At 63.1% G+C, this 54,619-nt stretch carries 50 protein-coding genes and 2 tRNA genes; 30 read left to right on the forward strand and 22 right to left on the reverse strand.

The window, feature by feature from the left end; all coding sequences use genetic code 11:
- Positions 1-187: 187 nt before the first annotated feature.
- Positions 188-1,036, reverse strand: a complete 849-nt coding sequence (locus tag M4J40_RS13160; RefSeq protein ID WP_251754599.1) for a DUF6920 family protein — start codon at positions 1,034-1,036, stop codon at positions 188-190.
- A 139-nt stretch (positions 1,037-1,175) separates the two neighbouring features.
- On the opposite strand from M4J40_RS13160, the gene M4J40_RS13165 reads away from it, so the two are divergent.
- From M4J40_RS13165 to M4J40_RS13175, 3 genes are all read left to right on the forward strand, one after another.
- Positions 1,176-1,775 (forward strand): TetR/AcrR family transcriptional regulator, encoded by a 600-nt coding sequence (locus M4J40_RS13165; RefSeq protein ID WP_251754600.1) that lies wholly within the window; start codon positions 1,176-1,178, stop codon positions 1,773-1,775.
- Between the two features lie 543 nt (positions 1,776-2,318).
- The gene (locus M4J40_RS13170; RefSeq protein ID WP_251754601.1) at positions 2,319-3,452 is read left to right on the forward strand and encodes a DUF2336 domain-containing protein; all 1,134 of its coding nucleotides are present in this window, start codon (positions 2,319-2,321) and stop codon (positions 3,450-3,452) included.
- Between the two features lie 475 nt (positions 3,453-3,927).
- Entirely contained in the window at positions 3,928-4,347 is a 420-nt protein-coding gene (locus M4J40_RS13175; protein WP_251730271.1) for a MucR family transcriptional regulator, read from the forward strand.
- Positions 4,348-4,449: 102 nt separating this feature from the next.
- Here M4J40_RS13175 and M4J40_RS13180 read toward each other — a convergent pair whose 3' ends face one another.
- Positions 4,450-4,872 (reverse strand): SufE family protein, encoded by a 423-nt coding sequence (locus M4J40_RS13180; RefSeq protein WP_251754602.1) that lies wholly within the window; start codon positions 4,870-4,872, stop codon positions 4,450-4,452.
- A gap of 157 nt (positions 4,873-5,029) precedes the next feature.
- Positions 5,030-5,407: a DUF5330 domain-containing protein gene (locus tag M4J40_RS13185; protein ID WP_251754603.1), complete on the reverse strand. Its 378-nt coding sequence runs from the start codon at positions 5,405-5,407 to the stop codon at positions 5,030-5,032.
- A 499-nt stretch (positions 5,408-5,906) separates the two neighbouring features.
- Here M4J40_RS13185 and M4J40_RS13190 point away from each other — a divergent pair, with 499 nt between their 5' ends.
- The 6 genes from M4J40_RS13190 (at position 5,907) to M4J40_RS13215 (ending at position 12,907) form a co-directional block, all read left to right on the forward strand.
- Positions 5,907-7,694 (forward strand): ATP-binding protein, encoded by a 1,788-nt coding sequence (locus M4J40_RS13190; RefSeq protein WP_251754604.1) that lies wholly within the window; start codon positions 5,907-5,909, stop codon positions 7,692-7,694.
- Between the two features lie 3 nt (positions 7,695-7,697).
- On the forward strand, positions 7,698-8,579 hold the full coding sequence (locus M4J40_RS13195; protein ID WP_251754605.1) for a peptidoglycan-binding protein: 882 nt from the start codon (positions 7,698-7,700) through the stop codon (positions 8,577-8,579).
- 101 nt (positions 8,580-8,680) lie between these two features.
- Positions 8,681-9,034, forward strand: a complete 354-nt coding sequence (locus M4J40_RS13200; protein WP_251754606.1) for a DUF1491 family protein — start codon at positions 8,681-8,683, stop codon at positions 9,032-9,034.
- 83 nt (positions 9,035-9,117) lie between these two features.
- Positions 9,118-11,205, forward strand: a complete 2,088-nt coding sequence (locus tag M4J40_RS13205; RefSeq protein ID WP_251754607.1) for a S9 family peptidase — start codon at positions 9,118-9,120, stop codon at positions 11,203-11,205.
- Positions 11,206-11,356: 151 nt separating this feature from the next.
- Positions 11,357-11,953 (forward strand): superoxide dismutase, encoded by a 597-nt coding sequence (locus tag M4J40_RS13210; protein WP_251754608.1) that lies wholly within the window; start codon positions 11,357-11,359, stop codon positions 11,951-11,953.
- A gap of 192 nt (positions 11,954-12,145) precedes the next feature.
- Positions 12,146-12,907 (forward strand): response regulator, encoded by a 762-nt coding sequence (locus tag M4J40_RS13215; RefSeq protein WP_251754609.1) that lies wholly within the window; start codon positions 12,146-12,148, stop codon positions 12,905-12,907.
- 3 nt (positions 12,908-12,910) lie between these two features.
- On the opposite strand, the gene M4J40_RS13220 is transcribed toward M4J40_RS13215, so the two are convergent.
- Positions 12,911-13,213, reverse strand: a complete 303-nt coding sequence (locus M4J40_RS13220; protein ID WP_251754610.1) for a hypothetical protein — start codon at positions 13,211-13,213, stop codon at positions 12,911-12,913.
- A gap of 100 nt (positions 13,214-13,313) precedes the next feature.
- Positions 13,314-14,171, reverse strand: coding sequence for a branched-chain amino acid aminotransferase (locus M4J40_RS13225; protein ID WP_251755601.1), 858 nt, complete (start codon positions 14,169-14,171; stop codon positions 13,314-13,316).
- A 200-nt stretch (positions 14,172-14,371) separates the two neighbouring features.
- Here M4J40_RS13225 and M4J40_RS13230 point away from each other — a divergent pair, with 200 nt between their 5' ends.
- The 3 genes from M4J40_RS13230 to M4J40_RS13240 all read left to right on the forward strand — a co-directional run bounded on the left by M4J40_RS13230 (position 14,372) and on the right by M4J40_RS13240 (position 17,609).
- A complete protein-coding gene (locus M4J40_RS13230; RefSeq protein ID WP_251754611.1) occupies positions 14,372-15,031 on the forward strand; it encodes a haloacid dehalogenase type II in 660 nt (219 codons plus the stop codon).
- A 108-nt stretch (positions 15,032-15,139) separates the two neighbouring features.
- Positions 15,140-17,125, forward strand: coding sequence for a 4-alpha-glucanotransferase (gene malQ, locus M4J40_RS13235; protein ID WP_251754612.1), 1,986 nt, complete (start codon positions 15,140-15,142; stop codon positions 17,123-17,125).
- A gap of 19 nt (positions 17,126-17,144) precedes the next feature.
- Positions 17,145-17,609, forward strand: a complete 465-nt coding sequence (locus tag M4J40_RS13240) for a GNAT family N-acetyltransferase (protein WP_251754613.1) — start codon at positions 17,145-17,147, stop codon at positions 17,607-17,609.
- Positions 17,610-17,663: 54 nt separating this feature from the next.
- On the opposite strand, the gene M4J40_RS13245 is transcribed toward M4J40_RS13240, so the two are convergent.
- Together M4J40_RS13245 and M4J40_RS13250 are read right to left on the reverse strand one after the other, a co-directional pair.
- Positions 17,664-19,304, reverse strand: a complete 1,641-nt coding sequence (locus M4J40_RS13245) for a helicase HerA-like domain-containing protein (protein WP_251754614.1) — start codon at positions 19,302-19,304, stop codon at positions 17,664-17,666.
- 163 nt (positions 19,305-19,467) lie between these two features.
- Entirely contained in the window at positions 19,468-20,178 is a 711-nt protein-coding gene (locus tag M4J40_RS13250; RefSeq protein ID WP_251754615.1) for a helix-turn-helix transcriptional regulator, read from the reverse strand.
- Between the two features lie 706 nt (positions 20,179-20,884).
- Between M4J40_RS13250 and M4J40_RS13255 the strand changes: the two genes are divergently transcribed.
- The 4 genes from M4J40_RS13255 (at position 20,885) to xylA (ending at position 26,325) form a co-directional block, all read left to right on the forward strand.
- A complete protein-coding gene (locus M4J40_RS13255) occupies positions 20,885-22,273 on the forward strand; it encodes a M20/M25/M40 family metallo-hydrolase (protein WP_251755602.1) in 1,389 nt (462 codons plus the stop codon).
- A 177-nt stretch (positions 22,274-22,450) separates the two neighbouring features.
- A complete protein-coding gene (locus M4J40_RS13260) occupies positions 22,451-23,473 on the forward strand; it encodes a LacI family DNA-binding transcriptional regulator (RefSeq protein WP_251754616.1) in 1,023 nt (340 codons plus the stop codon).
- 32 nt (positions 23,474-23,505) lie between these two features.
- Positions 23,506-24,969: a xylulokinase gene (xylB, locus tag M4J40_RS13265; RefSeq protein ID WP_251754617.1), complete on the forward strand. Its 1,464-nt coding sequence runs from the start codon at positions 23,506-23,508 to the stop codon at positions 24,967-24,969.
- Positions 24,970-25,008: 39 nt separating this feature from the next.
- Positions 25,009-26,325, forward strand: a complete 1,317-nt coding sequence (gene xylA / locus M4J40_RS13270; RefSeq protein ID WP_251754618.1) for a xylose isomerase — start codon at positions 25,009-25,011, stop codon at positions 26,323-26,325.
- 100 nt (positions 26,326-26,425) lie between these two features.
- Here the strand turns inward: xylA and M4J40_RS13275 are convergent, their stop codons facing one another.
- Positions 26,426-27,016, reverse strand: coding sequence for a DUF1131 family protein (locus tag M4J40_RS13275; RefSeq protein WP_251754619.1), 591 nt, complete (start codon positions 27,014-27,016; stop codon positions 26,426-26,428).
- Between the two features lie 251 nt (positions 27,017-27,267).
- On the opposite strand from M4J40_RS13275, the gene M4J40_RS13280 reads away from it, so the two are divergent.
- The 3 genes from M4J40_RS13280 (at position 27,268) to M4J40_RS13290 (ending at position 29,971) form a co-directional block, all read left to right on the forward strand.
- Positions 27,268-28,515 carry a D-amino acid dehydrogenase gene (locus tag M4J40_RS13280; protein WP_251754620.1) on the forward strand — a complete coding sequence of 416 codons (1,248 nt, stop codon included), beginning with the start codon at positions 27,268-27,270 and terminating at the stop codon, positions 28,513-28,515.
- 119 nt (positions 28,516-28,634) lie between these two features.
- The gene (locus M4J40_RS13285; protein WP_251754621.1) at positions 28,635-29,564 is read left to right on the forward strand and encodes a carbohydrate kinase; all 930 of its coding nucleotides are present in this window, start codon (positions 28,635-28,637) and stop codon (positions 29,562-29,564) included.
- 98 nt (positions 29,565-29,662) lie between these two features.
- Entirely contained in the window at positions 29,663-29,971 is a 309-nt protein-coding gene (locus M4J40_RS13290; protein ID WP_251754622.1) for a PilZ domain-containing protein, read from the forward strand.
- A gap of 16 nt (positions 29,972-29,987) precedes the next feature.
- Here the strand turns inward: M4J40_RS13290 and M4J40_RS13295 are convergent, their stop codons facing one another.
- Positions 29,988-30,374, reverse strand: a complete 387-nt coding sequence (locus M4J40_RS13295) for a helix-turn-helix domain-containing protein (protein ID WP_251754623.1) — start codon at positions 30,372-30,374, stop codon at positions 29,988-29,990.
- A 115-nt stretch (positions 30,375-30,489) separates the two neighbouring features.
- Entirely contained in the window at positions 30,490-32,163 is a 1,674-nt protein-coding gene (locus M4J40_RS13300; protein ID WP_251754624.1) for a formate--tetrahydrofolate ligase, read from the reverse strand.
- Between the two features lie 166 nt (positions 32,164-32,329).
- On the opposite strand from M4J40_RS13300, the gene guaD reads away from it, so the two are divergent.
- The gene (gene guaD / locus M4J40_RS13305) at positions 32,330-33,670 is read left to right on the forward strand and encodes a guanine deaminase (RefSeq protein WP_251754625.1); all 1,341 of its coding nucleotides are present in this window, start codon (positions 32,330-32,332) and stop codon (positions 33,668-33,670) included.
- 306 nt (positions 33,671-33,976) lie between these two features.
- Positions 33,977-34,768, forward strand: a complete 792-nt coding sequence (locus M4J40_RS13310; protein ID WP_251754626.1) for a sugar phosphate isomerase/epimerase — start codon at positions 33,977-33,979, stop codon at positions 34,766-34,768.
- A 139-nt stretch (positions 34,769-34,907) separates the two neighbouring features.
- On the opposite strand, the gene M4J40_RS13315 is transcribed toward M4J40_RS13310, so the two are convergent.
- Positions 34,908-34,984 (reverse strand) — tRNA-Pro (locus M4J40_RS13315).
- Between the two features lie 219 nt (positions 34,985-35,203).
- Between M4J40_RS13315 and M4J40_RS13320 the strand changes: the two genes are divergently transcribed.
- A tRNA-Gln gene (locus tag M4J40_RS13320) sits at positions 35,204-35,278 on the forward strand.
- A 93-nt stretch (positions 35,279-35,371) separates the two neighbouring features.
- On the opposite strand, the gene M4J40_RS13325 is transcribed toward M4J40_RS13320, so the two are convergent.
- The gene (locus M4J40_RS13325; RefSeq protein ID WP_251754627.1) at positions 35,372-36,373 is read right to left on the reverse strand and encodes a sensor domain-containing diguanylate cyclase; all 1,002 of its coding nucleotides are present in this window, start codon (positions 36,371-36,373) and stop codon (positions 35,372-35,374) included.
- A gap of 308 nt (positions 36,374-36,681) precedes the next feature.
- Here M4J40_RS13325 and M4J40_RS13330 point away from each other — a divergent pair, with 308 nt between their 5' ends.
- On the forward strand, positions 36,682-37,278 hold the full coding sequence (locus M4J40_RS13330) for a deaminase (protein WP_251754628.1): 597 nt from the start codon (positions 36,682-36,684) through the stop codon (positions 37,276-37,278).
- 23 nt (positions 37,279-37,301) lie between these two features.
- Here the strand turns inward: M4J40_RS13330 and M4J40_RS13335 are convergent, their stop codons facing one another.
- Positions 37,302-38,465, reverse strand: a complete 1,164-nt coding sequence (locus M4J40_RS13335) for an AI-2E family transporter (protein WP_405030751.1) — start codon at positions 38,463-38,465, stop codon at positions 37,302-37,304.
- A 94-nt stretch (positions 38,466-38,559) separates the two neighbouring features.
- Entirely contained in the window at positions 38,560-39,399 is an 840-nt protein-coding gene (locus tag M4J40_RS13340; RefSeq protein WP_251754629.1) for an aldo/keto reductase, read from the reverse strand.
- 201 nt (positions 39,400-39,600) lie between these two features.
- Here M4J40_RS13340 and panE point away from each other — a divergent pair, with 201 nt between their 5' ends.
- The 4 genes from panE to M4J40_RS13360 all read left to right on the forward strand — a co-directional run bounded on the left by panE (position 39,601) and on the right by M4J40_RS13360 (position 45,684).
- Positions 39,601-40,524: a 2-dehydropantoate 2-reductase gene (gene panE, locus M4J40_RS13345; protein ID WP_251754630.1), complete on the forward strand. Its 924-nt coding sequence runs from the start codon at positions 39,601-39,603 to the stop codon at positions 40,522-40,524.
- A gap of 315 nt (positions 40,525-40,839) precedes the next feature.
- On the forward strand, positions 40,840-43,284 hold the full coding sequence (locus M4J40_RS13350; RefSeq protein ID WP_251754631.1) for a GH36-type glycosyl hydrolase domain-containing protein: 2,445 nt from the start codon (positions 40,840-40,842) through the stop codon (positions 43,282-43,284).
- Between the two features lie 284 nt (positions 43,285-43,568).
- Positions 43,569-44,093: a PAS domain-containing protein gene (locus M4J40_RS13355; RefSeq protein ID WP_251754632.1), complete on the forward strand. Its 525-nt coding sequence runs from the start codon at positions 43,569-43,571 to the stop codon at positions 44,091-44,093.
- Positions 44,068-45,684 (forward strand): methyl-accepting chemotaxis protein, encoded by a 1,617-nt coding sequence (locus M4J40_RS13360; protein ID WP_251754633.1) that lies wholly within the window; start codon positions 44,068-44,070, stop codon positions 45,682-45,684. The genes M4J40_RS13355 and M4J40_RS13360 overlap by 26 nt, the downstream gene beginning before the upstream one ends.
- A 57-nt stretch (positions 45,685-45,741) precedes the next feature.
- Here the strand turns inward: M4J40_RS13360 and M4J40_RS13365 are convergent, their stop codons facing one another.
- The 5 genes from M4J40_RS13365 to M4J40_RS13385 all read right to left on the reverse strand — a co-directional run bounded on the left by M4J40_RS13365 (position 45,742) and on the right by M4J40_RS13385 (position 48,911).
- Entirely contained in the window at positions 45,742-46,257 is a 516-nt protein-coding gene (locus M4J40_RS13365) for a dihydrofolate reductase family protein (RefSeq protein ID WP_251754634.1), read from the reverse strand.
- A gap of 73 nt (positions 46,258-46,330) precedes the next feature.
- Entirely contained in the window at positions 46,331-47,155 is an 825-nt protein-coding gene (locus tag M4J40_RS13370; RefSeq protein ID WP_251754635.1) for an amino acid ABC transporter permease, read from the reverse strand.
- 7 nt (positions 47,156-47,162) lie between these two features.
- Positions 47,163-47,963 (reverse strand): transporter substrate-binding domain-containing protein, encoded by an 801-nt coding sequence (locus tag M4J40_RS13375; protein ID WP_251754636.1) that lies wholly within the window; start codon positions 47,961-47,963, stop codon positions 47,163-47,165.
- A 133-nt stretch (positions 47,964-48,096) separates the two neighbouring features.
- Positions 48,097-48,435, reverse strand: coding sequence for a rhodanese-like domain-containing protein (locus M4J40_RS13380; RefSeq protein ID WP_251754637.1), 339 nt, complete (start codon positions 48,433-48,435; stop codon positions 48,097-48,099).
- A 122-nt stretch (positions 48,436-48,557) separates the two neighbouring features.
- Positions 48,558-48,911 carry a metalloregulator ArsR/SmtB family transcription factor gene (locus M4J40_RS13385; RefSeq protein ID WP_251754638.1) on the reverse strand — a complete coding sequence of 118 codons (354 nt, stop codon included), beginning with the start codon at positions 48,909-48,911 and terminating at the stop codon, positions 48,558-48,560.
- Between the two features lie 178 nt (positions 48,912-49,089).
- On the opposite strand from M4J40_RS13385, the gene M4J40_RS13390 reads away from it, so the two are divergent.
- From M4J40_RS13390 to M4J40_RS13400, 3 genes are all read left to right on the forward strand, one after another.
- The gene (locus tag M4J40_RS13390; protein WP_251754639.1) at positions 49,090-51,549 is read left to right on the forward strand and encodes an EAL domain-containing protein; all 2,460 of its coding nucleotides are present in this window, start codon (positions 49,090-49,092) and stop codon (positions 51,547-51,549) included.
- Positions 51,550-51,656: 107 nt separating this feature from the next.
- On the forward strand, positions 51,657-52,043 hold the full coding sequence (locus M4J40_RS13395) for a CidA/LrgA family protein (RefSeq protein WP_251754640.1): 387 nt from the start codon (positions 51,657-51,659) through the stop codon (positions 52,041-52,043).
- The gene (locus M4J40_RS13400; RefSeq protein ID WP_251754641.1) at positions 52,040-52,759 is read left to right on the forward strand and encodes an LrgB family protein; all 720 of its coding nucleotides are present in this window, start codon (positions 52,040-52,042) and stop codon (positions 52,757-52,759) included. Before M4J40_RS13395 ends, M4J40_RS13400 begins: the two co-directional genes overlap by 4 nt.
- Before the next feature lie 9 nt (positions 52,760-52,768).
- Here the strand turns inward: M4J40_RS13400 and M4J40_RS13405 are convergent, their stop codons facing one another.
- The 3 genes from M4J40_RS13405 to M4J40_RS13415 all read right to left on the reverse strand — a co-directional run bounded on the left by M4J40_RS13405 (position 52,769) and on the right by M4J40_RS13415 (position 54,280).
- The gene (locus M4J40_RS13405) at positions 52,769-53,173 is read right to left on the reverse strand and encodes a DUF2023 family protein (RefSeq protein WP_251754642.1); all 405 of its coding nucleotides are present in this window, start codon (positions 53,171-53,173) and stop codon (positions 52,769-52,771) included.
- Positions 53,152-53,634, reverse strand: coding sequence for a flavodoxin FldA (gene fldA / locus M4J40_RS13410; protein WP_251754643.1), 483 nt, complete (start codon positions 53,632-53,634; stop codon positions 53,152-53,154). The genes M4J40_RS13405 and fldA overlap by 22 nt, the downstream gene beginning before the upstream one ends.
- A gap of 136 nt (positions 53,635-53,770) precedes the next feature.
- Positions 53,771-54,280, reverse strand: coding sequence for an HXXEE domain-containing protein (locus M4J40_RS13415; protein WP_251754644.1), 510 nt, complete (start codon positions 54,278-54,280; stop codon positions 53,771-53,773).
- Between the last annotated feature and the right edge of the window lie 339 nt (positions 54,281-54,619).

Here is a 54,619-nt window from a genome sequence, read left to right on the forward strand (position 1 = left end):
TTCTCCGGTCATTTCGACCGGAGTCTTCCGGATTCGCGCAGACTGCGCAAGCCCGCCCATTTCCGAAGCCTGATGCGAATGTCGTTTCGTTGCCCAACTCACATCCGTTCCGCCTGATCCGGGCTCATCCGGCTCAAGCAGGCTTCGGCCTGACCGTCCGGAAGGTCGCAACCTGACGGAAGCGGTATCACTCGAATGCGATGGATGTGATCGCCCCCTTCCAGAAGGGGTACGTCTCGCCACCCGCCGCACGGGCAATCATGAACGCATGCGGGATCATCATGCCCGCCACCGGCCGATAGTCATCACGGGTCACGTGCTCTCCGGACCCGTGGTAGGGCGTGGTCAGATCGCCGTCCTGCTCCGCATCGAAACTGGCAAGACTGCCGTCGGGGCGAAACGTCGCGACCAGCGCCGCTTCAAGACCAAAGCCCGAGACGATCGCGCGAGCATGCGCGTCGTCGATGGCTTCCCAGCGCACGGGACCGCCCGGCAACAACGCCATCGGGTAAAGCGGACTTTCCAGAAGCCAGCGACGCAGCGAAGTGCGGTTCAACGCGTCGGTCGCGCTCTCGTCGACCACCGTCAGCGTCGAGGCAATCTTGGCGCGCATTTCCATCCGCCCATCGGCGAAGAAGTCATAGGCGCGCGCCCATACTCCAGGCATGATGGGGGTCGTGGCGGCAAACAGGAGTGCGGGCGTCCGAACGGCGATCGTCTGGGAAGCGGTCGTCCGCGCAAAGCCGTCCGTAAGCGGTCGGCGAAAATCCCCTTCCGCCTGGATGTTCACGACGCGGTAGCCAACCTCCGGGTCCGGGACGGCAAACTCGAGATAGCGCTTCACCGGCGCGGGCAGAGCTTGCAAAGCGGCCCGATCTCCCGATGCGGGCCGGAAGGTTCCAGCGATCTGGCGAACTGCCGCCCGATGACCATCGATCTCGCGTTCGGTCTGAAGGGACGAGATGCCGACAATGGTCGCGAAACCGACAACAAGGGTGAGAACGACGGCAAGTGCGAAAGATCGAGCCCGGATCATCCTATTTCCCTTTCTCTTCCCAAAACTTGGCGATCAGCCGATCGCCTAGGCGAGACACCCGCCCTATGCGTACACATATGTACGCCTTTACCGATCCGTATAGAAGTGTACGGTGAAAGTAAAGCCTTTGAGGATAGACATGGACGACGAGACCAGACGGAAGCGAGAAGCCGACCTCTATGAGGCCGCCTACGCCCTGTTGTCGGCGCATGGTTACGGTGGGGCCTCCATGCTGCGCATCGCAAAAGCGGCGAAGGCATCCAACGAAACTCTCTACCGCTGGTACGGCGACAAGGACGGCCTGTTCAAAGCCATGGTCCGTGACAATGCCGCCGAGACAAGACGCCTTCTGGACGAGGCGCAGAACAGCCGCACCGATCCGTGGACGACGCTTGAGCGCCTGGCTCCGGTCTTTCTCCGGATGATCCTGGGAGAGAAGGCGATCCTGCTCAACCGCGCCGCAGCAGCCGATCCAAGTGGCGCCTTGGGAGCAACCATTTCCGAGGGCGGCCGCCACGAGGTCATGCCCCTCCTGGGCGAGCTCATGCGGCGTCTCTGCCTCGATACAGGCGGCGACCCCAGGAACGCCACCGACTGGTTCCTCAGTCTGTTGGTTGGCGACCTGCAGATCAGGCGCGTCATTCACGACCGTGCCGCGTTATCGGAACAGGAAATCGAAAACCGGTGCAAGGAAGGTCTGGCGGCTTTCCGGCGCCTGCTCGGCAGTCAGCGGACCTGATCCCCGCGATTTTCCGATGGGAGAAGCAAAGAGGAGCTACGCCACGGCATGTGCCGGCCGCCACGCATCCTGCGCCGACACACCGCAACCTTGTTCGTCGCAGCTAAAACCCGTCGTCCTGCCGCGGAAGAGCGCCGTTACTTCAGGCCAACACCTGCCGGACGCGGAGGTCCGCTCGGCTTTCGCGACACCCGACGCTTGGGGGATCGGGACAGGGACGCGGTATCTCGATCCTCGGACAAGCGGGCGGGCAGAACGGTCACCTCGCAGAAACCGGTCGTCGGTTTCCGACGTACGCGAAGCGCTGGCAGACCGAAAGCTATCACGTCACCCACGGCACCCTCCTGGGCCGGACCGGATCACTGCGAGCATGGACACGAAGGCTATGATCGCCGCCTTTGTACTTTCGCTCGCAAAACCATCATTCGGCCGTCAGAGTTAACAAATGGTTTACGATTTAGGCGGCATTCTCCTTACGCGTAGCCGCCGACTGTTATTCTTGAGTTCGGCAGGCGAGATACTCGCACTCGGGATGGGTTTGAAATGGCGTCGCCCCCCTTTTCAAGTGGCATTTTCGGCCTCGTCAAGGGCACTGACGGTGCGCGATCCCGTTCGCTCCTCAGGGAGGCAACTGAGCTTTACGTCTCGGAACCTGTGCATACGCGCTCCGAGGTTGCGATGTATGAAGAGCTGGTGGCGCAGCTGCTCAAGGTGACGGCGCTTCAGGACCGGGTTCGCATCGCTACGCTACTCGCCGATTACGACGAGGTTCCGGCTTCCGTCATGCGGGCGCTCCTGCATGACATCTTCCCCGTCTCCTCGGTCATGATCGAGAAGTCGAAAAGTATTTCCGAAGGCCAGCTTCTGGCGCTGGTCGCCACCGCCTCGCCGAGCCATCTCGAGATGATCGCGGCCAGAAAGAACCTTCAGCCCGCCGTGGTGGAGGCACTGCTTGGCCGTTTGCGCACCGATGGCCTCTCGGCGTTGGCCGCCAACCTGAGCATCAGCCTGCCGCCCAGCGCCGTCCGCATGATGGTGGAAAACGCCCGGGAAAATCCCAGACTGGCCAGGCAGCTGGCCGCGCGCATTGACGACGTGCAGGACACCGACCTGATCGACCTCTTTCTCGATCTCGACAGTCGGGGTCGACGTCGCGTCATCCAGGCGCTCGAAATCGCCGCGCTCAGAGAGTTCGCCGCCCGTCGTCCGTTGCCCCGCGTGCCGATGCCCGATCCCGACAAGGTCACTACGCTGGCGCGCGCTTGCCTGCAGCGCAACACCGAGGCGATGTCGCGCATCCTTTCGGACTTCACGGGTCTCGATGCCCCGTTTCTGGTTCGGCTGCTCGCCGATCCCGGCGGCGAGCCGTTGTCGATCTGCCTCAAGGCCGCCGGCCTCGACAGTGGTATAGCCACCCGCGTCATCCTGTTCTCGGGCGTCGACGACACGCGCAACTACTTCGACGTCAAGCGCCTCGTCGACCTATACGAGATGGTGTCGCTTCGTTCGGCCCTGCTGCTTGTCGATCGCTGGCGGGGCGCACTCCCATCCGCAAAGCGAACACCGGTTCACGTGCCGCAGACCCAGACAGGCACGCCCGTCCGGTCGTTCGCAACCGGAGCCGGCCGCGACGAGAGGCCGGAGGCCATGCCCCAGGCAAGGCGCGATCGCGCCTGACGTCGGCAGACATCCCACCTTTTGCAAGCACGACCGTTTTGACTCTGAAACGCTCGGGCTAATCTTTCCGCTTTGCCCTCGTCTCTGGGAGCCGACCGGAACCGCGGCGCCATATGGCCCAAATGAAGAGTCGACTCGTCCGAACTCGTCGCTAAACGCCCCTTGCCTGGAAGAGCGCTAGAGTCTCTGTGCCTCGCGCCCCATTCAGCCGCAGGCAACTTTGATGTGCAGCAAGCGTCTTGCGTGACTTTTCCTAGCATTCGCTGGGCATGAACTCGTTTTCCATCGTATTGGTGTTATTCATTTCCAAGTTCCACTTGTTTTCATTTTTGAAGCGCTGTAATGACATGTCCGACAGCAGATCATGGGTTTGTTGCGGCTTCGCACGTAGAATTAATCAAAAAAATTCTCCGCCGGTGGAGCAGTTAATGAGACGCAACAGAAATATCCAAATTCAAGCAGAACAGGTACAAAGATGAGCGAGATGGAAGACGACCTGACGATAATCGACCTTGCGGCGCATATCGTCGCCGCCTATGTCGGCAACAATTCCGTTCCGGCCGCGGAACTGCCGAACCTGATCTATGACGTCGTGGGCGCGCTCAACCGCGTGCAGGGCGGCGCACCGCAGGAAGTCGAAGCCGAGCCGGTTCGTCCGGCCGTTCCGGTCAAGAAGTCGGTCACCAACGACTACATCATCTGCCTTGAGGACGGAAAGAAGTTCAAGTCGCTCAAGCGCCATCTGCGCACCCACTACAACATGTCTCCGGAAGAATACCGCGAGAAGTGGAGCCTGCCGGCCGACTACCCGATGGTCGCCCCCAACTATGCGGCCGCCCGCTCGGATCTCGCCAAGAAGATGGGCCTCGGCCAGCAGCGCCGCCGCACCCGCTGATCGTCTTTCGACCGACCAGTCATGAGAAGCCCGGCCGAGAGGCCGGGCTTTTCTTTAGGGCAGCTATGCCAAGGCGTTGGCGCGGAGCATCACTCCGCGATGTCAGTCCCGGGCTTCCTGGGCGATCTTGCGCAGACGCTCCACCATGGATCTCAGGCCATTCGAGCGCTGCGGCGTAAGATGCTCGCGCAGGTTCAGCTCGTTGAAGATGGCCTCGGGATCGATAGACAGAACTTCCGAGGCCCGCTTGCCCGAGTAAGTGGCGTGAAGGATGGCGATCAGCCCCCGAACGATCAGCGCGTCGGAATCACCGATAAACGTCAGGACCGGATCGGCCTTGTCATCGGAGAGACTCGGCTTGAGCCACACCTGACTGACGCAACCACGCACCTTGTGCTCTTCGTCATGATCGTCATCGGCGAGCGGTTCCAGCTCCTTGCCGAGCTCGATCACATAGCGGTAGCGATCCTCCCAGTCGTCGAGAAGCGAGAAGTTGTCCCGAATTTCGTCGAGGGTCGTCGCCACGTCCGGTCTCCATGTCTGCCGTTCGGCTTCGGTATAGACCGCGATCACCCGTAAAGAAAGAGACCGCCGGACCTGAGGTCGCGGCGGTCGAGTTCCCGACGGAATTACCATCGGGCAGGGAAAACAACAGCCACCGGTCTTGGCCGGAGCGGCCGGATCAAATGCCCTGCGGCGCCTTGCCCGGTCCGCGCCAGGCGGGGCTGAGGTCAGTGGCGGTCAGTGTGCCGTGATCGACATTCGCGGCGTCCGGACTGTCGGCGAGCGACTTGTCGATGAACTCGTAGACCATGCGAGCGCCGGTCTGCGCCTTCAGCATGAACGTGGTGGCAACCCGTCCGCCGATCTCGCAAGCGGTGGGGTTGCGACCACAAAACCCGCTCATGTCGGAGATGGTCGCCTGGGCCGCGCTCGCCGCTTCAAGCGCGCCGATCGGCTGCACCCTTGCGGCCTCGGCCTGCTGCTCGGCGGAGTGATCGACGGGAATGAGAAAGATGACAACGGACAGCCAGAATGCCGTCCTCAGGAGAAACATCATGGTGCACTTCCCTGTTGTTCATCGCCCTTGCGGGGCGTCCGGATCTTTCGCGGTCGAAACCGTCGCTGTCCGTTTGATGTTCCCGGTTCTAGCAGGGACTTTTTAGGATCAAATTAGACCGATCATTCAAATCGCAGGGAAATTCGACGAAAATTTGAGTCAAATTTTATCGATCGGCCTATCTCGCAGCCCGGCGGGAGGGATTCACAAGGTTTATCGCGGGCTTCCACACGCCCCAGGCTGGTGTTCACTCACGCTTAACCGTGAATTCGATCTTTTCGACCAAAACCCTTTTTGAGCGCGTCTCCCCCCTCGCCTCATGCCTCCCATCAACATTCCATAAAGGGGCACATGGCACCGTGGCGACAGAAAAGACAAATGGTCCGCCCCCGAAGCGTAGCCGGTATCGCCGGAAGCTTTCGGAAACTCAGGACCAGCATGTCGGAGGCCCCCTTGAGTGATTCTCGTGGAGGTGCCGACCCGCCTGCGATGGGGATGCGTGTTGCGTAACTGTGAGATCAGAGCCGCGCTGGAGCGCTCGTTTGATCACCTTGTTCATAGCTCGGTGGTCGACGATCCAGTCGAGATCGACAGACACAGAGGATTCATCGGTTCCCATCTGGTCAGCGGATTCTCCGCCTTCGGCCTCATCCCCCCGGCGCTCGCGGTCGACCCGTCCTCGGCCGGCTTCACCGCGACCGCGCTTTCCGTTCTCGGCCTTGAGATTCTCGTCGCGCTCTTCGTCTCCCGCACGGGCCGGCTGGCTCAAGGCTATCTTCTCTCGGCTGCCATTCTGACCACGCTTGCCGTCTGGGTCGCGCTCCACACCGGTGGCCTGGGCTCGTTCGCCGTGGTCTGGTTCGCAATCGCCCCCATCGAGGCGGCCCTGTCCGGCCGGCGGTCGACCGTCGCCGGCGCCGCGCTGATCAGTGGCGCCGGCTTTCTACTCACGGCGCTTCTAACCCTCACCGGCGACGCCAGCCGTGCCTTCACCTTCGCCGGTGACGGAACGACGATGAACTTCCTCGCCTGCGTGGTGGCCCTCGGCTATGCCTCCGGCGTAGCCATCGGAATCGAGCGGCGCGAGCGGGCAACCTCGCTCTCCATCGCCCGTCAGGAGCAGCGCTATCGCTTGCTCGCAGAGGCCATGAGCGACCTCGTCACCTGTCACAACCCCTCGGGCGACGTGACCTTCGTTTCACCGGCCGCCATGCGTTTGCTGTCGGTACGGCCGGCTGACCTGGTTGCCGACGGTCTGTTCCGGCGCGTCCATATCGGCGACCGGCCGGCCTATCTCTCGGCCATCTCGGTGGCGCTTCATCAGGGCGCGGCACGGGTTGAGTATCGTCTCCGCTGCGGCGACGAGATCGACTCCGACGGCTGGATCTGGGTCGAGTCGCACATGCGTCACCTTTCCGACGAGCAGGGCGACGACGCCGTGGTGACGGTCACACGCGACATTTCCGAGCGCAAGCAGCACGAGGCGGAACTCGAGGCGCTGCGAGCCGACTCGGAAGCCGCCAACCTCGCCAAGACCCGCTTCCTCGCCAACATGAGCCACGAGCTCAGGACCCCGCTCAACGCGATCATCGGCTTCTCCGACATCCTCAACCAGGAACTGTTCGGCAAGTTCGAGTTCGATCGGCATCGGGAATACTCCGGCCTCATCAAGGAATCCGGCGAGCACCTCCTGCAAGTGGTCAACGACATTCTCGATCTCTCGAAGATCGAATGCGGCTCCTTCGACGTGAATCCGGAGTCTTTCCGCGTCGGTCCGCTGGTCGACCGTTGCCGCCAGATGATGACCCCTCAGGCCGAGAAGGCTGGAATCCTGCTGATCTCGGACATCGAGCCCAATCTGCCGGAACTGGTAGCCGACCCGCGTGCCTGCCGGCAGATCGTGCTCAACCTCCTGTCCAACGCGGTGAAGTTCTCCAATCGCGGCGGTCAGGTCACCTGTTCGGTTCGCCGCCAGGGGCGCCGCATGGCGATCTCCGTGCGCGACAACGGCATCGGCATTGCCGAGAAGGATCTATGCCGTGTGGGCAGCCCGTTCTTCCAGGCGGAAACCGGCTATGACCGCAAGCAGGCTGGCACGGGCCTCGGACTCTCGGTGGTGAAAGGCCTCGTCGCGCTGCATGGCGGCCAGGTGATGATCGACTCCGACCTCGGCAAGGGCACCACCGTCACCGTGCTTCTGCCAATGCATCCTTCGCGCGATGGCGCCGAACCGATTTCCCGCGTTCTGGATGTCGACCAGATCCAGCGCGTGGCGCGGAGGGCCTGATTGATGGCAGGACGCAAGACCCAAGGAAAAGCGGGACTTGTCGCCCTTCTGCTCCGGGGCGCCATCGGGAATCCGATGGCCACCGCCGGGAGCTTGATGATGACGGCGACCGCCATTGCCATCCTGACCAATGCCCTCGCCTTGCAGCCGGGCGCCCATCCGGCGCCGCTGTTTGTCGGCACCCGCCCCGTTGCCCCGGCGACGCCGGCTCCCACGCAGGCGCCGACGTTGCGCTCCTCCGACGGGTCGGCCGTTGGAGCGACCGATCAGAGCCTGATCGCCGACATTCAGAAGGGCCTCAAGGACTTCGGATACTACAAGGGCGAGATCGACGGCCTCGCCGGTCCGCAAACATCGCAGGCCATCCTGGCCTTCGAACGCGCCTTCCGTCTCACCCCAACGGGGGAGCCGTCAAACAACGTGCTGCTGGCCATCCGGTCCGTACGGCCGAAAACCAGCCTCAACGTTGACAGTCCGGTTGCAGCCGATCCGCTGACCGTCGCATCGCTGCCGACAAACGCCGCTGCGCCGGTGCCCAGGCCGAAGCCCGACGCCACCGCAGCCCAGCCGGCGCCCACCGAGGCCCAGCCGGCGGAGATGTCGATGGACGGCATTGGCGATCTCATCGCTTCGGTGGCTCCGCCCAAGGCGGCCGCGAAACCGGTGGCCGTCGCCACACCGGCGGCGCCCGCCGCCGACGCCAACCTTGCGCGCATCCAACGCTCGCTGTCGCAGCAAGGATTCGGGCCCGTCGCCATCGACGGCCTGATGTCGGCCGAAACGCGCGCGGCCATCAAGCGCTTCCAGGCCTACTACAACCTGCCGCAGACAGGCGCCATCGACGAGGCTTTTGTCTCCCAGCTCGTCAAGGTTGGCGGCCTCTAGTCACGCTCTTGTCATTCATCTTCCAAGGCGTGAACCGCGCAGGTCTTGCCCTCGGCGCAAACCCGTGGTTTGAACGGCAGGTTACGCTGTCGAGCATGGCCATGGCCCGCATCACCTCCGACTTCTTCGTTTCCGCTTATGTTCGCCGCCGCAACGACGGCGGTTTGTTCACGGCGGTGGTCGGTAGGGGCGCCGCCGAGGCCGGAGCCATTTTCGTCAAGGTATCGCACCTCGATGGCACCGCCGATCTCTATGGCCCCGCGCCACAGATCTATCTGGACGACGTCGACCCGGCCATGGCCGGGGGACGTGTGTTCGAACAGTTGCTTGCCGATGCCCCCGAGGCGGACGTCGACGCCCGCCTGCGGTCCGAACGGCGCTTCGACAGCGACTGCTGGATCGTCGAAACAGAGGACCGACAGGGCACGTCGGATCTCGATATCATCGGAACCTGACCGTCCGGCTACGTGTTTGCCTGTTGCCCCGCCGGCATCTTTGGGGATATCCCTCCAGCCGTTTTGCAGCTTTCGGAGCATCCATGACCGAGATGAAGCCCCCTTGCGCCGATAAGCGGCCTGTCGTCACGACCGTTCACGGCGTCGATCTCGTCGATGACTACGCCTGGCTTCGCGCCGACAACTGGCAGGACGTCCTGCGCGATCCCGATCTTCTCGATCCCGGCATTCGCGCCCATCTCGACGCCGAGAACGCGTTCTGCGACGCTTACATGGCCGACACGGTCTCGCTGCAGGAAGCTCTGGTCGCCGAGATGCGCGCCCGCATCCTCGAAGACGATTCCTCGGTTCCGCTCCCAGACGGCCCCTACGCCTATGCCAGCCGCTACCTTACCGGTGCGCAGCACCCGCGACTTGTCCGCACGCTGCGCGACGGCGGCCCCGAGGAGCTGTTGCTCGATGCCGACGAACTGGCGCGGGGCAAGTCCTATTTCAGCCTGGGGGGCGCCAGCCACAGCCCGGACCACAAGCTCCTGGCCTATAGCTTCGACGATACCGGCTCGGAGTTTCATGTCATCCGCATCCGCGATCTCGATGCCGACGTCGATCTGCCTGACGAGATTCCCAACACCGCGGGCGGTGTCGCCTGGGCGGCCGATTCCCGTTCCTTCTTCTATACGTTCATCAATGACAATCATCGCACCGAGAAAGTGCTCCGCCATGTGATCGGAACACCGGCCTCGGAGGATACGGTCGTCTATCTCGAAGAGGATTCCGGTTTCTTCTGCGGCGTCGACAAGACGCAGTCCGGTCGCTTCATCGTCATCGACTCACACGATCATCAGACGTCCGAAGTGCGACTGATCGACGCCACGGCGCCGGATAGTCCGCCCCGCCTGGTGACAGCACGCGAAATCGAGGTCGAATACTCGATCGAAGACGACGGCGACGACCGCGTCTACATCCTGACCAATGCCGACGGCGCCGAGGACTTCAAGATCGTCAACGCGCCGCTCAAGAGCCCGGGCCGAGACAACTGGATCGATGTCGTCGCTCACGAGCCGGGGCGTCTCATCCTGTCGATGTCGATTTTCCAGGGGCGCATGGTGCGGCTCGAACGGGTGGGCGGCCTGCCGCGCATCGTGATCCGCGAGCTGTCGAGCGGGCACGAGCATGCCATCGACTTCCCGGAAGAGGCTTATTCGCTCGGATTGTCCGGCTCCTACGAGTTCGACACCAACATCGTCCGCTTCACCTACTCCTCGCCGACCACGCCGGCGCAGGTCTACGACTACGACATGGCGACCGGCGAGCGTTTCCTCAGGAAGACGCAGGAGGTTCCGTCCGGCCACGAGCCCTCCGACTACGTGACGCGTCGCATCATGGCGCCTGCCGCCGATGACGAAAGCGTGCCGGTCACCCTGCTCTACCGCGCCGACACGCCTCTCGACGGCTCGGCGCCCTGCCTGCTCTACGGCTATGGCGCCTACGGCATCGCCATTCCCGCCTCGTTCTCGACCCGCATCCTGTCGCTGGTCGATCGCGGCTTCGTCTATGCCATCGCGCATATCCGCGGCGGCAACGAGAAGGGGCACCGCTGGTATCAGGCCGGCAAGCGCGAGAACAAGCCGAACACCTTCAAGGACTTCATCGCAGCGGCCCGTTACCTCGCCGCCGAAGGCTTCACCTCGGAGGGGCGCATCGTCGCCCATGGCGGTTCGGCCGGCGGCATGCTGATGGGCGCCGTCGCCAACATGGCGCCGTCGCTCTGGGGCGGGGTGCTCGCCGCCGTTCCCTTCGTCGACGTGCTCAACACCATGCTCGACGCCACGCTGCCGCTCACGCCGCCGGAGTGGCCCGAATGGGGTAATCCGCTCGAAAGCGTCGCCGACTTCCAGTTGATCGCTTCCTACAGCCCCTACGAGAACCTGATGACGCAGGCCTACCCGCCGATGTTCGTGCTGGCCGGCCTCACCGACCCGCGCGTCACCTACTGGGAGCCGGCGAAGTGGGTCGCACGCCTCAGGGCGCTGAAGACCGACGACAACCCGCAGGTCATGCACATCAACATGGACGCTGGCCACGGCGGAGCGTCCGGCCGCTTCGACGAACTGAAGGAAACAGCGCTCGAGTATGCCTTCGCCCTGAAGGTGATGGGCAAGGCTAACTAACTCGTTTTGCTAACCGAAACGCGCATGGGAGCCATGAATCGACTCGTGGCTCATTGCCGCCATCAGGAAAAGTTCCTATCTATCTCGCATGCACCACCGCTGGGCGGCGATGCTCAGTTATAGAATGCTCTTTTCCAAAGAGGAGACGACCATGGCTTTCGAGCTGAACGACCTTCCCTATGCCTATGACGCCCTTGGCCCGTACATGTCGCGCGAGACGCTTGAGTATCATCACGACAAGCATCACCTTGCCTACGTGAACAACGGCAACAATCTCATCAAGGGTACCGAGTGGGAAGGCAAGAGCGTCGAGGACGTGGTGAAGGGCTCGTTCGGCAAGAACCCCGCCGTCTTCAACAACGTCGCTCAGCACTACAACCACTTCTACTTCTGGCAGTGGATGAAGCCGAACGGCGGCGGTTCCATTCCCGGCGAGCTTCTCAAGAAGATCAACGAGGATCTCGGTGGTCTCGACAAGTTCCGCGCCGACTTCATCCAGGCCGGCATGACGCAGTTCGGCTCCGGCTGGGCCTGGCTGGCGCTCAAGGACGGCAAGCTCGTCATCTCCAAGACGCCGAACGGCGAGAACCCGCTGGTCGCCGGCGCGACGCCGCTTCTGGGCGTCGACGTGTGGGAGCACTCCTACTACATCGACTACCGCAACCTGCGTCAGAAGTATCTCGAAGCCTTCTTCGACAATCTGGTGAACTGGGAGTTCGTCGCCGAACTCTACGCCAAGGCTGGCTGAGCCGACTGGCGTTCGCGCCACGCTTGACCGATACGACTTTACTTGGGGCTCCGGCTTGTCCGGAGCCCTTCGTCTTTTTCAGCGATAGCTGTTGTCCGACGCAGCGCTAGCCACTATCACTGTCGTTGTGGGTACCGGAGTGGTTCGCACCCCGGCTATTGTTTCCACTCGTGCAACGGTTGACGGGGCCTCATGCCAAAGCTGACGGATTATATCGCTCGAACGATCGTCATCGTCGACGACAGTCCCCGCTTCAGGCGCTTCGTGGCGGGCATGCTCAGCGAGTTTGGCTTTCACGATATTCACGAGTTCTCGGACACCGATTCCGCCTTCGAGTTTCTGACCGGCCGACACGTCGATCTCGTCATGTCGGATCTGGGCATGGAGCCAATGGATGGCTTCGCCTTCGCCGATCGCATCCGTCACGGCGGCGCCGTCGTCAACCGCATGGTTCCCATTCTGCTGATGACCGGACACGCCAGCCGGCAGAATGTCCAGAAAGCGGTGATGGCCGGCATCGACGAGATCGCGGTCAAGCCGATGTCGTCGAACTATCTCGTCGAACGCCTGCTGACCGTGTTCGGACGGCCACGGGTCTACGTGAAGACGGGCTCGGGGTATTTCGGCCCCGATCGACGGCGGCGCAACGATCCCAGCTACCGGGGCCCCGAACGCCGCTCGGGTCAGCCGGCCGAGATCGTCTCGGAAGAACGGCTGCTTGCCTTGCGCGAAGCCGCCTCGCTGCGGAATCGCGGCCTACTGCCGGAGGCGCCGGCGAATGTTCCGCTTCCAGAGAATCCCGGATTCCTTGTCACCCACATCACCTTTCGCGAAAAGTCGAACGAAGCCGTCTACGGCGATCTCGTCGGCGCGCGCGCCAACCCGACCGTTCCGGTCGTGGTCAAGCGCTCCAAACGGCCACGCGGGCCATCCCACCCCTCGCGAGGCAGCTGATCGTCATTTCCCCATGGGGGCGCAGACGGCGGACCATACCATGTAGGTGTACTCGCTCTGCATGTTGTAGAGCCAATTGCGGCAGAGCTTCTCCGTCTTGAAGCAGTAGCGCTCGGAGACGTCCTCATACCTCTTCCAGCCGCTCTCCACTTCCTTGCGACCGTGGAAATACCCCTGCCAGAGCTTTCCTCCTGACGAGCAGGACATGGGTTCCGTCGGCCTGGCGATGAAAGAGGCAGCCGTGGCCGAATAGGTCGTACCGAGCGTGAGGGCTACCGTCAGCCTCAGAATCGTTGCCGTCCGCATGCTTTCCTCCTCGCAGTTTGCGTAGCCGACGCCGCATCCCCTTGAAGTCCGCCGTCAAAGCGGCGTTTTCAAGGGGACGCTCAAGGAAAGTCCTCTTCGCTCAAGCGTGCGCGTAAGCCCAATAGAGTTCGCGGGCACGCTTCGTCACCGGCCCAACCGAGAACTCACGGGATTCGAACCGCAGGATCGGCGTCACCTTGCCATAGTTGCCGGCGGCAAAGATCTCGTCCGCCGAGGCCAGGTCTTCCGTTTTCAGGATGCATTCGCGCACGTCGAAGCCATCGTCGCGCAAAAGCTGAATGATGCGTGACCGCGTTATGCCCGCCAGGAACACGCCCGTGGCGGCCGGCGTCATCACCACACCGTCCTTGGCGATGAACAGGTTGGCGGTGCCGAGCTCGCAGACGTTGCCGAGCACGTCGAGCAGAACCGCGTTGTCGAAGCCCTTGGCCTTGGCCTCCAGCATGGCGCGGCCGTTGTTCGGATAAAGGCATCCCGCCTTGGCGTTGACCAGAGCCGTTTCGGGCAGTGGCCGACGGTAGCGCGTGGTGGTTACGGCATAGCCCTCGTCGATCGACGGGATGGGCGCTTCATAGAGACTGAGACAGAAGCGCGTCGACGCAGCTTCGGGGGGCACCCCCATGAAGCCGCCATCCTCGGCCCAGTACATCGGGCGAATGTAGAGCGCCGCATCGCCGGAGAAGCGAGAGAAACCCTCGCGCGCCAGCGCCTCGATTTCTTCGGCCGGGCGCAGGGCCTCAAGGCCCATGGCAAGCGCGCTACGGTTGACTCGCTGACAATGAAGGTCGAGGTCGGGCGCCACGCCCTCAAAATAACGGGCGCCGTCGAACACCGACGAGGCGAGCCAGGACGAGTGCGTCCTGACGCCCATGATCTGCACGTTACCCTCGTGCCACTCGCCATCCAGCCACGTCCAGGTCTGAGACCAAGCCACGATACTGTCCTTCCGTTTCTCGTTGCGTCCGCTACCCCATCGTCGCCGAACGCGGCGACACGGCAACGGCCCGATGAAAACCCGCCCCTCTGCAGGCTTTTCCGCATGTTTGTTTGCCGGTTTCCAGATAACCGATATATCCGATACCAAAGTTGCGAAAGTCGCTGGTTCACGAATCGACGGCTGAAAGCGGAGACAGCGGCATGTACCATCCGATCTTCCTGTTCGATGCCTACGGCACGCTGTTCGACGTCCACTCGGCCGTCCGCCGGCATGCCGCCGAACTCGGCCCCGACGCACAGCGCCTTTCCGAGCTCTGGCGGACCAAGCAGCTTGAGTATTCCTGGATCCGCTCGGCCACCGGCGCCTACAAAGATTTCTGGGCGCTGACCAAGGACGCGCTCGACGCGGCCTTCGCGGTCTATCCCCAGGTCGATCCCGACCTGCGCGAGAAACTGCTCGAGGCCTATCGGAGTTGCGACTGCTTCCCCGAGGTGCCGGCTGTCCTGCGCGATCTGAAGATTGCCGGCACCCGTATCGCCATCCTGTCGAACGGCAGCCCACTGATGCTCAACAGGGCGATTCGGGCCGCCGGCCTTGGCGACATCATCGACGACGTGCTGTCGGTGGACACGATCGGCTGCTACAAGCCGGATCCGCGCGTCTACGAAATGGCGACGACGCATTTCCGCGTGTTCCCGAGCGCCATATCCTTCCAGTCGTCCAACCGCTGGGACGTCGCTGGTGGATCGAAGTACGGGTTCCGAACCGTCTGGATCAATCGCGCAGGCGCGCTCGACGAATACCAGGACATGCGACCGGCTGCGGAGTTGCCAGACCTGACCGGCCTGACCAAGCTCTGACCGGCAACTGGCCTGGCGTTTTTGAAGCCGTAACCTCGTCTCGTTACTGTCCGGGCCAAAGGTTTCGGCGGTTTGGGCCCGCTCCATCGCCGCCCAGGGGAGGCAGACATGACCGAGCTTCACGCGCTCGCCGAAGCAATCGGCTTGGTGCGAAACTGGTGGGACGTCGCCGGCAAACCGCAAACGGTCAGCGACGAGGCGCTTGGCGCCATCGCCACTGCGCTCGGCTATCCCGCCGACAGCGCTGAGGCCATAGCACGAAGCCTGGCGCAGATCGAAGACGAGCGGACGCGACCGCCCGCCCTGCTGGTTGCCGACGCCGGCAAACCCATTCCTCTCCCCCTGAGCCTTGCACGTGCCGATCTCGTTGCCGAAGACGGCGCAAGCCAGATCCTTCGCATTGAGGGGGGCTACCTGCCGCCCATCGCCGAGCCCGGTTATTACCGCCTGATCATCGGCGCGCACGAGGTGGCGATCGCCGTTGCTCCGGCCCGCTGTCATGGCCTCGAGGCCGACCGTCGCGTTTGGGGACCGTCGGTGCAGATACCGTCATTGCGTGGCCGGGAGCCGCAGCCCTTCGGCCATTTCGGTCATCTCGACGACGCGGTGAAGCAGTTCGCCGAACGTGGCGCCGACGTGGTGATGATCAACCCCGTCCATGCCTTGTTCCCCGGCCACGGCATCGGCTTCAGCCCCTACTCTCCGTCGAGCCGGCTTTTCCTCAACGGCGCCATGGGCGATCCGGCACTCGTCGGCCTGCCCCCCCTGCCGCCGGGCGAAGATGGCGGTTCCCTGATCGACTGGGAAAGCGCCTTGCCGACGCGCCTTGCCGAACTCAGGAAAGCGTTCAACGCGCTGCCCCCCGCGTTCCGGTCGCGCGTCGTCGGCGACAGCCTGGCCGGTGGGGCCGCGCTGCGCCGTCATGCCATCTTCGACGCGCTCGACGTACGATTCCGCGCGCGCGGCCTCGACGGCTGGCGGACATGGCCGGCCCCCTTCCATGACCCCAACGGCGCCGCCGTACGTCAGTTCGCGGCCGAGAATCCCGACGAGATCACCTTTCATCTGTTTGTCCAGTGGCTGGCTCACGAAAGCCTTGCCGCCATACAAGGCCACGCCAAGGCAGCGGGCATGGCGGTCGGGCTTCTCGCCGACCTCGCCGTCGGCGTCCACGCGGGCGGCAGCGACAGCTGGAACCTGCGCGACCACCTTCTCGATGGCCTGACCATCGGAGCACCTCCCGATCCGCTCGGCCCGCTCGGGCAGAACTGGATGCTCACCACCTTCTCGCCACGCGGCCTCAGGGAGAGCGGATATGCTCCGTGGATCGACACGCTACGGTCAACCCTTAGCCGGGCCGGAGGCCTCAGGATCGATCACGCCTTCGGCCTGTCTCGCCTCTGGGTGATGCCGGAGGGGCGGTCGTCGAGCGACGGCGCCTATCTCGTCTATCCGTTCCACGACCTCACGCGCCTGGCCGCGCTCGAGTCGCATCGCGCCAAGGCCTTGATCGTCGCCGAGGATCTCGGCACCAAACCGGGCGGCTTCGCCGAGGCGATCGATGCCACGGGCATGTTGGGAATGCGGGTCCTGTGGTTCGAGCGGGCGCTCGATCACGGCTTCATCGGCCCGCAGGATTATCCGCCGGACAGCGTCGCAATGACCGGCACCCACGACACCGCCACCGTCGCAGGTTGGTGGGCCGGGCGCGACCTCGACTGGGCAGATCAGCTCGGCCGTCTTCCGGCCGACTCCAACCGAGAGCGCGAGGATGAACGACGGGCGTGGGATCGCGGGCTGTTGTGGGCAACATTCGGCGGCAGCGAGCCTCGTCCGGCGCCCGAGGAGACAACCCCGGTGGTCGAGGCAGCGCTCAGGCACATCGGCCGGTCACACTCGCGAATCGCCCTCGCGCCGCTCGAGGATATCCTGGCGCTCGAAGAGCAGCCCAACCTGCCCGGCACCATCAACGAGCACCCCAACTGGCGCCGCCGCATGGAAGCGCCGCTTGAAGAACTGCTTGCTCAACCCGATACCGCTCAGCGGATCAACACGCTGGCCGCGGCGAGGAAGGAGCCACCGGCCGGGTGGTGACTGTCAAAGGAGGTGTGCGGTGATCGTGAGGCCTGCCAGCCCGGCGGATTCCAAGGGCATGAGCGCCATCCTTGGCGAAATCCTCGCGAGCTGGAACAGCGACCGCCCCTCGTCAGCCGACCATGTCCGTGCGTTCTATATCGAGCACCCCGACCGAATCGAATGCTCGGTCGCAGTATCCGACGAGGGCGAGATTGTCGGCTTTCAGGCCCTCAAGCTCGCCCGCGAAGGAAACAGCTGGAATGTGCCGCCCGGCTGGGGCGTTATCGGAACCTATGTGAAGCTCGGGGTCGGTCGTCGCGGAGTCGGCAGGGCTTTGTTCGCGGCCACGCAACAGGCGGCCCGAGCCGCCAGCTTGCCTACCATCGATGCGACAATCGCCGAGACCAACGCCCTTGGGCTTGCCTACTACGAGGCCATGGGATTCCGGACCTATCGGCAGCAGCCCGGCATGATTTCCAAGGTTTATATGGTCACTCCGTGACCTGACGCCGGTTCTCCCGGCGCCAGTGTTCACAGGATCGCCACAGCAAAGCCGCTACTTCAGCAGACTTCCCAGCACGCCGCGCACCAGCGCCCGGCCGATCTGCGAGCCGACCTGGCTCGATACCGAGCGCACCACGGACTTGATCGCCGCCTCTGCCACCGTCTGTCGGCCTCCATATCCGTAGGTGTCGCGACGGGCAGTACGCTGGTCGCGCTCCTCGCGGCGTCGGCGTTCGGTGGCGCTTTCATATTCGTCGAGGCGCGGGCGGCGGGCCGGCTCGTCCTCACGGGTCTGCGGCGTCGGCGCCTTCGGCCGGCTACGGCTCCAGCCGAAGTCGGGCACGCTGAAGCCCGGGCTCTCGCGCCTCGTGCGCGGAGGATCAACCGGCTCGTGACGCTGCGGCGCACCGTTGGCTCGCGCTTTCAGAACTTCGAAAGCGGACTCGCGGTCGACCGCCTCGTCGTAGATTCCTGCCAGCGGGCTCGCCGCAATCAGCGCCGCCCGCTCATCGTCCTTGAGCGGCCCCATCCGCGACGACGGTGGCCGGATCAGCGTGCGTTCGACGATCGACGGCACGGCCTTGCCTTCCAGCACGGAGACGAGAGCCTCGCCCTGGCCGAGTTCGGTGATCGCCGTGAACGTGTCGAAGTCCGGATTGGGCCGGAAGGTCTCCGCCGCCACCTTCACCGCCTTCTGCTCGCGCGGGGTGTAGGCACGCAGCGCATGCTGGACGCGATTACCGAGCTGAGCGAGCACGCTCTCGGGGATATCCAGCGGATTCTGCGTGACGAAATAGATGCCGACGCCCTTGGAGCGGATCAGCTTGACCACTTGCTCCACCTTGTCGACCAGCGCCTTCGGCGCCTCGTCGAACAGCAGATGCGCCTCGTCGAAGAAAAAGACGAGCTTGGGCTTGTCGAGATCGCCGACCTCGGGCATCTCCTCGAACAGCTCCGAAAGCAGCCAGAGCAGGAAAGTGGCGTAGAGGCGCGGCGTCTGCATCAGCTTATCGGCGGCAAGCACGTTGACCGCGCCCCGGCCGTCGCCCGTCACCTGCATCAAATCGGAGATCTGCAAGCCCGGTTCGCCGAAGAAGTGCTCGCCACCCTGCTGCTCCAGCACCAGGAGCTGCCGCTGGATGGCGCCCACCGTGGCCTTGGCGACATTGCCGTAGCTGGTGGCGACGGCATCGGCGTTCTCTGCGACATAAACGAGCAGCGACCGCAGATCCTTGAGATCGAGCAGCAAAAGACCTTCGTCGTCGGCCACCTTGAAGACGATGTTGAGCACACCCTCCTGCGTCTCGTTGAGATCCAGGAGACGCGACAGCAAAAGGGGCCCCATCTCGGACACTGTCGTCCGGACCGGATGTCCCTTCTTGCCGAACAGATCCCAGAAGACGGTCGGGGCCGCCCTGAGCTGGTACTCTTCGGCAAAGCCGATGGAGCGCGCCCTCTCCTCAAGGAAGTCCCTGGCCTCGCCCGGAGCGCCGATACCCGAGAGATCGCCCTTGACGTCGGCACAGAACACCGGCACGCCGGCATCCGACAGCCCTTCGGCCAACACCTGCAACGTTACCGTCTTTCCGGTGCCGGTCGCGCCCGTAATGAGGCCATGCCTGTTGGCGAGCTTCAGCGTCAGATACTCCGGCTTCGTGCCCGTTCCCAGATAGACCTTGCCCTCTTCCAGCATGCACGGCTCCTTCCCGGTGCGCTCGGTACCCTGAACAGGCTTTTACCCGCCCCACGGTTGCCTCTCAACGCCATCTATGGACGGAAGCGTCCTCCCGGCGCCGACAAAAAGACCCGCCGGCGAACCGGCGGGCCTCGGTCTTTCTATCTAGCGCGAAACGACCTCAGCCGGCGAGCGAGATCTGCCCGTAGCGCAACGCCTCGACGACCGCCTGGGTCTTGTTGGTGGCGTCAAGCTTCTCGCCGGCGTTCTGAAGATGGGCGTGCACGGTCCGCTGAGAGATATTGAGGCTCTCGGCAATGGTCTGGGCTGTCATGCCAAGCGCCGTCAGCTCCAGAACCCGCCGCTCGCGCGCCGACAGGTCACCGGGACGGGAGTCCATGAGATATCCGAGTGCCCTCAGACGCCTGAACGCCTGATTGCAAAGGAAGTCAAAGGCAACGAGGTCGAGCTCCGTCAGCGACAAAGCCTCGCCAAGACCAATGACGGCCGCCTGATAGGGAGGGATGGAGGTAATCGGCACCGCCACGATGCGCGCGGACGCCTCGGGGCCGGCAGCGGCCACCAGGTCGGAATGTCCGGAAATGCTGACGCCATCGATGAGGCAAGGCCGATGGGCGACGCGACAGCGCTCCAACACTGGATCGCCCTTCGAGATGGTGATGAGCTGCCCTCGTTCTGAGCGGATATCCGGCCAGCGGATGTGGAGCACCAGCGGCTCCACCGGGCGGCCCGGCATCGGCAGGCCGGAGATCAGCACATGGCTGGCGCCATGCCCCAGGAGACGGCGTTCGATGACCTCGAATATCTTGTTTGCGCTCGAATAGGTGCGGAGACCGACCGCGTCAGCGAGGATGTCGTCTGGTGTATTCATGGTATCGACCCTACCTCTAGCCGATCAAAAGGTCGTCAGTTCGGGAGATGTGCTCGCACGCTCCAGCTGCTTTTCGCATGAAAGCGCATAACTACCCCGACATGTTCCTTCTAGAGCAAATTGGGAGCCAGATAAAGGCTTTCCGGGCAGAAGGGGACAATATCACACGAATTGCTATGCCCATTCCCGCAAAAAGCGCTTCATAGATTCATTTATCCTACTTTCGACCAGCATATAAACTTTGGTATAACTCAACACTTGTCGTAATTAAGACAGTTAATCCACGACAATCTCTAGTATCAACTTTATTATTGAAATTTATCAATAGAACATATGAGAAAATCAAAATGTATTTTTCGAGAAACAGTCGGCATATGAACATGCCCGTCCAAGTTTCAATTGCCTGACTGACCGCCTTCCATTTCCGTACGGGTGAAAACACGCCTTCTGATTACAGCTTCGTATTCTACCACCGTAAATTTTGGGGAAACAGGCTAAGATCAACCCTGCCGCGTAGAAACTCGCCCGGAAGAACCGCCGCGATGCCGGAGAGAACCAGCTCCAGCCTATTTATCGGATAAATGGTGGAGCCGAAGTCGGGAAGGCCGCTGACGCCTCAATCACCCGCCACAGGCAGCTCCCCTGCCTTTCGGGCTCGTCTCTCTCGTGCGGAATGGCCTATAAGGGAGCACCCCAATCGGAGGCACTGATGTCCATTAATGCCATTCTATCCCGCGTCGACGCGGACTTTCCCAAAAGCCTCGACCGTCTGTTCGATTTCCTGCGCATTCCCTCGATTTCCGCCGATCCTTCCCATAAAGACGACTGCGTCCGCGCCGCCGAGTGGCTGGTGAGGGAACTGACCGCGCTCGGTTTTGACGCCTCTTTGAGGCCCACGCCCCTGCACCCCATGGTGATCGGCCACTACACCAAGGCCGGCCCGGACAAGCCTCATGTGCTGTTCTACGCCCACTATGACGTCCAGCCTGCCGATCCGCTGGAGTTGTGGGATTCTCCGCCCTTCGAGCCGGTGGTGAAGACGTTCCCCGACGGCAGCGAGCGCATTCTCGCCCGTGGCGCGCAGGACGACAAAGGCCAGTTGATGACATTCCTGGAAGCCTGTCGAGCCTTGATCGCCGAGACGGGCAAGCTGCCGGTCAATGTCACCTTCTTCTCCGAGGGCGAAGAAGAATCGGGATCGCCTTCGATGATCCCGTTCCTCGAGGCCAACAAGGCGGAGCTCTCCGCCGATGTCGCTCTCGTCTGCGACACCGAGATGTGGGACCGCAAGACCCCGGCCATCACCACCATGCTGCGCGGCCTGGTCGGCGAAGAGATCTCGCTCCGATGCGCCAGCCACGACCTCCATTCGGGCGCTTTTGGTGGCGCAGCGCTCAACCCCCTGCAGGTGCTGACGAAAATTCTCGGCGACCTGCATGACGACAAGGGCCGTGTCACAGTGCCCGGGTTTTACGACGGCGTTGCCGACATTTCACCGACGCTCCGGGCCAACTGGGACAACCTCGGCTTCGACGCTGCCGCCTTCCTCGGCGGCGCCGGACTGAAGACACCGGCCGGCGAGGCCGACCGCACGGTGCTCGAACAGATCTGGTCGCGCCCCACCTGCGAGATCAACGGCCTTGCCGGCGGATACGCGGGCCCGGGCTTCAAGACGGTGCTTCCGGCCTCGGCGGAAGCCAAGGTATCCTTCCGCCTCGTAGCCGGTCAGGATCCGCAGAAGATCCGCGCCGCCTTCCGCCAGTATGTCAGGGATCGACTGCCGCCCGATGCCAAGGTAGAGTTCCGCGAGCATGGGGGTAGTCCCGCCGTTCACGTTGCCATCGACGGCGCCGCCGTGGGCAAGGCCCGCGCCGCGCTGGAAGCCGAGTGGGGCAAGGCGCCGGCTCTTGTCGGCTCCGGCGGTTCCATTCCGGTGGTCGGCAATTTCAAGTCGATCCTCGGCCTGGACAGCCTGATGATCGGCTTCGGCCTCGACGACGACCGCATTCACTCACCCAACGAGAAGTACGAGGTAACGAGCTATCACGGCGGCATTCGCTCGTGGGTTCGCGTCCTCGACGCCCTCGCCTCCTGAGGCCAGAAAGAGACGCCGGCACCGATCGTGCCGGCGTCGCCAAGCGTCGTTCCCGGGACTTCATCTCCGATCGGTCTTTTCATCGGATGAGTGTTTGAATCGGCTCATTGCGCATTGACGATGGAATTGCATAGCCTTATTGAGTGAAAAAAATCATTTGGAAGGCTGGACCCCTCAATGAAGATCACCTTGCGAACGGTCGCCGAGGCGGCTGGCGTTAGCGTGGCGACGGTCGATCGAGTCCTGAACAGGCGTGACGGCGTACGTTCGGTGACCATCGAGAAGGTGGAAAACGCCATCCGCCAACTGGGGTACGCGCCATCGAGCCTGGCTGGCCGCGTACAACCAGCAACCAGCCATTTCGCCTTCGTTCTGCCGCGCGGCCACAATCCTTTCTTCGAGGCGCTAGAAACAGCCATTCAACGCCTGGGCGACTGGCTTCCCTACAAGGGAGCCAGTTTCGACATTCGCCACGTCGACGTCTTCGACGGTGAAGCCCTCGCCGAAGCGTTGAGGGAAATTCGGCAAGACAGTTACGCAGGCATCGCCGTCGCGGCGCTCGATCATCCCGCCGTGCGCGAGGCGATCAACGCATTGAAGTCGGACGGCGTCTCGGTCGTGACGTTGGTGTCGGACGTTCCGAGCTCTCGGCGCGACCGATTCATCGGCATCGACAACACCGCCGCCGGCCGAACCGCCGGCTCGCTGATCGGGCGCTTCCTGCCGAACCACACGGGCAAGGTGGCTCTGGTGGCCGGTTCGCTGGCGCTGCGCGACCATGCCGAGCGCCGGTTCGGCTTCGAGCAGGTGATCGCCCAGGACTTTCCCGAGGTTCACGTCATCGGCCTGCGCGAGGGGCGGGACGATCCGACCCGCGTTCACAAGCTGGTCGAGGACCTTTTGCGCCAGCACACCGACCTTGCCGGCATCTACAACGCCGGGGCCGGCAATGCCGGCGTCATATCGGCGCTCGAAGCGAGCGGACGGGCTCGCGAGATCGTCTACATCGCCCATGAGCTCATCGAGGAGAACCGCGAAGCGCTGGTGAGAGGGACCATCGACGCGGTGATCAACCAGGACCCCGGCCACGAGGTGCGCTCGGCTGCACGCGTCCTCATGTCGCTGACATCGGACTGGCAAATCATCGACGAGCAGGAACGCATCCGCATCGACATCTTCCTGCGCGACAATCTCCTGTAGCGCAGAACTCGAAACCACACTGGGAGGAGCCCATGACCACCTATCTCGGCCTCGACATCGGCACATCGTCGGTGAAAGCCGTTCTCGTCGGCGACGGCGAGAAGATCATCGCCACCGCCTCGGCCTCGCTCGAAGTGTCGCGGCCGCATGCCGGCTGGTCCGAACAGGATGGCGACAGCTGGATCACCGCCACCCAAAGCGCCATCGATCAGCTCAAGGCGAGCCACCCCAAGGAGCTGTCTGCGGTGGCCGGCATCGGCCTTTCCGGCCAGATGCACGGCGCCACGCTTCTCGACAAGGCTGACAAGCCGCTCCGTCCGGCCATCTTGTGGAACGACGTGCGCTCCGCCGCCGAGTGCGGCGAGCTCGAGGCCCGCTGCCCGGACCTGCGCGCCATCGCCGGCAACATCGCCATGCCCGGCTTCACCGCTCCCAAGCTCGCCTGGGTGAAGAAGCACGAGCCCGAAATCTTCTCCAAGACTGCCAAGGTGCTGCTGCCGAAGGACTATGTCCGGCTCTGGCTGACCGGCGACTATGTGTCCGACATGTCGGACGCCGCCGGTACGCTATGGCTAGACGTCGGCAAGCGCGCCTGGTCGAAGGAGCTTCTGGCCGCCACCGATCTTTCGCTCGATCACATGCCGCGCCTCGTCGAGGGCACGGAGTCTTCGGGCGCATTGCGCGCCGAGCTGGTCTCTCGCTGGGGCATCGCGAAGGCGCCGGTCGTGGCCGGCGGCGGCGGCGACAACGCTGCGAGCGCTGTCGGCATGGGCGCCGTCAAGCCAGGCGCCGCCTTCGCCTCGCTCGGCACCTCGGGCGTACTGTTCGTCTCCAATGCCTCGTTCTCGCCCAATACCGAGGGCGCGGTGCATGCCTTCTGCCATGCCGTTCCCGGCACATGGCACCAGATGGGCGTCATCCTTTCGGCCACCGACAGCTTGCAGTGGCTGTCGCATCTTCTGGAAACGCCGGCACCTGAACTGACCAAGGGTCTCGATCCCAAGCCCGCCAAGCCGTCCCCGGTCACCTTCCTGCCCTATCTCTCCGGCGAGCGCACGCCGCACAACGACGCCGCCGCCCGCGGCGTGTTCGTCGGCCTCAGCCACACCTCCGGCCGCGCCGAGCTGACCCAGGCAGTGCTTGAGGGTGTCGCCTTCGCCTTCCGCGACTGTCTGCGCGTCCTCAACGACGCCGGCACCGACATCGATCGTGCTTTCGCCGTCGGCGGTGGCTCGCGGTCGGAAGCCTGGCTGCAGATCATGGCGGCAGTGCTTGATCGTCCGCTCGATATCACTGCCGAGGGCGATTACGGCGGAGGCTTCGGCGCCGCCCGCATGGGCCGCATCGCCGCCACGGGCGATGATCCCTTCGAGACGCTGACCCCGCCGCCGGTCGCGCGCACCGTCGAGCCCGACAAGGCGCTCGTTGCCGCCTATGCCGACCGCTACGCCAAATATCGGGCGCTGTATCCGGCCGTCCGCGACGCGCTCGCCTGACCCTTTCGCCCGCAAAGAGAATTCAAAGAGAGGAAAGACATGACGCATCCGTTCTGGGGCAACATCAAGCCCGTCAAGTACGAGGGTCCCGAGAGCCGCAACCTGCTCGCCTTCCGTTACTACAACAAGGATCAGGTCGTTCTCGGCAAGCGCATGGAGGATCACCTGCGCTTCGCCGTCGCCTATTGGCATTCGTTCGCCTGGGGTGGCGGCGATCCCTTCGGCAACGGCACCTTCCTGCGCCCGTGGTTCACCGGCTCGGACGAGATGGAGCTCGCCAAGGTGAAGGCCGATGTTGCCTTCGACCTGTTCCAGCTGCTCGACGTGCCCTTCTATTGCTTCCATGACCGCGACGTCGCTCCGGAAGGCAAGACCCTTGCCGAGTCCAACAAGAACGTACGGACCATCGCCGAAATCTTCGCCAGGAAGCAGGAAGAGACCGGCATCAACCTTCTGTGGGGAACGGCCAACCTGTTCTCCAACCGTCGCTTCATGGGTGGCGCTGCCTCGAACCCCGATCCGGAAGTGTTCGCCTATTCGGCCGCCCAGGTGAAGAATGTCTTCGACATCACCAAGGAGCTCGGTGGCCAGAACTACGTGCTGTGGGGTGGCCGCGAGGGCTATGAGACGCTGCTCAACACCGACCTCAAGCAGGAGCAGGACCAGCTCGGTCGCTTCCTGACCATGGTCGTCGACTACAAGCACAAGATTGGCTTCAAGGGCGCCATCCTGATCGAGCCGAAGCCGAAGGAGCCGACCAAGCACCAGTACGACTTCGACGTCGCCACGGTGTACTCCTTCCTCAAGGCCTACGGCCTCGAGAAGGAAGTCCAGGTCAACATCGAGCAGAACCACGCCATCCTGGCCGGTCACAGCTTCGAGCACGAACTGGCGCTGGCCAGTGCGCTCGGCATCTTCGGTTCGGTCGATCTCAACCGTGGCGACGATCGGCTTGGCTGGGACACCGACCAGTTCGGCATGAACGTGCCCGAGTTGACGCTGGCCATGCTGGAGATCATCAAGGCCGGCGGTTTCACCACCGGTGGTCTCAACTTCGACGCCAAGGTCCGCCGCCAGTCGATCGACCCGGAAGATCTGGTCATCGCCCACGCCGCATCGATGGACGCCGCCGCCAAGGCGCTGCTCAACGCCGCCGCCATCATCGAGGACGGCCGCCTCGCCAAGAACCTCGAGGCTCGCTACGCAGGCTGGAAGGGCGCCGAGGGCCAGGCCATTCTCGCCGGCAAGCGCTCGCTCGATGACCTCGCGGATTACGTTGCCAAGAACAACATCAATCCGGAGCCGAAGAGCGGCAAGCAGGAGCAGCTTGAGGCCATCGTCAATCAGTTCTGCTGATCGGCGCGGATCTTTCGAAACAACAAAAGAGGCCGGGGAAACCTGGCCTCTTTCATTTTGACGCTATCGCTTTGCTCTGGCGTATCGACCGCGGCGGCGCTCAGCCCGCTGGCGGCACCCAGATGATGCGCTGCAACGTGGCACCGGCCAGCGTTCCGTCGTCCGGCAGCGCACCCGCGGCGATATAGCCGGGAATGGCAAAAACGAAGGTGACGTTGGGGGCGCCGCGCGCCGTGCAGATCGGCATGGCCAGCCAGTTGCCCCGTCCCTCCCGGCAGGAGGCGCGATCGACATGCGCCTCTCGGAAGCTCATGCCGATGCGCTCGCCATTGGGGCCGACAAGGCTTTCGGAAACGCCATGAACGGCGCCGATCCGCCCGCCGGGCCCCGGCAGCACCTGCAACACCTGCAAGCCGTCGCGGAACAGGGCAAGGGCGGCTACACTCTCGCTCTGCTCGGTCGCCATGGTCACCGACGACACCGTATAACCCGGCTCCAGCGCCTCGATCGCCTTCTTTGAAAAGGCTGTGTCGGGCGGCAGTCCGGGCACGCCGGCGGACGTGATGCGGAAGGTGGCGGCGCGCGACGGCGGCGGTGCGAAGTCCGAATCGGAGCCGAGGATGGAACAGCCCGCGAGGGCCGCCGACATCAGAACGCCGGACAGGCGCAGGAGGTCACGAACATGAGTCATGCCTCTCGATAGCATAGCTATCTCACCGATTGAAGCGAGGGAGGATCGCCGAGCGCAAGCGCCCCGACCATGAAATCCTGCAACCCTCCCAAGCGCCAGCCGCGGCCTATTTCATGTGGACCCACTCGGGCCGCCTACCTAGACTTCAGGCACGTGCCGAGGTCGAGCCACGCGATACCAGAGACACCGCAGAAGACGGTGATTTCGCCGCCGACTTGCAGCACGGGAACTTGTGAAGCAGGGATGTTCACATGAGAATTGCCGTGCTCGGCGCCGGTGTCATCGGCACCACCACCGCCTACTATCTTGCCAAGGCCGGCCACGAGGTCACCGTCTACGATCGCCAATCCGGGCCGGCGCTCGAAACGAGCTTTGCCAATGCCGGCGAGATTTCACCTGGCTATTCAACACCATGGGCCGCGCCGGGCATTCCGCTCAAGGCCATGAAATGGCTGCTCATGCGCCATTCGCCCCTCATCCTCCGGCCGACGCTGGACCCGCACCTCTTGCCCTGGATGCTGTCGCTGCTCGCAAACTGCACGTCGGCTGCCTATGCCCTCAACAAGGGGCGCATGCTTCGCGTGGCCGGTTACTCGCGCGAGTGCCTGATCGCCCTGCGCGAGGAAACCGGCATTGCCTATGACCATCGCTCGCAGGGCACGGTGCAGCTTTTCCGGACCCAGAAGCAGCTCGACCATGCCGGCCGCGACACGGAAGTTCTGGCGGCGGACGGAGTTCCCTTCGAGCTGCTCGACCGCGATGGCGTCGCCCGAGCCGAGCCGGCGCTTTCGGCCGTGAAGGATACCTTCGTGGGCGGCCTGCGCCTGCCGCTCGACGAGACGGGCGACTGCTATCTGTTCACCAATGCGCTGGCGAAAACTGCCGAAGGACTGGGCGTCCGCTTCCGCCACGGCGTTTCGATCTCTCGGATCGACGCCGAAGGCAGCGAGGTGCGAGGCATCGTTACCTCCGAAGGACGGGTCGTAGCCGATCACTACGTGCTGGCCCTCGGCTCCTGGTCGGCGCCGCTCGGTCGGGACATCGGCCTCAAGCTGCCGGTCTATCCGGTGAAGGGCTACTCGCTGACCGCCGAAATCACCGACGAAGTGCGCGCCCCCACTTCCACCGTGCTCGACGAAACCTACAAGGTCGCCCTGACCCGTCTCGGCAACAGGTTGCGCGTCGGCGGCATGGCGGAGATCGGCGGCTACAGCATCGACCTCCCCCCCTCGCGACGCGATACGCTCGAACATGTCGCTGGCGGCTTGTTCCCGTGCGGAGATCTCAAGGCGGCTACCTACTGGTCAGGTCTCAGGCCGATGACGCCGGATGGAACCCCGATCATCGGCGCCACGCGCTACGCCAACCTCTCGCTCAACACGGGCCACGGCACGCTTGGCTGGACCATGGCCTGCGGTTCGGGCCGCGCGCTGTCGGACCTGATCTCGGGCCGCAAGCCGGAGATCGAAATGGATGACCTGTCCATCAACCGCTACTGAGCACCGACCGCCGTCAACGTGATCAGAAGTTCTCCCCATGCCCATCGGAGAGATTGAAGCCGCCTCTCCGATTGGCTAGCACTGCATGTGGAATGCCCAGCAGCACTCGGGGGAATCACATGTTACTGGCCTGCGGCGACGCGCTGATCGATTTCGTGCCTGTGAAGTCTGCCGATGGCAGGGACGCCTACGTGCCGGCCGTCGGAGGCTCCTGCCTCAACATAGCGGTCGCCATGTCGCGCCTCGGTGCGCTCACGGGGTTTGTGGGCGGCATTTCCAACGACCTGTTCGGGACGATGATCGCCGATCATCTGGCTGCCTCCGGCGCGTCGCTTCGCTATGTTCGGCGCTCGGATGACGAGACCACGCTGGCCTTCGTCCGCTTCGTCAACAACGAGCCGCACTACGCCTTCTATGACGAAACGACCGCCGCGCGCCTATGGACCTACCAGCCCGGCAGCATCCCCTTCCCCGCCATCGAGGCGTTGCACGTCGGCTCGACCACGCTGATCAACGAACCGGTGGCGTCCGAGTATTTTGCGATGTTCAAGGCGGCGAAGGGCAAGACGACACTGTCCTTCGATCCCAACTGCCGACCGACGCTGACGCATGACAAGGCGGGCTACACGGCGCGCATGGCCGAGTTTGCGAGGACGGCCGACATCGTCCGCATGTCCGACATGGACTTCGACTTCCTGTTCGGCGGCAACGACTTTGACGCCAAGGCCCAGGAGATCCTGGCCGGAGGCGCGGCGTTGTTCATCGTCACGCGCGGCGGCGACGGCGTCACCGCCTGGCACGCGACCGCCGGTCGCGTCGAGGTTCCGGCCCCCGCCACCAAGGTGGTCGACACCATCGGCGCCGGCGACACGTTCCAGGGCTCGTTCCTGGTGGCGCTCAAGGAAGCTGGCCGAATCGCACGGCCGGCGCTGGAGGCGATCAGCCGCGACGAACTCGCCGCCGCCCTCGCCTTCGGTACCCGTTGCGCCGCCATCACCTGTTCGCGCGCCGGCGCCAATCCGCCATGGCGGGCCGAACTTCAGGGATAACCGTTCGGAACGAAGACTCTACGCACGACGAGCTTGCAAGCTTCGGCAAATCTTAACCTGTGACTGCGAACATTCAGGCGACAGGTGGGACATGTGCGATGTCGGTTGAACAGAGAAACGGAGTCAGGCGGAGGACGCTGAGAGCGGCGAAGATCGTCTATGGCGACTATCGCTATATCGTTGATTGCGTCGTGCGCGACACCAGCTCGGGCGGCATGCGCATCCGTTGCGACCATGCCCACGAGATTCCACAGGACTTTTTCATTTTCGACCCGACGGAACAGTCCCTGCGCCGGGCCGAAGTGATGTGGCGGCGCGAGAACGAACTCGGGCTGCAGCTCACTGGCGAGCCAATCTACATCCACGAGAGCCACGACCCCCGGCACGCCCGCTTCCGCTTCATGTGAGCGGGCGGCAACAGGGTCAGTGCCTGTTGGCTTCCGAGCCCGGGGTATAGACCATCGCCCAGTCGTGCAGAGCGTCGCCAACAGTGCGCAGTGCCTTGCCGGCCTCCGACAGCTCGTACTCGACGCGCGGCGGCGCTTGCTCATAGTCATGGCGAACGACGAGGCCGAACTTCTCCAGGTCGCGCAACTGTGCCGCCAGCATGTGCTGGGTCACGCCAGGAATGCCTCTCCTCAGCTCGTTGAAGCGCTTCGGCCCCTCGGTAAGCAGGCACATGATTTCGCCCTTCCACTTACCGGTAATGGCCTTGAGACCGCGCTGGACAACCGTGAGGTACTCCTGCAGCTCGACCGAACAGTTGAGCCGGCTCGATTCCGTTGGCTCGGTCCCGAGGTCGAAAGACATCGCTCTCTCCAATAGACGTCCGAAAAGTATACCGTTGCCCTTGAGATAGGATCATCGCCCTTGGTGCGAAAGCGCAAACCGTGGACCATCTCATCACAACACCGTGCTTGACGCGTCAGCTCAGGCCGACCACCCGGCCCTCGCCATCAAGGCCGATACGATGGGCGGCCGGCACGCGCGGCAACCCGGGCATGGTCATGATCGCACCGCATATCGCGACGACGAACTCGGCCCCGGCCGCGAGCCGTACGTCGCGCACCGGCAGGACATGACCTGTCGGCGCCCCCTTGCGCTGTGGGTCGGCACTGAAGGACGACTGCGTCTTGGCGATGCAGACCGGCAAGTTTCCGAACCCGCGCTCACCGTACTCGGCGAGCTTGCGCGCGGCACGAGCATCGTACTCCACGGAAGCGGCGCCATAGATCTCGCTGGCCACGGTCTCGATCTTGGCCGGAAGCGTCAGTTCGTCTGGATAAAGGAGAGCAAACGGTCGACGGCGCGGCGCATCGAGCACTTCCAACACCTTGTGCGCCAGATCCTCGGCGCCCCGACCACCATCCGCGAAATGGGTGGCAAGAGCCACGGGCGCACCGGCCTCCGCGCACAGCGCACTGAGGCGAGCGACCTCGGCATCCGTATCGCTGCCGAAGCGGTTGATGGCGACGACCACCTCAAGGCCGAACTTGCGCAGGTTTTCGAGATGACGGGCAAGATTGGAAAAGCCGGCCTCCAGGGCCTCGACGTTCTCGATGCCGAGGTCCTCCTTGGCAACCCCGCCGTGCATCTTCAGGGCACGAATGGTGGCAACCAGCACCGCCGCGTCCGGTTGAAGCCCGGTCTTGCGGCACTTGATATCGAGGAACTTCTCCGCACCGAGATCGGCGCCGAAGCCGGCCTCGGTCACCACCACATCGGAAAGACCAAGCGCCGTTTCGGTCGCGATCACCGAGTTGCAGCCGTGGGCGATGTTGGCGAAGGGACCGCCGTGAACGAAGGCCGGCGTTCCCTCCAGCGTCTGCACGAGGTTGGGCTGCAAGGCATCCTTCAGCAGCACGGCCATCGCACCACCGGCGCTGACCAGATCGGCCGTCGCGTAGGAGCGGGCATCGAGGTCGCCGACAACGATACGCTTCAAGCGCCGCTCGAGATCGGCGAGGTCGGTCGCCAGGCAGAAGATCGCCATCACCTCCGAGGCGACGGTAATGTCGAAGCCATCCTCGCGCGGAAAGCCGTTGGCGCTGCCGCCGAGGCCGTTGATCTGGTGGCGAAGCATGCGATCGTTCATGTCGAGAACGCGCCGCCAGGTCATGCGCCGGCCGTCGAGACGCGGTTCGTTGCCCCAGTAAATGTGATTGTCGATCATCGCCGACAGGAGATTGTGGGCCGAGGTGATGGCGTGAAAATCACCGGTGAAATGGAGGTTGATCGCCTCCATCGGCACGACCTGGGCGTGACCGCCGCCGGCCGCCCCGCCCTTCACGCCGAAACACGGACCGAGCGAGGGCTCGCGAAGGCAGATGCTCGTCTTGCGCCCGAGTCGGGAAAGCGCGTCTCCCAGACCGACCGTCGTGGTCGTCTTGCCCTCGCCGGCTGGCGTCGGGGTGATGGCGGTCACCAGAACCAACTTGCCGCGCGGGCGTCGGCGCGCCTCGGATACGAAGCCGTGCTCGATCTTGGCAATGTGACGGCCGTAGGGGATGAGAGCGTCGCCGGGAATATCAAGACGATCGGCCACCTCCCCAATTGGCTGAAGGCGGGCGGCACGAGCAATCTCGATATCGTCAAGCATGGGCGCACTCGTGGTTTCCGGCGGAAGGCGGTCGCTCCACCATCCAACTGCCGGTAAGTGAAAAGATGTAGCCGGAACCGACTTTTCTGTTGTCTCGGCCGGGCATCTCGTCTTTTCTGGGCGGCGAGAGGGCCACTGCCCCTCGCCCTCCCTGACGGAGCCCCCGTTGACTTCTTCCGATCGACTTCCTTCCGACCGCATCCTCGTACGCGGTCGTGTGCTGAGCTTCAAGCGGCGCCCGCATGGGGCCGGAGATACCGACGCCTACAGCTACTTCGAAGACGGCGTCGTCGTCATCGAGGCGGGCAGGGTAATCGAAGTGGCGGAGGGCGGCGAGATCGACCGACTCGGCGGCGAAGGCATCGTCCTGCATGATTTTTCCGGTAAGCTGATCCTGCCGGGCTTCATCGACACCCATATTCATTTCCCGCAAACGCAGGTGATCGCGTCCTATGGCGAGCAACTGCTCGAATGGTTGACGAGGTACACCTTCCCCGCCGAGTCGCGCTATGGCGATCCGGTCTTCGCGGCGGCTCAGGCTCGCTTCTTCATCGACGAGGTGCTCCGGAACGGCACCACGACCGCCGTCTGCTACGGCTCGATGCACAAGGGCTCGGCCGAGGCGCTGCTCGCCGAGAGTGAACGGCGCGGTACGGCGATGTTTGTCGGCAAGACGGCGATGGACCGCAATGCCCCGCCGGATGTGCTCGACAATGCCCAGTCGGCCCATGACGACACGGAAGCGCTGATCTCCGCCTGGCACGGTCGCGGTCGGCAGAAAGTGGTGATCACGCCGCGATTCGCCATCACCTCGACGCCGGCACAGCTGGAAGCGCTGGGTAGCCTCGCCCAAGCCCACCCCGATTGCCTCGTTCAGACGCATCTTTCTGAAAACCTTGAGGAGATCGCGACGGTCGGCCGGCTTTTCCCCGACCGAGCCGACTATCTCGACGTCTACGACCACTACGGTCTCGTCGGCCCCAAAAGCCTGATGGGCCACTCGATTCATCTCACGCCACGCGAGATCCGCCGCATGTCGGACAGTGGCGCCGTCGCCGTGTTCTGCCCCACATCGAACCTGTTCATCGGCTCCGGACTGTTCGACTACAAGGGCCTCGAAGGAGGCGAGCATCCCGTTCGCATAGCGCTCGCTACCGACGTCGGCGGCGGCACAAGCTACTCGATGCTGGCAACCGCTGCCGAGGCCTACAAGGTAATGCAGCTCAAGGGGCAGAAACTGTCGGCCATCGAAGCCTTCCACCTGATGACCCGTGGCAATGCCGAGGCAATCGGCGAACCCGATCTCGGCCGCATCGCTGCCGGAGCACACGCCGATCTCGTGGTGCTCGACAGCACGGCGACGCCAGCCATGGCGCATCGCCTCGCCATGGGCAGTTCCTCCCTTGAGGAGGAGCTTTTCGTTCTCATGACGCTCGGGAGCGAGCGGAATGTGTGCGAAGTGTTCGTCGGCGGACGACCGCAGGGAGTGCAAAAGGCTATCGCCTAACCACTGATTGCGGCGCGCCGGTCCGCACCAAGGCATCGGTTGTTTTTTCGACCCCTATAAAGAATATATTGCCACGGGATGACAGCTCAAGTTAGCATCGATGAAATCGATTGCTGAGGATAGTGCCTACCCACGGGTTGGGAGCCACAAATCCCGCGGGGAGACGCGGTTGTACGGCCTTCTCCTCCGTGAGTTCGTATTCGGTAACGTTTCGATTTTCCGATCTGCGCCGAGGTGGGAAGGCTTTGGCGACGATGGACAAGATCACCGGCCAACACTGCATAAGGCCGGGCACGGGAGGATAACTTGGCGCGCGATCTGCCGTATTCGATACAACTGCATTCGGCGCGGTTGTTTCCTCCGGTGACGGACCATTTTCCGCACCTTGCCGCCCTCGGCTACACCAACGTCGAGCCGACGGACATGTTCTATGACGCCCCCTCGGCATTGCGCGAAACGCTGGATGAGAGCGAGCTCACCGCATTGAGCGGCCACTTCCCGCTGCATATGCTAGAGGGCGAGCCGGACGTTGCCTGCCGCATCGCTGATATTCTGGGCATGCGCCTTCTCGTCTGCCCCTTCCTGCCGGTCGAGGCACGCCCTGCCGTCACCGACGATTGGCGGCGCTTTGGCGACCGCCTGGCGACGATCGCTCGCTCGCTGCGTTCACGTGGCTTCGAGTTTGCCTGGCACAATCGGGACTACGAATTTCGGCCGCTTCGAGATGGATCGATGCCGATCCAGCACATCGCCGCCGACCCGGACGTTCATCTGCAGGTCGACGTAGCCTGGGTAGCGCTGGCCGGCATAGATCCCCAGCCGTGGCTAGAAGGCTATGCCGGACGTATCGCCGCCATCCATGTCCAGGATATCGCGCCACGCGGCGGACGCATCGAAGAGGACGGATGGGCCGATGTCGGCTCAGGTATCATGCCTTGGCCCAAGCTCTGGAAAGCCGCCGTCGCAGCCGGCGCTTCGCTACTGATCGCCGAGCACGACAACCCAAGCGACTTCGACCGCTTCGCTCGCCGCAGTATCGAAGCCATGCGCACGTTTGCCGAGATGAGCAAGCCCGAGTCGTCGCCTGCGGCAGGGTGACAAACGATCGGAGCGGATGGCTTTCGTACGCGCGCTCGACGCGTCGACATGCAAACACGGCAAAGCGTCGCAGCGCCGGACCTGCAAAACAGGCCCCTCGACAAACCGTATCGTCAACTAGCTGTATTTGCGGGAAGAATGGTCGGAGTGGCGTGATTTGAACACGCGACCCCCTGCTCCCGAAGCAGGTGCGCTACCAGGCTGCGCTACACTCCGTAACCGTCGGTGGGGCGGTGTATAGCGTCCCCTCCCCGCCTCCGCAAGCCCCAAAATCACTCTTGTGGATCGGGGATTCTGCTCCCCCTGCTTCGCACCGCGAAACTGCGGGCAGGCTCGCCATCCAAGCCCAACAAGCCCCCATTCGGTGATGCCGGCGTTATTGCAGTCCGCCGACGTTGCGGCTATATCGAGCGGACTGCGGCCGAGGCCGCCGGATGGGGTGTCGCCAAGTGGTAAGGCAGCGGATTTTGATTCCGCCATTCGTAGGTTCGAATCCTGCCACCCCAGCCACCTCCCCCTGAAGTCGCCGAACTCCTTCCTTGTTGCCGCGTCCGCCTGCTCCATCCAGATCAGAGCTCGACGCGTTGAGTGGGCGAGGCCGGTCTAGAAGATTGCGACGCGATCACGGCCTTCCGCCTTGGCGCTATAAAGAGCCTGATCGGCCCGACTCATGAGAGACATCTCGTTCGAGTCAGCCGGCGAAATCAGCGCGGCGCCAACGCTGATGGTGCACGAAGCCGGCCCCTGATCGGTGTGGACGACGACGGCGCGCACGGACGTCCTAAGGTCGTTCAGGACATGATCGGCGCGTTCGGCAGATGCCTCCGACAAGACGATGCCGAACTCTTCGCCGCCCAGCCTCCCCAAGTCTCCATGACCGGAAAGTCGCTTTTGAAGCACACCGGCGACTCGACGCAGCAGGCGGTCGCCAACCAGATGGCCGAACGTGTCGTTGATGCGCTTGAAATGATCGAGATCGACCATTGCGAAGCCCAGTCCACCCTGTCGGCGCTTCGCCCGTCGAAACTCTCGACGAAGCCCCGACAGGAAGTGCCGATGGTTGGAACATTTCGTCAGGGGATCCGTGGTGGCGAGCAGGTGCAGCTTGCGCTCCGTCGCTTTGCGGCGAGTCGCATCATGAATGAACGAAATCAGCGCCTGGTGACCATCGAACATGATCGGCCCACTGTAGACGTCGACATCCTGCACACTCCCATCAATCAACTTGTGCCTGAACTCGAAATGATGGCGGTTGGAGACCGCCTGCTTCATCTTGGCGGCAATCTCGGACCGGGACAGCGTGTTTATCTCGTCCACCGACATCGCAAGCAACCGCTCCCGGCTGCCGGCATAACGGGCGACGGACTGCTTGTTGCCATCGATGATTTGTCCAGTCTGAGGATCAATGACCAGAATTGATGCGTGATGGACGTTCATCAGAGCATCCACCCTGTCACCAAGAAACCGAATCCGCTCGAGCAAAGCCGTCACATCGCAGCAGAGCGATTCCTTTTCTGCCTCCGAAAGACCTTCGGGCGCCTCAAAATCGGCTTTCAGAGCTTCCCCTGCATTCAACCCGCAACGCATGACAGCCCGCCCCGTCATAAGTATATTTTCTTATAGATGGATCGTACAGCTGATTATTTCACATCAATCGTTGGTTCACAAAACCCATTCTACGCGAAGTGGGCCAGAGAGATAATACTGGCCACAGTAATCTTAGTTTTCTTCAAACTGCGGGTCACAAATACATACATCAACGCCTCCACTTAATTGATACAGAGACCAACAGTCTGACTTTTCGTTCAGAACAAACCGAACCGCGAAACGAGCGCGAGGCTTCGGCACCTCCGTCTTGTGCTCCCGAAGAGGACAAGCGATGATCGCCTCAGGTTCGGGACGCTGAGGGCATCATGGCTGGGGAACAACGGGAACGGCTGGTCGACGCACTGCTCACGGTCATCGAGCGACACATACTGCCTCAGACACGCAAGGGTATTGCCGCCGGAAACAAGGTGTTCGGGGCCGCCTTGCTTGACAAACGCGATTACTCTCTCGTGCTCGCCGGTACGAACAACGAGACGGAGAATCCGCTCTGGCATGGCGAAGTCCACACCATAAAGAAATTCTATGAAATCAAGGACCGGCCATGCACGAGCAATTTGCTTTTCCTGTCGACGCACGAGCCTTGCTCGATGTGCCTTTCAGCCATTACCTGGGCCGGATTCGACAACTTTTTCTATTTCTTCAGCCACGAGGACTCGAGAGACGCCTTCTCGATCCCGCACGATCTCAGGATACTGAAAGAGGTCTTCACCCTTAAGCCCGGCGGCTACCGACGCACCAACGCCTTCTGGCACAGCGAGCATATCCCCGATCTGATGGCGGCGTGCGACGACAGCGCCCGTGCGGGATTCCACGCCAGGGCCGACGCCATTCGGGCAGAGTATGCACGACTGTCGGAGATCTATCAGAGCAGCAAGGCCGAGACCGCCATTCCGCTCAAATAGAGTGGGACAGCGACCAACGCACCTCAGGCAAGCGGTGGTTCGCTCGACGGCTCGGCCGGCTTCTCGTCCTCCCCCCGCAACTCGGCGAGCCACTCGCGCCAGATGGCGACCAGCAGCGCCATCAGCACCGGGCCGATGAACAGGCCGAGGAAGCCCATGGTCTTCACACCGCCCACGAGTCCGAAAAAGGTCGGCAGGAAGGGCAGCTTGATTGGGCCACCCACAAGGCGCGGTCGCAGCGTCTTGTCGACGATGAACAGCTCGACCGTGCCCCAGGCAAACAGGGCCGCGCCTTCGACGGGGTGCCCGCTCGCCGCGAGGTAGATCGAGATCAGGGTGAAGCTTAGCGGCGCTCCACCCGGGATCAGCGCCATGACGCCGGTGATGACGCCGAATATGGCCGGAGACGGCACACCGGCGATCCAGTAGGCGATGCCGAGAACGATACCCTCGCCGATGGCGATCAGCGTCATGCCCGTCACGGTGGAGCTGATGGTGGCCGGAACGATACGAGAAATACGCCCCCAGCGCGTCGGCAGAACACGCTCGCCGACAAGGTCGATCTGTTCGACCAGGGCGCTGCCGTCCTTGTAGACGAAGAACAGGGCGATCATCATGAACAGCAACATGAGCAGCAGCCGGAAGGCCTCGCCGCCAGCCGTCATGACGGCCCTGTAAATGTTGCCCATGTTGGCGCCGGAGACGATCTGGATGAGCTCGCCGATGGCGCCGGGCGGACCGACGTGAAGGTTCCACTGCGCGGTCAGCCAGTCTCCAACCATCGGCAGGGCGGTGATCCAGGGCGGAACGGCCACGCCGCTCCTGTTCGCCTCGACAAGCCAGCTGAACCACCCCCGGAATTCTTCCAGGGCGAAGCTCACCGCCACCAACATCGGCACGATCAGAAACAGCAGGATGCAGACGAGGGCGATCGAGGCGCTGAGCTTGGTGTTGCCGTCGCAAAGCCGAGTGAGATCACGAAACAGCGGCCACGTGGCAAAACCGATCACCAGGGCGGCGAGCACGGGCACGACGAACCCGCTGAAGAAGTATATTCCGGCGATGACGACGAGCAGTAGCAGCCAACGCGCCGCGGCGATCAGCGGGACAATGGGCACACGACCCGAGGGGACGGCGCCCAGCCAGCGGAGTTGGTCTTTCGGCGGCAGACTTCGCGGATCGGTCACAGGGCGGGCTTCCCGTCAGAACGTCTCGGAGAGGCGAGTTATGGGCTATCGCCGGAACGGCCGCAACAACCACATCCATCAAAGGTTCGGTCCGTCAGATCATCTCCAGCGGCGTCGCGCGGCGAGGTGGTGAGAACATCGCATCGAGCGCCGTGCGCAACCCGTCGGTCACGACGACGTCGAGCGCGCCGGCGTTGTCCTCGACGTGAGCGACCCGCCCCGACTTGGGAATGGCGATGACGCCGTCACGGTCGAGCACGAAGGCAAGCGCCAGCTGCGCAACGCTGGTGCCATGGTCGGCAGCAAGCGCCGCAAGCTGCTTGTTCCCAAGGAGTCTGGCCTGCTCCACCGGCGAGTAAGCCATCACCGGCACGCCGCGCCTTTGCATGGCGGGGAGCAGATCCCACTCGATGCCACGGCGCGACAGATTGTAGAGCACCTGATTGGCGGCCACCGCCTCGCCGCCCGGCACGGTCAGCAACTCCTCCATGTCATCGGCATCGAGGTTGGAAACGCCCCAATGACGGATCTTTCCGGCCGACTTCAGCCCTTCGAAAGCCGCCACCGTCTCGGCAAGCGGGTAATTTCCGCGCCAATGCAGCAGATAGAGGTCGAGCCGGTCGGTGCCGAGGCGTTTCAACGAACGCTCGCAGGCCGCGACCGTGCCGTCTCGCGACGCATTGTGCGGATAGACCTTGGACACAAGGAAAACCTCGTCGCGCCGTCCGTCTATCGCCTCCCCGACCAACCGTTCTGATGCGCCCTCACCATACATTTCGGCCGTATCGATCAGGGTCATGCCGAGGTCGATCCCCCGGCGAAGCGCGGCGATCTCCTCGGTGCGTCGACCTGGTTCGTCGCCCATCATCCAGGTGCCGAGCCCAAGCGCCGGCACATCCTCGCCACTGGGCAAACGAACGGTCCTCATCGGCATCTCCCTTGATTCTCAAATGCATTCGTCGACATGGTCGACAGGTGTTCGGGAAGTATAGCAGCCGATCGGCGGCCATAGGGGATCGCCGTTCTTTTCGTGGAATGCAGACACCAAACACGTGACGCCAGCAGCAGGAATCCTTTATCCTGCCGCGACGACGCGCCCTGCGGGGCTGGCGGTCTCTCTTCGAAAGGATGCTTCATGCGACTACTCGTGGTCGGCGCCGGCGCCACAGGCGGCTATTTCGGTGGACGGCTGGCTGCCGCCGGTCGTGACGTGACCTTTCTTATCCGCCCCAAGCGGGTGGCCGAGATCGCCAAGAATGGCTTTGTCATTGTCGACCCAAAGGGCGAGACCCGTATCGAGCCGAAAATCGTCACCGCCGACAAGCTCGAAGGCGGCTACGATCTCGTGCTGATGAGCGTGAAGGCCTACTCGCTCGAGGCCGCGCTGGACGACATAGCCCCGGCGATCGGCCCCAGCACCGTGATCCTGCCCCTTCTGAACGGCCTCAAGCATTTCGACGTGTTGTCCGAGCGTTTCGGTGCCGACAAGGTGGTCGGTAGCTTCTGCAAGATCAACGCCCGGCTCGACGATCACGGCCGCATCATCCAGATGTCGCCGCTGCATGAGCTGGTCTACGGCGAGCATGACGGTAGCCGAAGCCCCCGCATGGAGGCGATCGACGCCTTCTTCAAGGGAGCCGGCTTCGACGCGCGACTGTCCGACGACATCGGCCGCGAGCTTTGGGAGAAGTGGATCCTGCTCGCCAGCCTCGGCGCCGCAACGTGCCTGATGCGCGGCTCCATCGGCGACATCGTCGCCCGCGAGGGTGGCAGCACCTTCATCGAAGCGCTGCTCGGAGAAGTGGCGGCGGTCGCTACCGCCCACGGCAAGGCTCCCGACCCCGCCTATCTGGAAGCGACGCGCCAGTTGCTCACCGCGCCGGGCTCGCCGATGACCGCTTCCATGTATCGCGACCTAGCCAAGGGGCTGCCCGTCGAGAACGACCAGATCATCGACGACCTGCTCGCTCGCGCGGCCGAGGTCGGCGTGGACACCCCCTACTTCCATCTGGCGGCCATTCACCTCGGCGTCTACGCGGCGCGACGACGCTCCGAGTAGAAATGACAGGTCTACCCTGAACGTTTCCACTGTTAGGGATCGCTCGCGGCAAGGACTTGCCTCGCAAAGAAACAAAAGTTGTCACTTTTCCCACCTCTTCCGCCAAATCCCGAGGAGAGCGGAGGGATTTGATCGGCAGTTACCCGGTAGAAATCCTAAGGCCACGAGAATTCGAAACGTTACGCTTCTGCCTTTCGCGCAACTGTGCTAAGAGGTGCCCCGAACGCGGCTCGGCTCGCTCCGGGGAGGACGCGTTCGCCTCGAATTATCTGCCCGCCCTGGCGGGAGCACAGCATCGACAAGCAGGATGCCGCCATGAAGTATGGTTATTTCGACGACAAGGCCCGCGAGTATGTGATCACGCGGCCGGATACGCCGCTGCCGTGGATCAACTACATCGGCTGTCAGGGCTATTTCGGCATCCTGTCCGCCACCGGCGGTGGCTACTCCTACTATCGCGATGCTCGCCTGCGCCGGCTGACCCGTGGCCGCTACAACAACGTGCCGGCCGACTTCGGCGGCCGCTACGTCTACGTTCGCGACAATGCCAGCGGCGACTACTGGTCACCGTCGTGGATGCCGACCCAGTCGGAGCTCGAGGACTACAGCTGCCGGCACGGCATGGGCTATTCGATCATCTCGGCCAAGCGCTCGGGAATCCGCACGGCCACGCGCTACTTCGTGCCGCTCGATGAAACGCTCGAGATCTGGCAGACGACGATCACCAACGAGCGCCTGACCCCGGCCGACATTTCGCTCTTCTCCTCGGTCGAGTTCTGCCTGTGGGAAGCCAACGACGACGCCACCAACTACCAGCGCAACCTGTCGACCGGCCAGGTCGAGGTCGAAGACGAGGTCATCTACCACAAGACCGAGTATCGCGAGCGTCGCAACCACTTCGCCTGGTTCTCCTGCTCGGAGCCGCTCGCCGGCTTCGACACCCAGCGCGAGAGCTTCCTCGGCCCGTGGCGCGGCTGGAACAAGCCGATCGCCGTCGAGGAAGGCAAGTCGCGCAACTCGATCGCGCACGGCTGGTCGCCGATGGGCTCGCACCACGTCAAGCTGACACTCGCACCCGGCGAAAGCCGAGAGATCATCTACGTGCTCGGCTATCACGAGAATCCGAACGAGCAGAAGTTCGACCCGCCGGGTTCGCAGACAGTCAACAAGACAACCGTCAAGCCGATCATCGCCAAGTACCGCGACGTCAAGAACGTCGAGGCAGCCTTCGAGGCTCTTGGCAAGCATTGGGACAATCTGCTGGGCGTCTATCAGGTGTCCTCGCCCGACGAACACGCCAACCGCATGGTCAACATCTGGAACGCCTACCAGTGCATGGCTACCTTCAACATGTCTCGGTCGGCTTCGTCGTTTGAAACCGGCATCGGGCGTGGCCTCGGCTTCCGCGACTCCAACCAGGATCTTCTGGGCTTCGTGCACATGGTGCCGTCGCGGGCGCGCGAGCGCATTCTCGACCTCGCGGCGACCCAGCTTTCGAGCGGCGGCGCCTATCACCAGTACCAGCCGTTGACCAAGAAGGGTAACAACGACATCGGTGGCGACTTCAACGACGACCCGCATTGGCTGATCATCGGCGTAGCCGCCTATCTCAAGGAGACCGGCGACTTCTCGATCCTCGACGAGCCCGTCGTCTTCGACAACCAGCAGGGAACCGAAGCGCCGCTCTACGAGCATCTGCGCCGTTCGATCCAGTATGCACTCGACCGGCTCGGCCCGCATGGCCTGCCGCTGATCGGCCGCGCCGACTGGAACGATTGCCTCAACCTCAACTGCTTCTCCGACACGCCCGGCCAGTCGTTCCAGACGACCACCAGCAAGGATGGCAAGGTGGCCGAGTCGGTTTTCATCGGCGCGCTGATGGTGCTGTCGGCCCGCGAGCTGTCCGCCCTGGCGGCTCAGGTCGGCAAGACCAACGACGCGACCTTCTATGCCGACGTCGCCAAGAAGATGGACGAGACCGTCCGCACCCAGGGTTGGGACGGCGAGTGGTTCGTTCGCGCCTATGACGACTTCGGCCGCAAGATCGGCTCGAAGGAGAACGAGGAAGGCAAGATCTTCATCGAGTCCCAGGGCTTCGCGGCGCTGGCCGGCATCGGTGTCGACGACGGCAAGGCCCGCTCGGCGCTGGATGCCGTGCGCAAGCATCTCGCCACGCCGCACGGCATCGTGCTGCAGCAGCCGGCCTACAGCCGCTACTACATCGAATATGGCGAGATCTCGACCTATCCGCCCGGATACAAGGAAAACGCCGGCATCTTCTGCCACAACAATCCCTGGGTGGTCATCGGCGAAGTCGTGCTGGGCAATGGCGACGCAGCCTTCGACTACTACAGCCGTATCTCGCCGTCGGTGCGCGAAGGTATTTCGGACGTTCACCGCCTCGAGCCCTACGTCTACGCCCAGATGATCGCCGGCCGCGACGCGCCGACCCATGGCGAAGCGAAGAACTCCTGGCTGACCGGTACGGCCGCCTGGAACTACTACGCCATCACGCAGTGGATCCTCGGCATCCGTCCCGAGTACACCGGCCTCAGGATCGCCCCGGTGGTGCCGGAGCGCTGGACCGGGTTCACGGCAAGCCGCATCTTCCGCAGCGTCACCTACGATATCACGGTGAAGAGGAACGGCGCCGGCAACAAGGTATCGCTCTCGGTCGACGGCAAGTCGATCGAAGGCGACATAGTGCCGCCACCGGCCAAGGACGTTAAGACGGTCAAGGTCGAGGTCGTTCTGGGCTGACGGCGACATCCAGAGACAACAGCGAAAGGGCGCCTTCAGTGGCGCCCTTTTTTTGTTGCCTGACGACTTCTGTCTCAATGACAGATCAACCGCACTCTATAAACCGTCGTCATTTCTGCGGATTGAACTATTAACTTGTTACACAAGGACAAAACCGCACGGACATATACGTAAAATTACCTTTTCGCCTCAGTTTTGCGTCATATCTTGAGCGCGTTATTCTTTGTTTACGACTACCCCGCCATGGTTGCGCGAGAATAATCTGGTGCATCGAGGTGCAGCTCATGAAGCCGCGCGTTCAGCCGACCTCCGAGGAAATCACGTTTCTTCCCAACGAAATCATTGTTTCCAAAACAGATCTCAAGGGGCGGATTACCTACGCGAACTCGACGTTCTCCAGGATTTGTGGCTACAGCCGCGCCGAACTGATGAACGCGCCGCACTCGATCATTCGTCACCCCGACATGCCACGCTGCGTCTTCAAGTTGCTCTGGGACCAGATTGGCGAAGAGCGCGAGATCTTCGCCTACGTGAAGAACATGGCGCGAAACGGCGCCTTCTACTGGGTGTTCGCCCATGTGACACCGTCGTTCGACACGGAAGGCAGGGTTAGCGGCTACCACTCCAGCCGGCGAGTGCCCGACCGCCGCGTCGTTCGGGACGTCATCGAGCCCCTCTACGGAGACCTGCTTCGCATAGAGGCCTCGCATGCCAGCCCCAAGGAGGGGCTGGCCGCCTCTTTCGCCCAGCTCATGAGCATCGTGAAATCGAAAGCCGCCAGCTATGACGAACTCATCTTCTCGCTTTGAGGCGTTCGCCCCAGGCGCGGCGGTCATCCTGCTGCTCGCAGGCGCGGCCGGCGCCTTGGCGGCGGACATGCCCGCGTTGGCTCTCTCGTTGATCGTCGTCGGCATCTTGGGCACAGCGGCAAGTCTTGTCATCGCCCTGCGCCTTCATTCCGCCATCGGACGCTCGATCCGGGTGGCCCGCGCCCTCGGTCAAGGGGACTTCGAAACCCGCGACCTGGCCTTCGATCAATGGGGCCAGGCCGGCGAGCTTACCGAGGCCATCAACGACATGGCCGACCACATCGACGCCTTCGTGCGCGAGGCCAGCGCAGCCATGGAGGCCGTCCGCCTGAACCGCTATTATCGGCGGATCCTGCCCAACGGCATGGAAGGCGCCCTGCTCCGCGCTTCATCGACCATCAATGAAGCCACCGACATGATCCAGGAGCGCGTGCAGGCCTTCGAGGTCTCCACCGACGAGTTCGGCGCCACGATCAACTCGATCGTGGAGAGCCTCGTCAACGCCTCGCGCGATATGGGAGGCGCGGCGACGCGCCTCGGCGAGGGAGCCAGCTCGACGGACCAGCGCGCCACCGACGCGGCATCCAGTTCGAGCATGGCCTCCACCGATGTTCAGCGGGTCGCTCAGGCTGCGGCGCAACTCACCAGTTCGGCCCGCGACGTCGGCCGCGAGATCGAACGCTCGGCCGCCATTGCCCAGGATGCCGTCAACCGCGCCGAGGAAACCAAGCGCATCGTTGCCGGCCTGTCGGATGCCGCCGAGAAGATCGGTGCCGTCATCGGCCTGATCGAGCAGGTCGCGGAGCAGACCAACCTTCTGGCTCTCAATGCCACCATTGAGGCTGCACGGGCGGGCGAAGCCGGCAAGGGATTTGCCGTGGTCGCGCAGGAAGTGAAGGCGCTTGCCTCGCAGACAGCCGCAGCCACGGGCGAGATCACCCGGCATATCTCCGACGTCCAGTCGGCAACCCGCGCCGCCGTCGGCAGCATCGCCGGCATCGGTGGAACCATCGCCGAGATCAATACCATCACGTCGGACATGCGCGGTTCGATCGAAGCGCAAATCGCCGCCACGACGGAGATCGCCGAGGGTGTGAACAACGCCTCCGAGGGCACAAGGCAGGTGTCGGACCGAATATCCGGGATCACCGGCATCGCCCGCGAGACGTCGACGCTGGCGCAAAGCCTGTTCTCGACCTCCGGCGCGCTGTCCTCCGAGGGTGACCGCCTTTCCGTCACCGTGCGCGAGTTCCTCGTCAGGTTGCGGCGTGGACCGCTCGATCGCCGTCAAGCCGCAGAGCGCGTGCCTGGCGGCCACACCGTGACCATCGTCTCGGAACGAGGAACCGCGACGGCCACCTGTGTCGACATTTCCCTGACCGGCGCCCGCTTTGCCGGCCAGTTGCCGCCACTGAGAGTCGGCGATGAGATCCAAGTCACCGGCGAAAAGGACATCGCCGTGCCAGGCACCGTGCGCTGGATTCGCGACAACAACATCGGCGTCGAGTTCAGGGTTGCCGAGATGACGCAGGCCGCATCCAACCGCCTGCGGCACCTGGTGAACAAGGGCCGATCGAGGGCGGCGGCCTAAGGCTTCCACCACCCAAGGATGAGTCAACGACGCCGGCCAATGCCGACGTCGTGTCGTTCATTGACGCTCGAGCCTGAGATGGGCGATCTGGCCGAAGCGCCCGACGTCGACGAGCTTCAGCGTTCGCGGTTGCGCCACATCCGGATAAAGCGGGATGCCATCGCCGAGAATGACCGGAACGATGAACTGATCGAGCCTGTCCAGTGCGTCGCGGTCGATAAATGCCTGTTGCAACCGGCCGCCACCGACAATCCATGCATTCCGCTGCCGAGCCGCACGGAGGTGCTCGATCAGCGCGTCGACGCCAGCGGTCCAGACCTCGGCATCATCCGGCAAATCCGCGATGGCGCTCGAGGTAACGACGATCAGGTGCTTGCCTCCATAAGGCCAGGACGGCATGGCCCGGCGGCAAACGTCATAGGTGGTCCGCCCCATCACCAGAGTAGAGATGCCGGCGTAGAACTCTTCATAGCCGGCCTCCTCGGCCGAGTAGGGATCCAGGAAGGCAAAGCTGTGGTCGGGAGCGGCAATGTAGCCGTCCAGCGTCGAGGCGATGTAGCCGCAGATCATCATTTCGCTCCGGGTTCAGGGGAGCAAGATGATAGCGGCGGTGCTGCCCGATCCCGTCAGCAGCCCGATTGCCTCGTCAGCGCCGGTCGCCAATGAAATCGCGATGGCGTTGCAGACGACTTTCGAGACCTCGCACGGCCAGCGATAGCGAGACGGTCATCAACAGGTAGACATAGGCGACGACGTTGTATGTCTCGAAGAACATGAAGGTGCCCGACGAGTACACCTTGCCGAGCTGGGTCACGTCCTGCACGCCAAGCACCGAGACCAGCGACGAGTCCTTGAGCATCGCCACGAAATCGTTACCGAGCGGCGGAAGCACCGTCCGGAAGGCCTGGGGCATGATGATCAGGCGAAAAACCTTGAAGCGGCTGAGACCAAGAGCCTTGGCTGCCTCGATCTGGCCACGGTCAACCGACTGCAGGCCGGCGCGAAAAATTTCGGAGAGAAAAGCCGAATAGGAGATGACCAGCGCCACCACGGCCCGCCACAAGAGGTCGAAATCGCGGACACTGGCCGATCCCATGACCCCGGCGGCCTGAAGCGGCGCGGTGACGATGTTCCAGAAAGCAATCAGCGCCGGTGCGGCGACAAAGGCCATGTAGAACAGAAGCACCAGCACCGGTACGCCGCGAATGATCTCGACGTAGAAGGTGGCGACCTCGCGAAGAAGGCGGTGTTTCGACAGACCGGCCGATGCGACGCCAAGACCGATCACGCAGGCGAAGACATAGGCGAGGACCGTCACGAAAACACTCACCCAAATGCCGGTCGCCACGGCACCGAAGATGACGCGGTAACTCTCGTCGGAGCCGATGACGAGACCAAAGGCTATGGCAAGGAGTATCGCCGCGATCAGCCAAAAGGGCAGCTCGCGGCGACGTGTCTCTGATGGAGTCAAGGCCGGCTCAGTTCTGGCTCTTGTAGTCGTAGAGCCACTTCTTGTTGAGCGCCTCAAAGGTGCCATCGGCCTTCATGGAAGCGATGGCCGCATTGATCGGCGCGGTAAGGTCGGAGTCCTTCTTGAGGATGAAACCGAACTCTTCGCGGCCGAGCGGAGTACCGACGACCTTGAAGGCGCCGGGCTGGGCGCCGATGTAGCCATCCGCCGAGGTCTTGTCCATCAGAACCGTGTCGACGTCGCCGGCCTTCAACGCCTGAACCGAAGCGCCAAAGGTCTCGAACAGCTTGACGCGCGGGTTCTTCTCGTCACCGTCGAGCACATTGTAGATGGCGACGTAGAAGTTGGTGGTGCCCGGCTGTGCGCCGACCAGCCCATCCTTGAGAGCCGCGAAAGACGGGCCGTCGGTGAAGCGATCCTCGTCGGCGCGTACCAGCATCAGCTGCTCGGAGATCATGTAGGGGTCGGAGAAGTCGACCTGCTGCTTGCGCTCGTCATTGATGGTGATGCCATCCATGCCGACATCGAACTGCCCGTCGCGCACCGCCTGGATCATGGCGTCCCACGACGTCAGCTTCCATTCGACCTTGGCGTTGAGACGCTTGCCGATCTCGTTGAAGGCATCATACTCCCAGCCGATGCCCTCGCCTGTCTTCGGATCGGCGAAGTTGAGCGGAACGTAGGCATTCTCCGTGACCGCGACAATGGTGCGTCCCTTGAGATCGGGCAGATCGGCCGAATTGGCCGAGGACACGAAAGCGGACAACAGAACGGCGGCGGCAGCCGCCGCCCTCGCAACAACCTGCATGAAAGGATCCTCCGTCGCTGAGGTAGCCGGAACGAGATCCCTTCGTCGCCGGCGCGTGAAGGCCACTATTGGCTTTTTCGCGCAAGGCTGGCAAGGGTTTACTTGCCTTTCGGCTTGATCGGCGAGGGCTGTGTCAGTCCCGCGTCACCGGCAGTCCATTCATCCGCCAGACGCTGATGCCGCCGCCCAAATGCCCCTCCACCGCATGTCCGGCGGACTTGCACAACGAGAGCGCCTGGCCCGATCGACCGCCCGACAGGCAGTAGAGCACCACCGGCTTGTCCTGCGGCAGGTCGCCGACCCAGGTGGACAGCTTGGAGAGTGGACGATGAAGGGCACCTGGAATGTGCCCGTCGTTCCACTCGTGCGCCTCGCGCACGTCGACAAGGTGAATGGCCTCGCGATCGAGCAGGTCCTTGACCTCCTGCGGCGTCAGCGTCTTGAAAGCGTTGCGATTGAAGAAGGAGAGCATTGGAACTCCATCCTGTTTATTTTGTATGACGGTAGATACGAATATTCTAATATAAATCATCTGTCAAGGATTTTGCGTACGGATCTTCTCGTTCCGGAGACAATCGCACTGTCCACCCAGTGTCAGCCCTTCTGCGACGACGGCGCGCAGTAAAGCTCGTAAAGCAAACCGATCAGCCGGCGCGCGTTATCGGAGGCCAAACGATAGTAGATGGTCTGTGCTTCCCGTCGAGTAGCCACGATGCCGAGGTCGCGCAGGCGGGCGAGATGTTGCGACAATGCCGACTGACCAAGCCCGACGGACTCGGCGAGCGCCCCAACGGACATCTCGTTATCGACAAGGCGGCAAAGAACCATTAGTCGCTTGGACTGGCCGAGAGCCGACAGCAGCCGGGCGGCCTCCTCGGCCCGCGACTCCATGACCTCGAGCGGATTGCCGAACGGTTCGCAAAGGCTGGATTCGACCGGCGCCATCATAGTCTGTACCCTCGTGCTTTAGTAACCTCATAATATTCAAATATACGCAACTTGGCAATTCCAATCCTCGGGCCCTGATCGAGCGGTTGCAACGCCAAGGCGACTTAGCGAATTGTTATCAAAGAGGCGGTTATTTTCGGGGGCCGACACGTCGGGTCGGATCGCGGGCGACGTTGTCATGAAAACGTTATCGGAAATGCAGTCTCCCAAGGGAAAAGTCCTCCGCAGGCCTCTCGTCCTGTCGCTGCAGGCGATCGTGGTGGCCATCGTAGGCCTGATGCTCGTTATCTTGCAGCTGGCCGTCGGGGTAACCGAAACCGCCCGACAGCTTGACGGAATCAAGTCGGAGGCCATGTATCGGGCAAGGACCGGCCTAGACTTGCTCGCTGCCATTCCATCCGGCAAGGCGGAGTCTGGCCAGAACGGGATCGATCCACAGACTGCGCTAAACTCCCTTCGCTCCATCGCCGACATTTATGCCCGCAATCATCCAGGCGAAACGATACAAATCGAAACAGGTGTCTCCTTCGGCGATCAAGCCGCGTCGGGCGATGATATCGTGGCCTGGGGCGATGACGATCTCAGTGTGAAGCGTGGCTTCACGCTCGACGATGGCACGAACCGCGTTTCAGGATTCTTCCTGGCTCACGTCGATCTCAGTGACGAGTACGCCCACTGGCGCAGGAGTATTCAGGATCGGATCCAGCTCGCCGCCTTCATCGTCCTGTCGGTGTTGATGCTCGCCGTGCTCCTCATGCGCGTCATCGTGGTCAGCCCGCTAGAAAGGCTCAGCGGCCTCACCCGCCGCCTCGCCGCCGGCGAACTGGTCGAAGTGCCCGAGCCCGTCGATCATGCACGCGAGATCTGCGACTTGTCCGAAGCGCTGGTGGTGTTCCGCAACAATCTCGCCCAGAAAAACAAGCTGGAAGCCACCAACGTGGTTGCGTTGCGCAAACTCGAAAGGGCAACCGGCAACCTCGACATGGCGCTCCGCGCGATGACACAGGGCCTTGCCCTGTTCGACGCTCAATACCGCCTGCTTCTGGTCAATGAGCGCTTCCTGGAAATCTTCGATCTGGCCGAGGGAGACTTTGCGGCGAGGCTGTCGGCGCAAGACGTCGAAGACCTGATTGCCAGGCGGATCGCCACGGCGCCCGACCTCAAACACCATTTCGCCGCCATGGAGTTGTTCGGCCGGCATCTCGGCCGCCTGTTCACGCAGGCCGAACCGGTATCCGGCGAGGAGACCTTCGGCGACCGGACCATTTCCTTCACCCACGTAATCACCGGAGAAGGCGGCTGGGTCACCACCGTCGAAGACGTTACCGAGCGCCGGGCGCAAGAGGCGCGCCTCGCCTACCTTTCGCGCTTCGATGCCCTCACCGGCTTGCCCAACCGCACCCAGTTCAATGACCGGCTGGCCCTTGACCTCGCCTGGGCGGCCGACAACAGCGTCAAACTCGCGGCGATCGGCCTCGATCTCAATCAGTTCAAGGAAATCAACGACCAGCGTGGTCATAGCGTCGGTGATGCCGTTCTCGTGGCAATCGGCCGCCGGCTGGAAAGCGTGGCGCAGGACGGCGAGTTCGTCGGCCGTATCGGCGGCGATGAGTATTGCGCGCTCAAGAAGTTCAGCCTTCAGGCGGAGATCGGCGAGTTCATCGCCCGCCTGGAGCGCTGCTTCGAGGATCCCATACGCGTCGAAGAGAACGATATTTCCGTCAGCGTTTCGATCGGCGTCGCCATCTACCCGGACGATGCGGTGGATGCGGAGCAGCTCGTCAACAATGCCGATCTTGCGAAATATCGCGCCAAGCGATCGGTGACGCAGAACGTCTGCTTCTATGAAGCGGAAATGGATGAAGCCTCGCGCGAGCGGCGGACCATGGCGCGGGATCTGTGGGATGCGCTCGACCGGGAGGAGTTCCACCTGACCTATCAGGTGCAGAAGAACATCCGGTCCCGCGAAACCATCGGCTACGAGGCCCTCATCCGCTGGACGCATCCGACGCGCGGCGCCATTCCACCGGACGTCTTCATACCCATAGCCGAGGAGTGCGGCGCCATCCTGCCCATCGGCCGCTGGGTGCTGAGGCGTGCCTGCCAGGACGCCGCGGCCTGGAATGATGACCTTCGCGTCGCCGTCAACCTGTCGCCAGTTCAGATCGCCAACGACGACATCGTCAAGCTGGTTCACGAAACGCTGCTCGAGACCGGCTTTGCGCCACAGCGCCTCGAACTGGAAATCACCGAGTCGACCATCATCGGCGACAAGGCGCATGCCCTGCATGTCCTGAGGCAACTCAAGGCGCTGGGCGTCACCGTGGCGCTCGACGATTTCGGAACAGGCTACTCCTCGCTCGACACGTTGAACTCGTTCCCCTTCGACAAGATCAAGATCGACCGTTCCTTCCTGTCGGAAGCCGAGGAGAAGGAAGACTCGCGGGCCATCGTCAAGGCGGTGGTGGCGCTCGGCCGCAGCCTCGACGTGCCGGTGCTGGCCGAAGGCGTCGAGACGGTCGGCCAGCTCAGCATTCTCGAAGAGGAAGGCTGCGAGGAGGCCCAGGGCTTCCTGTTCGGCCGCCCTGCCCGGCTGACGGGCGACGAGGTGCTGAAGTCGATCGGGCGCAGCGCCTGACCCGCCCAAGAGGCAAAGCGCGCGGCTGCGTCGCGAACTACGCATTGGACGAGGTCGGCAAGGTCGACTATTCGGGTGCCACGTTGAAACCTGCCTGAGGATCTCCCATGGTCGTCGGACTCGCGGTGGTGCTGCTCTGCCAGCTCGTCGGTGAGATTTTCGCCTACACGACGCATTTGCCCGTGCCGGCTCCCGTCGTCGGACTCGTGTTGCTGTTTGGCTTCTTTCTCGTGCGGGACCGCTGGGAATGGCTGCCCTTCTCGCTGCGCAGCGAGGAGATCGACAAGACCTGCGAAACGCTGGTGCAGCAGATGGCGCTGCTCTTCGTTCCGGCCGGCGTCGGCATCGTGCAGCGCCTCGGCATTCTCGAGGCAAACGTCGTCGGCGTACTCGCCATAATCGTGGTGACAACGGCATTCTCGATTGCCGTGACCGCCTATACGTTCCGGCTGGTGTCACGCTGGTTTCCAGCCCCGACGGAGAGCGAGGAATGAACGCGTCCGAAGGCCTCTGGTCCCACCTTACCGGCGGCGCGCTGTTCTGGCTGACGCTGACTCTCGTCGTCTACACGATCGTCGATCGCCTGTCGCTGCTGGCCCGGCGCAACCCGCTCGCCAACCCGGTTCTTCACTCGGTCTGGGTAATCGGCACGATCCTCGTGGTTAGCGGCACCCCTTACGAAACCTATTTCGACGGCGCCTACTTCATCCACTTCCTGCTCGGCCCGGCAACCGTCGCCCTTGCCCTGCCGCTCTACGAGAACCGACGGGTCGTCCTCCGCTCGCTGGTGCCGATCGTCGCCGCGCTAGCCGTCGGATCGGCGGCGACCATCGGTTCGGTGATCGTGTGCGCCGCCATCTTCGACCTGCCCGCGATGATCACCATCTCGTCGCTGCCGAAGTCTGCGACCTCGGGCGTCGCCATGGGCATCTCGCAATCGGTTGGAGGCGATGCTTCGCTGACGGCAATCATCGTGGTTGCCACCGGCATTGCCGGCGCGGTGATGGCGACGCCGCTCCTGAATTTCCTGCGCATCACCGACCGCCGGGCGCGCGGCTTCGCCCTCGGTCTCGCCGCGCATGGCGTCGGAACGGCGCGCGCCTTTCAGGTGCATCCGCTCACCGGCACCTTTGCCGGCGTCGGCATGAGCCTGAACGGCCTGCTGACGGCCGTTCTGGTGCCGCTGGCGGCTTCGTTGATCGGCGGTTGAGGCGCTCGCTCAGCAAAGAGGCGCCGATACAGACATCCCGTCGCCGACATAAGGCTTCCGCTCGGATATGGCCGTCCTTTCGAGATAGCGGCGGCACTGCTGTTCGCGATCGTAGCCGAGCAACGTGCCGAGCATGAAATCCTCCTCCGCCGTCAGCTCGCAGAGCGGCTTGTCGACGAAGCGGCGGACTGTCTCCACCAGGGCTGCCCGCCCGAAGAACAGGTTGACGCGGCTATCGTTGAGCCGGTGGACGTAGTGGTCCACCCGATCGGCGGCCAGCCGGGCGACCACGCCCGGCAGATCCGCCCAGGAGACGGTCAGCATGAACAGATGCCGCACGCCCTTGTCCAACTCATAGAGCGAGTGGTTGACGATGCGGCCGCTGACGGAGGTCAGAGAATCTGGCTGGTCCATGCCGCGATCCGCTTCTCGGACTTGCCCGCCTGGTTGTCCTGATCGAGAACGAGGCCCACGAACCGGCCGTCACGGACGGCGGTCGAGCCCTCGAACTCGTAGCCCTTGGTTTCGGTGAACCCGATGACTTCGGCGCCCTTCTCGACAACCGCCTCATAGAGCGTCCCCATGGCGTCGACAAAGCTGTCCGGATAGGTGCTCTGATCGCCAAGGCCGAAAATGGCCACCTTCTTGCCCGAGAGATCGGCTTCGCCAAGCACGTCGACGCCGCTTTCCCAATCGGCCTGGAGGTCGCCCTCGCCATAGGTGGGCGAACCGAGAACCAGAAGATCGCATGCCTCGAAATCGGCCGCCGTCGCGTCGTTGATATTGATGACCTTGGCGTCGAGCTTGGCGGCGATCTTGGCGGCAGCCGCTTTGGTGCGGCCGGAGTCCGACCCATAGATCACGTGAACGGTCATTTCCCTTTTCCTCTCTGCTGCGACGGAGCCTCGTGGCTTCGACCTTGATGGAGCCTAATTGCAGTTGCGAGGCATTTGCAATTAGGACAATCCCGCAGAGTGTTTCAGGGCTGACGGACAGCGACGCTCTGGAACTCTATGTCGCGCCGCTTGCCGACACCCCGAAAACATGCCGCTCGACAAAGCGTCCGGTTGAGAACAGCAAGGGGATGGCGACCAGCAGAGCCACGGCAACCACGACGGCAGCGATCAACAGGCTTCCTCCGGTTATCATACCAGTGGCGAAGCCGTTGATGACGACCAGCAGCGACAATGGCAGCACGATGCAGAGGGCAGTGCCTGTTCCCGGCGCGTAGCGGCGGAACGCCAAGGTCAGAGCGAGATGTGGAACAACAGCGTTGACGGTCATCACCACCGCGAGGCCCGCCAGCAGTTCCGAGCCGTGCTGGCTTCCGGCCACCGCGAACGCGACGATCCCGTAAACCACGGCCGTCAGCATCACCAAAGCGAAACGGAAGGCGAACGGCGTAACGCGACCGGAGAGGCGCGACTTGGCGCCCGCATAGGAGGGCAGGAATAGCCCTTCCTCGATATTGTGGACCGTGATGGCGAGCGCGAACAGCCAATAGAGCGCGGCGGGCGTCATGACACACCTCCTTGCTGGATCCGACCGACCGGCGGTGGAGAGCGACGGCGGTCTCTGCGGCTTCGATACATGATAGCACACCGAGCCCGGTAGCGCGAACCTCGCCCCGACAGGCGGCGATCAGACAGCCTCCTGTCCAAAATACGCTTTGACAACCCAGGGGCTATTTGTCTAGATATCGATAATAGACAGAAGCGGACATTGCGAGCAATCGGCAGTGAATCGCGCTTCGATGGGAGGCGGTCATGCGTGCTTTGAAGATCGACGGTTCTGGTCGGAGTTCGTTTCACGAGGTGGCAGAGCCTGTTGCGGGTTCGGGCGAGGTTTTGGTGGCGGTAA

It is taken from the genome of Pleomorphomonas sp. JP5, from assembly GCF_023721815.1.
Classification (GTDB): Bacteria; Pseudomonadota; Alphaproteobacteria; order Rhizobiales; family Pleomorphomonadaceae; genus Pleomorphomonas.

Coding starts and splice junctions, on each gene's coding strand:
- M4J40_RS13160 (WP_251754599.1), bottom strand. CDS start 1,036: ATGATCCGGGCTCGATCTTTCGCACTTGCCGTCGTTCTCACCCTTGTT.
- panE (WP_251754630.1), top strand. CDS start 39,601: ATGCGACTACTCGTGGTCGGCGCCGGCGCCACAGGCGGCTATTTCGGT.
- M4J40_RS13340 (WP_251754629.1), bottom strand. CDS start 39,399: ATGCCGATGAGGACCGTTCGTTTGCCCAGTGGCGAGGATGTGCCGGCG.
- xylB (WP_251754617.1), top strand. CDS start 23,506: ATGACCACCTATCTCGGCCTCGACATCGGCACATCGTCGGTGAAAGCC.
- M4J40_RS13260 (WP_251754616.1), top strand. CDS start 22,451: ATGAAGATCACCTTGCGAACGGTCGCCGAGGCGGCTGGCGTTAGCGTG.
- M4J40_RS13175 (WP_251730271.1), top strand. CDS start 3,928: ATGAGCGAGATGGAAGACGACCTGACGATAATCGACCTTGCGGCGCAT.
- M4J40_RS13400 (WP_251754641.1), top strand. CDS start 52,040: ATGAACGCGTCCGAAGGCCTCTGGTCCCACCTTACCGGCGGCGCGCTG.
- M4J40_RS13385 (WP_251754638.1), bottom strand. CDS start 48,911: ATGATGGCGCCGGTCGAATCCAGCCTTTGCGAACCGTTCGGCAATCCG.
- M4J40_RS13275 (WP_251754619.1), bottom strand. CDS start 27,016: ATGACTCATGTTCGTGACCTCCTGCGCCTGTCCGGCGTTCTGATGTCG.
- M4J40_RS13170 (WP_251754601.1), top strand. CDS start 2,319: ATGGCGTCGCCCCCCTTTTCAAGTGGCATTTTCGGCCTCGTCAAGGGC.
- M4J40_RS13205 (WP_251754607.1), top strand. CDS start 9,118: ATGACCGAGATGAAGCCCCCTTGCGCCGATAAGCGGCCTGTCGTCACG.
- M4J40_RS13280 (WP_251754620.1), top strand. CDS start 27,268: ATGAGAATTGCCGTGCTCGGCGCCGGTGTCATCGGCACCACCACCGCC.
- M4J40_RS13375 (WP_251754636.1), bottom strand. CDS start 47,963: ATGCAGGTTGTTGCGAGGGCGGCGGCTGCCGCCGCCGTTCTGTTGTCC.
- M4J40_RS13380 (WP_251754637.1), bottom strand. CDS start 48,435: ATGCTCTCCTTCTTCAATCGCAACGCTTTCAAGACGCTGACGCCGCAG.
- M4J40_RS13405 (WP_251754642.1), bottom strand. CDS start 53,173: ATGGACCAGCCAGATTCTCTGACCTCCGTCAGCGGCCGCATCGTCAAC.
- M4J40_RS13250 (WP_251754615.1), bottom strand. CDS start 20,178: ATGAATACACCAGACGACATCCTCGCTGACGCGGTCGGTCTCCGCACC.
- M4J40_RS13325 (WP_251754627.1), bottom strand. CDS start 36,373: ATGACGGGGCGGGCTGTCATGCGTTGCGGGTTGAATGCAGGGGAAGCT.
- M4J40_RS13210 (WP_251754608.1), top strand. CDS start 11,357: ATGGCTTTCGAGCTGAACGACCTTCCCTATGCCTATGACGCCCTTGGC.
- M4J40_RS13195 (WP_251754605.1), top strand. CDS start 7,698: ATGGCAGGACGCAAGACCCAAGGAAAAGCGGGACTTGTCGCCCTTCTG.
- M4J40_RS13200 (WP_251754606.1), top strand. CDS start 8,681: ATGGCCCGCATCACCTCCGACTTCTTCGTTTCCGCTTATGTTCGCCGC.
- M4J40_RS13215 (WP_251754609.1), top strand. CDS start 12,146: ATGCCAAAGCTGACGGATTATATCGCTCGAACGATCGTCATCGTCGAC.
- malQ (WP_251754612.1), top strand. CDS start 15,140: ATGACCGAGCTTCACGCGCTCGCCGAAGCAATCGGCTTGGTGCGAAAC.
- M4J40_RS13220 (WP_251754610.1), bottom strand. CDS start 13,213: ATGCGGACGGCAACGATTCTGAGGCTGACGGTAGCCCTCACGCTCGGT.
- M4J40_RS13285 (WP_251754621.1), top strand. CDS start 28,635: ATGTTACTGGCCTGCGGCGACGCGCTGATCGATTTCGTGCCTGTGAAG.
- M4J40_RS13390 (WP_251754639.1), top strand. CDS start 49,090: ATGAAAACGTTATCGGAAATGCAGTCTCCCAAGGGAAAAGTCCTCCGC.
- M4J40_RS13185 (WP_251754603.1), bottom strand. CDS start 5,407: ATGATGTTTCTCCTGAGGACGGCATTCTGGCTGTCCGTTGTCATCTTT.
- M4J40_RS13350 (WP_251754631.1), top strand. CDS start 40,840: ATGAAGTATGGTTATTTCGACGACAAGGCCCGCGAGTATGTGATCACG.
- M4J40_RS13245 (WP_251754614.1), bottom strand. CDS start 19,304: ATGCTGGAAGAGGGCAAGGTCTATCTGGGAACGGGCACGAAGCCGGAG.
- M4J40_RS13360 (WP_251754633.1), top strand. CDS start 44,068: ATGACGAACTCATCTTCTCGCTTTGAGGCGTTCGCCCCAGGCGCGGCG.
- M4J40_RS13230 (WP_251754611.1), top strand. CDS start 14,372: ATGTACCATCCGATCTTCCTGTTCGATGCCTACGGCACGCTGTTCGAC.
- M4J40_RS13330 (WP_251754628.1), top strand. CDS start 36,682: ATGGCTGGGGAACAACGGGAACGGCTGGTCGACGCACTGCTCACGGTC.
- M4J40_RS13290 (WP_251754622.1), top strand. CDS start 29,663: ATGTCGGTTGAACAGAGAAACGGAGTCAGGCGGAGGACGCTGAGAGCG.
- M4J40_RS13395 (WP_251754640.1), top strand. CDS start 51,657: ATGGTCGTCGGACTCGCGGTGGTGCTGCTCTGCCAGCTCGTCGGTGAG.
- M4J40_RS13365 (WP_251754634.1), bottom strand. CDS start 46,257: ATGATGATCTGCGGCTACATCGCCTCGACGCTGGACGGCTACATTGCC.
- M4J40_RS13415 (WP_251754644.1), bottom strand. CDS start 54,280: ATGACGCCCGCCGCGCTCTATTGGCTGTTCGCGCTCGCCATCACGGTC.
- M4J40_RS13300 (WP_251754624.1), bottom strand. CDS start 32,163: ATGCTTGACGATATCGAGATTGCTCGTGCCGCCCGCCTTCAGCCAATT.
- M4J40_RS13165 (WP_251754600.1), top strand. CDS start 1,176: ATGGACGACGAGACCAGACGGAAGCGAGAAGCCGACCTCTATGAGGCC.
- xylA (WP_251754618.1), top strand. CDS start 25,009: ATGACGCATCCGTTCTGGGGCAACATCAAGCCCGTCAAGTACGAGGGT.
- M4J40_RS13295 (WP_251754623.1), bottom strand. CDS start 30,374: ATGTCTTTCGACCTCGGGACCGAGCCAACGGAATCGAGCCGGCTCAAC.
- fldA (WP_251754643.1), bottom strand. CDS start 53,634: ATGACCGTTCACGTGATCTATGGGTCGGACTCCGGCCGCACCAAAGCG.
- M4J40_RS13355 (WP_251754632.1), top strand. CDS start 43,569: ATGAAGCCGCGCGTTCAGCCGACCTCCGAGGAAATCACGTTTCTTCCC.